The following is a 56,240-nucleotide window of genomic DNA, read 5'->3' as shown; positions in this document are numbered from 1 at the left end:
CGCCGGAATCGGGCCTCTCGGCGCGGGCCTTGTCCAGCACAACGGGGCTGTCGGTCAACAACACCGACGCGCTGGGCGCTTTGTCGTCTGATGCGATCACGGAAAGCGACATCACCGCAGGCCGCTATGACGGGGCCGCTGTCCGGGTCTGGTTGGTGCGCTGGGATGACGTCACGCAGCGGGCGCTGAAATTTGCGGGCACCCTGGGCGAGATCACCCGCGCCAAGGGTGGCTTTCAGGCCGAATTGCGCGGGTTGACCGAGATGCTGAACCAGCCGCAGGGGCGCAGCTATCTGACACAATGTTCCGCCGTGCTGGGGGATACGCGCTGCCGGTTCGCGCTGGATGATCCGGCTTACCAGTTCAGCGCGCAGCCCGTGGCGGTGCAGGATAACCGCGTGTTCCGCTTTGTGGCGCAGGCCGTGTTCAACGATCGCTGGTTCGAGGCGGGGCAGCTGTCGGTCACGACCGGCCCCGCCGCTGGCCTGTCTGCCGTCATCAAATCTGACCGGCTGGTGAACGGGGGGCGCGAGATCACGCTGTGGGACCCGATCCGCGCGGGCGTGGGTGTGGCGGATATGCTGACCCTGACCGCAGGCTGCGATAAGGCGGCTGTGACCTGCCGCGTGAAATTCGCCAATCTGCTGAACTTTCAGGGCTTCCCCGATATTCCGGGCGATGACTGGCTGGTCGCCGTGCCACGCAGCGACAGCAACCTGACCGGCCAGAGCAGGCGCAACCCATGACGCCTCCTGTCGTACTCGCCGCACGGGACTGGATCGGCACGCCCTATATGCATCAGGCCGCAATAAAGGGCGTGGGCTGCGATTGTCTGGGGCTTTTGCGCGGGCTTTGGCGCGAATTGCACGGGGCAGAGCCGGAACCGGTCCCTGCCTACACCCCCGACTGGTCCGAACCGCAGGGGCAGGAACGGCTGTGGCAGGCGGCGCTCCGCCATATGCCGCCTGCGACGGGTCCGCTGGCGCAGGGCGACGTGCTGTTGTTCCGCATGCGTGCGGGCGGGGTGGCCAAACACCTCGGGCTGGTCTCGGCCATAGGCGAGGCCCCCGCGTTTGTCCACGCCTATAGCGGGCATGGCGTCGTCGAAAGCCCGCTCAGCGCCCCTTGGGCGCGCCGGATCGCGGCGCGTTTTCTTTTTACGCAAAGGATCATCTGATATGGCAACGATCGTTTTGTCAGCCGCAGGCATGGCGCTGGGCGGGTCCATCGGCGGCACCGTGATGGGGCTGTCGATGGCGGTCGCCGGCCGTGCCGCAGGGGCCATGATCGGCGCGCGGATCGACCAGCGCCTGATGGGGTCGGGCAGCGATGCGGTGGAAACGGGCCGGGTGGACCGGTTCCGCCTGACGGGTGCCGCAGAAGGCAGCGACATCGGGCAGGTGTACGGGCGTATGCGCGTCGGCGGCCAAGTCATCTGGGCCAGCCATTTCACCCAATCGAGCACCACGACCGGCGGCGGCAAAGGCGCGCCTGCCGCCCCCAAGACCACGACCTACAGCTACCGTGTCAGCTTTGCCGTGGCCTTGTGTGAAGGGCCGATCAGCCATGTGGGCCGGATCTGGGCGGATGGCGTGGAAATCGCGCCGGACGATCTGAACATGCGCGTCTATACCGGCAGTGCTGACCAGTTCCCCGACCCCAAGATGGTCGCCGTCGAAGGCGCAGGCAACGTCCCTGCCTATCGCGGCACCGCCTATGTAGTGATCGAGGATCTTGATCTTGGCGCATTTGGCAACCGCGTCCCGCAACTGACCTTCGAGGTGATCCGCGCAGGGCTGGACGGCGGGTTGGCCGATGCGGTGCAGGGTGTGGCCCTGATTCCAGGCAGCGGCGAATACGGGCTCGCGACGCGGCCTGTGTATCTCTCGCCCCGCTATGGCGAACAGGTGGCGGTGAATATGAACGCGCCCTCGGGCCAGACCGATTACATCCATGCGATGGACGCGCTGGAAGGCGATCTGCCCACCTGCAAATCGCTGGTGCTGGTGGTGTCGTGGTTTGGTGACGACCTGCGCTGTGGGAATTGCACCGTGCTGCCAAAGGTCGAACAGAAAGACGTCGATGCGCAGGCGATGCCATGGCGCGTCTCGGGTCTCACGCGCGCGACAGCCCCGCGCGTGGCCTTTGACGCAGGCGCGCCTGTCTATGGCGGCACCCCTGCCGATGCGGCGGTGGTCGAGGCCATCATCGACCAGCGCGCGCGCGGGATTGCGACGGTGTTCTATCCGTTCATCCTGATGGAACAACTGGCGGGCAACACGCTGCCTGATCCGTGGACAGGCGACATTGGCCAGCCCGCCTTGCCATGGCGCGGGTGGATCACGGCGGCGGGCAACGGCACCGCGACAGCGGCGGCCGAGGTGGCGGCTTTCATGGGCACAGCCCAGCCTGCGCAGTTCAGCGTGCAAGGCACACGGGTCGATTACACCGGCCCCGCGACGGGCGGCTACCGGCGGTTCATCCTGCATTATGCGCATCTGTGTGCCGCAGCAGGCGGTGTGGACGCGTTCTGCATCGGGTCCGAAATGCGCGGGCTGACGCAGGTGCGCGGGGCGGACGGCAGCTTTCCAGCTGTCAGCGCCTTGCGCGCGCTTGCCGCCGATGTGCGCGCGATCCTCGGGCCGGATTGCAAGATCAGCTATGCCGCCGACTGGTCGGAATATCACGGGTATCAGCCCGCAGGGACGGGCGACAAGATTTTCCACCTCGATCCGCTTTGGGCCGACCAGAACATCGACTTCATCGGGATCGACAATTACTTGCCGCTCGCCGATTGGCGCGATGGCGATACCCATGCCGATGCAGCGGCAGGCGCGATCCATGATCTGGCCTATCTGCGCGGCAATATCGCAGGCGGTGAAGGCTATGACTGGTACTATCCCACACCCGAGGCCCGCGATGCCCAACGTCGCGCTCCCATCACCGATGGTCTGGGCGAGCCGTGGATCTGGCGCTACAAGGATATCGCCAACTGGTGGGGCCAGCCGCATCATGACCGCGTGGGGGGCTTGCGCGCGGCGCAGCCCACCGCATGGGTGCCACGCTCCAAACCCGTCTGGTTCACCGAATACGGCTGTGCCGCCATCGACAAGGGGGCGAACCAGCCCAACAAGTTCCTCGATGTGAAATCATCGGAATCCGGCCTGCCGCATTATTCCAACGGCCAGCGCGATGACCTGATGCAGATGCAATACCTGCGCGCGATGACGCAGCATTATGCCGACCCTGCCAACAACCCCGTCTCGCCACTTTACGGTGGCCCGATGGTGGACACCGCAAGGATGCATGTCTGGGCATGGGATGCGCGGCCTTATCCGTTCTTTCCGGCCAATCGTGGGCTTTGGGCGGATGCGGGCAATTACGCGCGCGGGCATTGGTTGAACGGGAGGGCGACGAACCTGCCGCTGGCCTCTGTCGTGGCGGCGATCTGTGAACAGGCGGGGATCACGGCCTATGACGTGTCGCACCTCTTCGGCATTGTGCGGGGCTATCTGCTTGACCGGGCGTCCAGCGGGCGGGCGGCCTTGCAGCCGCTCATGCTGGCGTATGGGTTCGACGCGGTGGAGGACGCTGGCACGCTCGTGTTCCGCAACCGCACGGCGCGGATCAGCGGGCAGGTGGGCCTACACGATCTCGCCCTTGATCCCGAACAGGATCAGGCATGGTCGCTGACCCGCGCGCCTGCGTCAGAGACCGCACAGCGCGTGCAGGTCCTGCATCTGGATGCCGATGGCGATTATGAACCCGCCGCCGCCGATGCCGCCCATGCCGATACCACCAGCATCAGCGTGGCGCATCACGAACTGCCGCTGGCACTGACCCGCGCCGAAGGCCGCGCCATTGCCGCCAGTTGGCTGCAAGAGGCGCGTGTCGCGCGCGACAGCATCCGTTTCGCGCTGCCGCCGTCACGCGCGGCGGGGGCGGGCGATGTGGTCGCCATCACTCTGCCTGACCACGCAGGCGATTACCGCATCGACCGGATCGAGGATGCGGGCCTGCAACTGGTCGAGGCAACGCGCATCAGCGCCAGCACCTACCAGCCTCTCCGGTCCGAGGATCAGGCCGCCGTGCTGAAACCCTTTGCCGCCCCCGTGCCGGTGGAACTGCTGTTTCTCGACCTGCCGCTGTTGCGCGGCGATGAGATCCCCCATGCGCCGCATCTGGCCGTGGCAGGCGCACCTTGGCCGGGGTCGGTCGCCGTCTATGGGGCGCCACAGGACAGCGATTACGCGCTGCAGGACATCATCCGCGACCCTGCAGGCATGGGCGACACGCTGACGCCTTTGCCGCGCGGGCGGGCAGGGCTGTGGGACCGGCAGGCGGGGTTCGATCTGCGGCTTATGCAGGGCGCGCTGGGCAGTGCGACGGTGCAAGCCGTGCTGTCGGGGGCGAACCTGCTGGCCGTCGGTGACGGCTCGCCCGATGCGTGGGAACTGCTGCAGTTCCGTGACGCCACACCTTTGGGCGCGGGTGCATTCCGGCTGCACGGGTTGCTGCGCGGGCAGGCGGGCAGTCGCGGGATCATGCCTGATCTCTGGCCTGCCGGATCACGCGTTGTCGTGCTCGACGCCCGTGTCGATCAGCTTGTCCTGCCATCCTCTGCGCGCGGGCAGGACCGGCATTTCCGCTATGGTCCGGCCAAGCGGCCTTTGGGCGATCCCAGCTTCCGCTACACGGTCGCCGCGTTCCAGGGCAACGGATTGCGCCCCTATTCGGTGGCGCATCTGCGCACGCGGCAGGCGATGGACGGGCTGCATCTGTCATGGATCAGGTGCAGTCGGATCGATGGCGATCTCTGGGCCGATGGCGATGTGCCTTTGGGCGAGGCAACAGAGGCATACCAGATCCGCGTGATCCGCGATGGGATCATCCGGCGCAGCGTGACCGTGAACGCGCCAGTGTGGCACTATCCCGCAAGCCTGATCGCCGCCGATCATGGCACTGCGGCCTACCGTGTCGAGATTGCGCAAGTGTCGGACCGTTTCGGCCCCGGTCCGTTTACCGCACGGATCGTGACATGAGGGGGCTGCAACTGGCCGATCTGGAGCTTGCGACGCGGGCGCTTTTGCTGCTGCCCGGGTCCGAGCGCACATCGGCGCTGGGCCGGATGCTGAAGGCCGCAAGGCTGGGGGCCGCTCACCATGCCATCAACGGCACAGCGCATCCGCTGCATGGCACCGGCACGCTGATGTCGGCACTCTCCCGCTTGCCCATCGCGCCGCGTCCGCCCGTGCTGACGCGGGATTACCTGCACTGTCTGGCATTTGTTGCCATCACGATCTGTGATGTGATGGATGACACCTTTGATATTGGCGAGAGCACCCTATCTGCGTTACACAGGAAGCCTTGAACAAGGGACCGATGTCATGCGCCAGCCAAAACCCGCCCTGACGGAACTCGATCCGGTCTGGCACCGCATCCGACAAGAGGGCGAGGACGCGATCGTCTCCGAACCGCTGATCGGCGGGATGGTCCATGCGGGCGTGCTGCATCACGCGACTTTCGAGGCCGCGCTGGGCTATCGGATCTCGATGAAGCTTGCTTCGGCGGAAATGTCCGAACAGATTTTGCGCGAAACCGCGAATGCGGCCTATGCGGCGAACCCGGAACTGGCACATGCTGCGCGTGCGGATCTTGTCGCGATCTATGACCGGGACCCGGCCTGCCACCGGCTGATCCAGCCCCTGCTTTTCTTCAAGGGGTTTCAGGCGGTCCAGGCATACCGTCTGGGTCATCAGCTGTGGACCCAAGGGCGTCGTGACATGGCCTATTTCATCCAGATGCGCGTCAGCGAGGTGTTCGGCGTCGATATCCATCCCGCTGCAAGGATCGGAAAAGGCATCATGATCGACCATGCCCATTCCATCGTGGTGGGCGAAACGGCGGTCATCGGTGATAATGTCTCGATGTTGCATTCTGTGACGCTGGGTGGCACCGGCAAGGAAGACGACGACCGCCACCCCAAGATTGGCAATGGCGTGCTGATCGGGGCCGGGGCCAAGGTGCTTGGCAATATCAAGGTCGGCCATTGCAGCCGGATCGCAGCGGGCTCTGTCGTGCTGGACGATGTGCCGCCGATGAAGACCGTCGCAGGCGTGCCCGCGCGGATCGTGGGCGAGGCAGGCTGCGCGCAGCCATCGGTCACGATGGATCATCTGTTCGACCACGACCACTGACGTGCAGTCTCCAAAATTCTTCTGTCGAAGAATTTTCCGCCGCCCAAGATTTTTCGGACGAAAAATCTTGGGCCAGCGCGGGCCGGTCAGGCCAGCATCGTCAGCGGGTTTTCGAGATTGTCCTTGATCGCGGCCAGCAGGTTCGCGCCCAAGGCGCCGTCGATCACGCGGTGATCCACGGACAGGGTGACGCTCATGATCGTCGCCACCGCCAGTTCGCCGTCCTTTCCCACGATGGGTTTCTTGACGCCGGCACCGACCGCCAGAATGGCGGCATGGGGCGGGTTGATGATCGCATCGAAATTGTCGATCCCGAACATGCCCAGGTTGGAAATCGCGAAACTGCCGCCCTGGTATTCCTGCGGGGCGAGCTTGCGGTCGCGGGCGCGGGTGGCGAGGTCTTTCATTTCCGAGGACAGCGCCGACAGGGATTTCATTTCCGCGTCGCGCAGGACGGGGGTGAACAGCCCGCCTTCGATGGCGACGGCCACGGCCACGTCGGATTTGGAGAACTTCAGCGTGCGGTCGCCCGCCCAGACGGCATTGGCATCGGGCACCTGTTGCAGGGCCAGCGCGCAGGCCTTGATGATGAAGTCGTTGACCGACAGCTTGACGCCGCGCCCTTCAAGCTGGGCGTTGAGCTGGCTGCGGAATTTCATCAGCGCATCAAGGTTGATGTCGCGGCGCAGGTAGAAATGCGGCACCGATTGCTTGGCTTCGGTCAGGCGCGCGGCGATGGTCTTGCGCATCCCGTCCAGCTTGACCTCTTCGAAGGGGCGGCCGTCGTACATCTTGATGACGGCATCTGTGCTGGGGCCGCTGGCCATGGTGGCGGCGGCAGCCTTTGGCGCTTCGGCTTTTGGGGCTTCTGCCTTGGCGGGGGCGGCTTTGGCACCGGCTTTCGCGGCTTCGACATCGGCCTTGACGATCCTTCCGTGCGGGCCGGAGCCAGTCACGCCCGAAAGTTCGAGACCCTTCTCCGCCGCGATCCGGCGGGCGAGGGGCGAGGCGAAGACGCGGTTGCCGTCTTTCACTGGGGCCGCGGGGGCCGGTGTTGCTGCTTCAGGCTCTGCCGCGGGGGCCGGGGTGGTCTCTTTTGCAGGGGCCGCGTCCCCGGCCTGACCCGGGACCTCGCCGATATCATCGGCACTCTCACCATCCTCCAGCAACACGGCGATCACGTCATTGACCTTCACGCCTTCGGTGCCTTCGGGGATCATGATCTTGCCCATGATCCCTTCGTCCACCGCCTCGAATTCCATCGTGGCCTTGTCGGTTTCGATCTCGGCCAGAATGTCACCCGACGACACCTTGTCGCCTTCCTTGACGTGCCATTTGGCCAGCGTGCCTTCCTCCATCGTGGGCGACAGGGCGGGCATCAGAATTTCTGTGGGCATCGCATTGTCTCCTTAGCGGTAGGTCACGTGTTTGCAGGCGGCGACGACTTCGTCGACGGTCAGCAAGGCATGTTTTTCAAGGTTCGCGGCATAGGGCATCGGCACGTCTTTACCTGTGCAGTTGATCACCGGCGCATCCAGATAGTCAAAGGCCTGCTGCATGATGACGCTGCTGATATAGCTGCCGACGCTGCCTTGCGGCCATCCTTCTTCGACGGTCACACAGCGGTTGGTCTTGCGCACAGAGGCAAGGATGGTTTCCGTATCCATCGGGCGCAGGGTGCGCAGGTTGATCACCTCGGCGCTGATGCCTTCTTCGGCCAGCTTTTCGGCCGCGGCCAGCGCATAGGTCATGCCGATCCCGAAACTGACGATGGTCACGTCATCACCGGCGCGTTCGATCTTGGCCTTGCCGAAAGGAATGGTGAAATCATCCATGATCGGCACGTCGAAGCTTTTGCCATAGAGAATCTCGTTTTCGAGGAAGATCACCGGGTTGGGGTCGCGGATCGCGGTTTTCATCAGGCCTTTCGCGTCAGCGGCGGAATAGGGCATCACGACCTTCAGACCGGGGATCTGCATATACCATGCGGCATAATCCTGGCTGTGCTGCGCACCCACGCGGGCGGCGGCACCGTTGGGGCCGCGAAACACCATCGGCGCACCCATCTGGCCGCCCGACATGTACAGCGTCTTGGCGGCAGAGTTGATGATATGGTCGATCGCCTGCATCGCGAAGTTGAAGGTCATGAATTCGACGATGGGCTTCAGCCCGCCGAATGCGGCACCTGTGGCGATCCCTGCAAAGCCGTGCTCGGTGATCGGTGTGTCGATCACGCGCTTGGCACCGAATTCATCCAGCAGACCCTGGCTGATTTTATAGGCGCCCTGATATTCCGCGACCTCTTCGCCCATCAGGAAAACGCTGTCGTCGCGGCGCATTTCCTCGGCCATCGCGTCGCGGAGTGCTTCGCGGACCGTGGTCTTCCTGACCTCGACGTCGGCGGCCCAGTCGGGGGTCGTGTCAGCGACAGCGGCAGCGGGTTTGGCTGCGGCAGGGGCTTTGGCGGATGGTTGAGGCCCCGGCTCGGAGGCCGGGGTGGCCGCGTCCCGGGCCTGATCCGGGACCTCATCAACGGATTCACCCTCCTCGACCAGTACGGCGATGGCGGTGTTCACCTTCACGCCTTCGGTGCCTTCGGCGATCAGGATCTTGCCGATCACACCTTCGTCCACGGCCTCGAATTCCATCGTGGCCTTGTCGGTTTCGATCTCGGCGAGGATGTCACCAGACGACACCTTGTCGCCTTCCTTGACCAGCCATTTGGCCAGCGTGCCTTCTTCCATGGTGGGGGACAGGGCGGGCATCAGAATTTCGGTTGCCATGTCTCAAGCCTCCTGCGGGATTTCTGTGGCGTAGATATCGGTCCAGAGCTCGTCGAGATGCGGCTCCGGGCTCTCCTTGGAAAACTCCGCCGCTTCGTTGACCACGGCCTTGATTTCCTTGTCGATGGCCTTGAGGTCATCGTCGGTCGCGTGCTTGCCGGTCAGCAGCATGTCGCGGACCTGTTCGATCGGGTCGCGTTCGTCGCGCATTTTCTGCACCTCGTCGCGGGTACGGTATTTGGCGGGGTCGGACATCGAATGGCCGCGATAGCGGTAGGTCTTGACCTCAAGAATATATGGCCCTTTGCCCGAACGGCAGTGCGCCACCGCCCTTTCACCCGCTTCCTTGACGGCCAGCACGTTCATCCCGTCGACTTCTTCGCCCTTGATGCCATAGGCGGCACCGCGTTCCCACAGGCTCGGCGATTTGGTGGAGCGCACGACGGAGGTGCCCATCGCATAGCCGTTGTTCTCGATCACGAAGATGACCGGAAGATCCCAAAGCTGCGCCATGTTGTAGGTTTCATAGACCTGCCCCTGGTTCGCGGCGCCATCCCCGAAATAGGCGAATGTCACGCGGTCGTTGCCCTTGTATTTATCCGCAAAGGCCAGACCCGCGCCCAGCGGGACCTGCGCGCCGACGATGCCGTGGCCGCCGTAGAAATGTTTCTCTTTCGAGAACATATGCATCGACCCGCCCTTGCCTTTGGAAAAGCCCCCCTCGCGGCCTGTCAGTTCGGCCATGATCCCCTTGGGGTCCATGCCGCAAGCCAGCATATGACCATGATCACGATAGGATGTAACGCGCTTGTCGCCTTCGCCTGCGGCCGCTTCCAGCCCGACGACGACCGCTTCCTGCCCGATATACAGGTGGCAGAAGCCGCCGATCAGGCCCATGCCGTACAGCTGGCCTGCCTTTTCCTCGAACCGCCGGATCAGCAGCATTTCACGGTAATGGCCCAGCAATTCCTCGGCTGAGACATTGGATTTCGCGGCGGCCTGTTTTGGCGGCATGAGCATTCCTCCAGCGTTTTGGCATATAGTTTAGTATTAAACTATCTTTTAGTGCATCTGGAACGGGATTGCCACCGTGAATATGACGCAGCGGCAGAGTGGCTGGTCTGCGCTGGTTGCAAGGCTGGCTGACCGGCTGCGCCGGGCCTTCGGCGAGGATATTTTGGCTCTGAAGATGGGATCAGCGGATCACGATCTCGTCGGCTCGGATCAGGCCCAGCACATCGCGGGCCTGTTCGTCGAGCAGGTCAAGATCGAGAAAATTATCCGAAAGCCGCGTAGTCAGGTTTTCCATCCGGGCGACCTCGGCCTGCAAGGCGGCCAGTTCGATGCGCAGCGCGGCGGCTTCGGCGCGGACCTCGACGCGTTTGAACAGACCGTTGTGGCCCTGGACGGCGGCAAAGGTGAAATACAATCCCAGGACGATCATCCCTAGAAAGTACAACGTCGCCCCGATCGCCGGCCTGCTGCGTTTCAACATCTGCTGTCCTCTGCTGTCGTCTCTGACGGACGACTGCATGCAGACTCGCATATCCGATTCGCAAAGGGAATCCCTAAAATGCGAATTTTTTAGTCACGTCCGCGATAGATTTCGACCAGCTTGCCCAGCATGGCAAGCGCATCCGCGCGGTCGCGCTGGAAGGAATTGCGCCCGATGATCGACCCGTTGCCACCGCCGTCACGGATCGCGCGCGCATCGTCATAGACGGCATCGGCCCCCTTGGCGGCGCCACCCGAAAACACCGTGATCCGGCGCCCGTTGAACGCGGCCTGCATGCAATGGCGCACGCGCGCGGCCTGCGTGGCGATGTCGATGCCTTTGTCCTGATAGACCTTCTTGGCCTCGGGCAGGGACAAATGGTCGGTGGACAGCTTGATCTTGATGATATGCGCCCCCAGCAAGGCCGCGATCTGGGCGGCATAGGCCGCGATGTCGATGGCGGTTTCGCCGTTCTTGTCGAGCGCCTCACCGCGTGGATAGGACCAGATCACCGTGGCGATCCCCTTGGCCGCAGCCTCGCGCCGCATTTCGGCGATATCGCTGAACATGTTCAGCGCGGCCGATGATCCCGGATAGATCGTGAACCCGATCGCTGAACAGCCCAGCCGCAGCGCGTCATCCACGCTTGCCGTGATCGCCTGCGTTTTGGCCGCGACATCGGGGATCAGCGAATTGGCAGAGTTCACTTTCAGGATCGTGGGGATTTGCCCCGCAAATGTATCGGCACCCGCCTCGATCATGCCAAGCGGGGCGGCATAGGCGTTCAACCCCGCGTCGATGGCCAGTTGGTAATGGTAATGCGGGTCATAGGCGGCAGGGTTTGCGGCAAAGGACCGCGCAGGCCCGTGTTCGAACCCCTGATCGACGGGCAGGATGATCATCTTGCCGGTGCCGCCCAGCTTGCCGGTCATCAACATGCGGGCCAGGTTCGCCTTGACGCCGGGCGTTTCGCCTTCGTAATGGCCAAGGATTTTCTGGACGGTGCGGGTGGTTTTCATGACGGGCCCCTGTGCAAGCGGTGTTCGTGCGCAGGGTTAGGGGCGTCGGCGCCCGGTTGCAAATGTGTTAGCGCAACCGGGCGGCATGTTATCGCAAACGGTGGTCTTAGCGTTGCGTCAGATAGCGCTGCGGTAGGTCGGCGTCGAACCAGTCACCGATGGCAAGCTCTTCCATCCGGGTGGCGGTCTGCTGCCAGGCGGCGGCGACATCCGGCCCGCGGGCGGCGAACCGCCCTTCGATATCGGCGCGCAGCGAACCCGCTGCGATATCGCCCGCAGCCTCTGCCAGCACGGCATAGTAATAGGCCCGCGCATAGGACCGCGCCGCGCCCTGGCCTGCGTGATGCGCCAGCGCCAGCGCGCGCAGATCGCGCGGGTCATCGCTGCTGATCGCACTGACCGGGGCAGGGGCTGGTTCCAGATGGACCGCCTGTGCGGTCAACACTGCCTGCGATGTCATCTGCGCCTCCAGCCGGTCAAGCTGGCCCACGGCACCCGGCGTGCCGCGTTCCCCGGCGATCAGCGCATAATCATAGGCGGTGGCAATGTCGCGCGCCTCTGTTGCCTTGGACAACAACAGGGCGACCTCGCCTGCGACCTCTGGATCGTCCAGCAAGGGTGCCAGCAGTCCGGGCACCAGCACCGTGCTGCGCGGCACGCCATCGCCATTCAAAAGCGCTGTCGCGATGCGCAACCGGTCTTCGGGTGCCAGATCCTCCAGCCGTTCGACTGCGGCCAGTTCCTCCAGCGTCAGGATACGTGTCCGCGCCAGCGGCGTGCTGCGCGCCTGCAAGCCCATCGCCACGATCAGCGAGGGCAGGCTGGCATACATCTGCGGCTCGACCACAACACCACCGGCAGGCAGGTCCGCCTCGATGGTGATTTCACCGGGATCAGCGACGAATGTTTCGACTTCGGCCATCAGGTCGTCGATGAAATTCCGCTCGACCGCGCCAAGGGGGCGAAAGCCGCCTTCGGTCACGAATTGCGTCAGCGCCTCGGTGCTCAGTTCGCGGATGGCCAGCGGATCGCGCAGGTTGGGTGGCAGCACTTGCGACACGGCGGCCCAGCCGCCCGTATCCTTCAGCGTGGCCACCGCCCGCGACAGCCGGATCGCAGGGTCGCCGGGAGAGCCGAATTCACCGATGCGCGGCAGGATGGTCCCGCTGGCCGAGACATCGAGAATGCCGAAGCCGTTGATCGCAACTGTCGTGTCCAGCGCGGTTTCGCCGGTGGTATAGGCATAGGTCGCGCTGACCTTGAACTGGTCGAGCGGCACATCGCGGTAACCCGCCGTACGCAATGCAACCGCGATATCGCGTTCGAAACAGGCAAGGCTGGCGCGCGCGCCGATCAGGTTCAGGTTCAGCGTGGCGCTGGTCTGGAACGGGGCGATGACATCGGTGGACAGGGTCGCGCGGTCGACGCGGATCTCGCACTGGCCGGCCTGATCATAGGGCAGCACAGGGCGCGCCACGATCCCCGACATCGCGACTGTGCCGCGCATCGGGTCGGCGGACAGATGGTCATAGCGCAGTTCCATCCGCGTGCGCAGCGCGGAAATGCCGGTATTGGCCAGCGCCGTGGCAATCCGGTCAGGGCTGAAGAATTCGCCCAGCGTGGCTTGGGGGTCCTGCGCGCTGACCGACAGGGGCAGCAGCACGGCAAGGGCGGTGGCGGGCAGGCGGGTGAGGGTGTTCATGGCTCTCTCCTTGATGATGGTGAGACTATTTATGAACAATGTTCAAAAAGCAAATGGAAAATCTGCGCAGGGCAGGGATCACCCTGCCGCCTGTTACGCAGCGTTCTAGGTCAGAACCGCCCTCACGAATGCGCGGAACGGATCAGGCGTCTGCCGCAGAACAAGCGCGTCACCCGTTGCAGGATAGCTGAGCCCCAATGTCGCCGCGACATGCTGCTTCACTTCGATGGGGTCGGGCCAAGCCTCTGCGTGTGCTTCCGCGAAACTGGCCAGCGGCGTCAGGGTCAGCGTGTGTCGGTCTTCGATGCTGAAATAACCCATGGTGATCAGCATGATAAAGTCTTTGACATTACGGGTGATCGTGAACGTCTCGCCTTCGGAACCCAGGAAAACGTAAGTGTCCCGCCCGCCGTTTTTCCAGACGGCCAGATAACTGCCGTCGCCGCCGCAGCGCACCAAAGGCAGAATCGTTCGTTCCAGCCCATCGGCCCCGAACCAGTGGCGCACCAGATCGGGTTCGATCGCAAAGGCCAGATGCGACCACAGGTCGTCCATGCTGGCGACAGGCATTGTCGGCATGAACAGCGCGTCGATGCGTCTATAGCGAAAGGTCTGGTTCTGGTCGGCAAGCCAGCCGATCAGGTCCCAGATCGCGCCGTCGAGGGCGAACCCGTCGGGCAGCGATGCCCGTAGGGCGGTCTCGAATCTGCGGTCGGGTTGCATGCGGCGTCCTTGTTGTGACCTACCCCAGCGCCGCGACCCCCGGCAGGGTCTTGCCTTCCATCCATTCCAGAAACGCCCCCCCCGCGCCCGAGATATAGGTGAAATCATCCGCTACGCCCGCCTGATTGAGCGCCGAAATGGTATCACCGCCACCCGCCACGGAAATCAGCTTGCCCGCTTTGGACAGGGCGGCGGCCTTGGCGGCGGCAGCGTTGGTGGCAGCATCAAAAGGGGCGATCTCGAAGGCCCCGAGCGGGCCGTTCCAAACGAGCGTCTTGGCGCGCTCCAGCACCTCGGCGATATAGGCGACGGTCGCGGGACCTGCATCGAGGATCATGGCATCATCAGGGCAGGCGTCGGGGGCGAGGGTTTCACTGGCCGCACCCGCCTTGAATTCGCGCGCCACAACGATATCGCGCGGCAGGATGATCTCGCAGCCTGCGGCCTCGGCCTTGGCCAGAATATCGCGGGCCGTCTCGGCCAGATCATGTTCGCACAGCGACTTGCCGACGTTGAACCCTTGGGCGGCCAGAAAGGTATTCGCCATGCCGCCGCCGATCACGAGATGATCGACCTTGCCGACAAGGTTGCCCAGAAGGTCCAGCTTGGTGGACACTTTCGCACCACCGACCACAGCCACGACAGGGCGCGCAGGGTTGCCAAGCGCGGCATCCAGCGCGCCCAGTTCTTCCTCCATCAACCGCCCCGCGCAGGCGGGCAGCAGATGGGCGATAGCCTCGGTGCTGGCATGGGCCCGGTGCGCGGCAGAAAAGGCGTCGTTGACATAGATATCGCCAAGGCTGGCCAATCGGGCGGCAAAGGCCGCGTCATTGCTTTCCTCGCCGGGATGAAAGCGCAGGTTTTCCAGAAGCAGGACCTCTTCATCCTCCATCTCGTCCACGGCCTCGGCATAGTTGGAACTGACGAAAGTCACCGTCAGCCCCAGCACATCGGCCACCGTGCCTGCGATATGTTCCAGCGACATTTCCGGCACGACCTTGCCCTTGGGCCGGTCGAAATGCGCGAGCAGGATGACCTTGCCGCCTTTGGCATGGATATCATCGACCGTCGGGATGATCCGTTCGATCCGGCTGGTATCGGTCACGACACCATTATCCACCGGCACGTTGATATCGACGCGCACCAGCGCGCGTTTGCCTGCGAAATCCATGTCGTCGAGTGTTTTCCAGCCCATGTGATCCATCCTTCGGGGTTGCTTGGCGCTTTGTTGCGGCAATGATGTGCCCGCGTCAACAGCGCCGCCTTGGCTTTTGCGCGCATCCGCCATATGTCCAAGCCCAATCATCATCCAAGGAGCTCCCAATGGCCGAGATCAAAGACCCCGAGAACACCATCATCATGACCCTCAAGGGCGGTGACGTCATTATCCAGCTTTTGCCCGATGTGGCCCCCGGCCATGTGGCGCGGATGAAGGAACTGGCCCGCGCGGGTGCCTATGACAACGTCTGCTTTCACCGCGTGATCGACGGGTTCATGGCGCAGACGGGCGACGTGGCCAACGGCAACATGGAAAAGGATTTCAACATCCGCCGCGCGGGCACGGGCGGGTCGGATATGCCCGACCTCAAGGCCGAATTCTCCAAGATCCCGCACGCGCGTGGGTCGATCGGTGCAGCGCGGTCTTCCAGCCCCGACAGCGCCAACAGCCAGTTCTTCATCAACTTCAAGGACAATGATTTCCTGAACGGGCAGTACACCGTCTACGGTCAGGTCATTTCCGGCATGGACCATGTCGATGCCATCACGCGTGGCGAACCCCCGATGAACCCCGACCGCATGATCAGCGTCAAGGTGGCTGCCGATGTATAAGCACCTGATCGCACTGGCCCTGCTGGCCAGCCCCGCCTATAGCGCCGGTCTGGAAATCGACATCGCGGGCGAAGCCAACGGCACCATCACCATCGACCTGTTCGAGGATGTCGCACCCTTGCACGTCGCCCAGATCACCGCGATTGCGGCTGAGGGCGCTTATGACAACGTGGTGTTCCACCGCGTGATCGACGGTTTCATGGCGCAGACGGGCGGTGTGCAAAACGGCGTGATGGGCAGCGACCTGTCGCGCGCAGGCACGGGTGGGTCGTCCTTGGGCGACATTCCCGCCGAGTTTTCGGACCTGCCGTTCGAGCGTGGCGTGGTGGGCATGGCCCGTTCGCAAAACCCCAATTCCGCCAACAGCCAGTTCTTCATCATGTTCGAACCAGGCTATTTCCTGAACGGGCAATACACCGTCGTGGGTGAAGTCACCGAAGGCATGGACATCGTCGATGCGATCAAGCGTGGGACCGGTGCCAATGGCGCCGTCATCGGCCAGCCCGATATGATGGCCGCTGTCCGCGTCATCGAGTGATCCGATCGGCCCTCGTCGCTGATATGGGGGCATGATCCGACCTTGACTTGCCACCATCGCCGCAGTCTGGTGCGGCGATGGAACGCAAATCCCAAGTCGATCTTTTCGGTGCCACAGCCCTGACCGGCTTTGCGCTGCTGCTGGCCTTCAATCAGGTGGTGATCAAGGTCACCAATGACGGGCTGCAACCTGTGTTTTTTGCAGGCTTGCGGTCTGCGGGCGCTGTGTTTTGTATTCTGCTTTGGCTTTACTGGCGCAAGATCCCGCTCCGCATCCTGCCCGGCACCGCGGGCTGGGGTATGCTAGTCGGGGTGGTTTTTGCCTTCGAATTTCTGTGCCTGTTCGTGGCCCTTGACCTGACGGCCGTCAGCCGCGCCAGCGTCATTTTCTATTCCATGCCGGTCTGGCTGGCGCTGATCGCGCATGTGGTGCTGCCCGATGACAAGATCACCCCGCGCAAGGCGCTGGGGCTGGCGCTGGCGCTTGGCGGCGTGGCGCTGGCGATCCTGACGCGGGATGACAGGGCGGGCAGTATCTGGGGCGATCTGGCGGCGCTGGGCGCGGCAATCGGCTGGGCGGTCACGGCGATGATCGCCAAGGCCTCGCCCCTGCGGCAGGTCAAACCCGAATTGCAACTGATGTGGCAGGTCGCGATTTCCGCGCCGATCCTGCTTTTGGCTTCACTCTTCTTCGGTCCGCTGGTGCGCGAATTCGCCCCCATCCATGCGGCGGGTCTGGCGTTCCAGATCGTTGTCGTGGTCAGCGCGGGCTTTATCTTCTGGCTGTGGCTATTGTCGGTCTATCCGGCTTCCAGCGTCGCCTCTTTCAGCTTTCTGTCGCCTGTGCTCAGCGTCGCCCTCGGCTGGTTGCTGCTGGACGAGAAGGTCGGCATCAGCCTGATCGGCGCGCTGGTGCTGGTGGCCATCGGGATCGTCCTGATCAACCGGCCCGTCAGGTCCCGCAAAACGTCCGGGTCACGCGCTCCGATTGCATAGGGGGGCGGGCGTAGGGGGCTGTCGCCTCGGTCAGCGGCGCGTAAGGCTGCGTGACGGCAGCCAGCAACGCCTGAAACGGTGCGAAATCACCTGCGACACCGGCCTGGATCGCGGCCTCGACCTGGTGATTGCGCGGGATGATCTGGGGGTTCGCCTGCGCCATGATCGCGGCGGCATTGCCCGCCTGACGCGGTTTCCACCGTGCAGCCCAGATATCGAAGGCGTCACGGTCCAGAAACTGGTCGCGCGCCTGATCGGTCGCCAGCGCGGTAAAAGTCGCGGTGAAATCCGCGCCATCCTTGGCCATCAGGTTCAGCAGGTCCGTGACCAAGGCTGCATCCTCCGGCGTGGGATCGCTGATCCCCAGCTTGGCGGCAAAGACCTGGAGCCACGCATGGGCATAGATCGGGGCAAAGCCATGCACGGCGGCGGTGAAATCCTTGACCGCCTGGTCACGGTCGCCCATCAGCGGGATCAGCGCCGTGGCGAATTGCGCCATGTTCCAAGCCCCGATCTGCGGCTGGTTGCCATAGGCATAGCGCCCCTGCTGGTCGATGGCACTGAACACCGCGCCATGTTCGAAATCATCGACAAAGGCGCAGGGTCCATAGTCGATCGTCTCGCCCGCGATGCTGACATTGTCGGTATTCATCACGCCATGGACGAACCCGAGCCCCATCCAGCGCGCGATCAGATGCGCATAGCGTGCGATGACCGCATCAAGCAGGGCGGCAAGCCCATCCGCCTGCGGGTAATGCCGTGCGATCACATGGTCGGTCAAGGCGCGCAGCGCGTCGAGATCCTTGCGCGCGGCGAAAAACTGGAAGGTCCCGACACGGATATGGCTTTGCGCCACACGGGTGATGACAGCCCCCGGCAGGCGGGTCTCGCGGTAGACATCCTCGCCCGTGGTCACAGCCGCCAGCGCGCGGGTGGTCGGCACGCCAAGGGCAAACATCGCCTCTGACACCAGATATTCGCGCATCACGGGGCCGAGCCAGGCACGGCCATCGCCCGACCGCGAATAGGGGGTCGGCCCCGCGCCTTTGAGCTGGATATCGCGGCGGATGCCGTCGCTGCCCACAACCTCGCCCAACAGGATCGCGCGGCCATCGCCCAGTTGCGGGTTCCAATGGCCGAATTGATGCCCGGCATAGACGGTCGCAATCGGGCTTGCGCCTGCGGGGATATGGTTGCCGGCAAAGACCTGCGCTGCATCGGGGGCATGCAGGTCGATCCCCAGCACCGCCGCCAGCGCCTCATTGCGTGCAAAGACGGCAGGCGCCGCCACAGGCGTCGGCAGCTGCGGCGTGAACATCTGCGCGGGAAGGGCGGCATAGCTGTTGTCAAAGGCGATCTTCATAGGCGGGCAAGTCTTTCAGCGAGCAGCGCATAGAACCCTTCGGCATCGATATCGCCGATGAACAGCGCGTTCTTGGGGCGGTCGGTGATGCCCCACCAATCCGCGACCGTCATGCCAAGGGTCAGCTCCGATTCTGTCTCGATCTCGACATTGATCAGGCGGCCGGTGAAGAGGCTCGGGTCGATCAGATAGGCGACGGTGCAAGGGTCGTGCAAAGGCGCGCCTTCCGATCCGTATTTTTCCATGTCGAAACGTTCAAAGAAATCCGTCCAGGCCGCGACCATATCGCCCACCTTGGTGCCCATGGCGCGGAAGGCGTCGATGCGGGCCTTGGTGGTCAGCGCCTTGTGGGTCACATCGAGCGGCATGACCACCAGCGGCACACCTGCGTCGAAAACGATCTTGGCCGCTTCGGGATCGACATAGATGTTGAATTCGGCGGCGGGGGTGATGTTGCCAACCTCGAAATAGGCGCCGCCCATCAGCACGATTTCCTGCACGCGGGGGATGATGTCGGGCGCGCGCTGAAATGCCGTGGCAATATTGGTCAAAGGGCCGACAGGGACCAGCGTGACGCTGCCTGCAGGCTCCGAGCGCAGCGTGTCGATGATGAAATCGACGGCATGCTGGTCCTGCAAGGGCATCACCGGGTCTGCCATCTGCGGCCCGTCAAGACCGGTCTTGCCATGCACATGTTCGGCCGTGACGAGGGCGCGCGCCAAGGGGGCGTCGCAGCCGGCAAAGACCTTGATATCAGGCCGCCCGGCCAATTCGCAGATGATCCGCGCGTTCTTTTCGGTCAGTGGCAAGGGCACGTTGCCCGCCACGGCGGTGAGTCCCAGCACGTCAACCTCTGGTGAGGCGAGGGCAAGCAGGATGGCAACGGCGTCGTCCTGTCCGGGGTCTGTGTCGATGATGATCTTGCGCGGCGTCATGGGTCGGTCCTTGGTTGTACCCGCGCACCTTGTCGTCTCAAGGAGGCAGGGGCAAGGGGCGGCGGCTTTGTGATGGCTCAGCACTGGTATTCGGCAAGGGAAGTCCCCAGATAAGAAGACACCTCACCAAGGCCGGAGACGACGATGACCACCAGCAAAACCCTGTTCACCCTTGTGACCCTTGTGGCGGCACTGCCCGCCTTCGCGCAATCGACGGCAATCGATGTCAACGGCGACGGGCGCTACAGCTTTCCCGAAGTGCAGGCTGCGGCCCCCGAAGTCTCCGAAGATGCGTTCGCCGCACTCGACGTCAACGGCGATGGTCTGCTCGATTCCGATGAAATTGCCGTGGGCGAAGGTGCAGGCACTTTGCCGCGCTAAAGGCCGTCACATCCCGTGGGGATGTTCGGTGCGCTCCGCGCGGGGAGTATTTTTGGAAATAAGAAGTCGCAAGAGACTCTGACCCGCAGCTTCTTATTTCTCTGAATACTCCCGCCGGAGGCCTCGGTCGCGCGCAGCGCGCCGGATCAGACCGCCCCGCGCGACAAAGCGGCGACGCCCGTGCGTGCGACTTCCTGTAATCCCAAGGGTCGCATCAGATCGGCAAAGGCGTCGATTTTTTCCGGCGTTCCGGTGATCTCGAACACGAATGATTCCAGCGTGCTGTCCACGACATTGGCGCGGAAGATATCGGCAAGGCGCAGGGCTTCGACGCGCTGTTCGCCTTTGCCTGCGACCTTGAACAGCCCTAGCTCACGCTCCACGCTCGGCCCTTCGACGGTCAGGTCGTTGACCTTGTGCACATCGATGATGCGGCCCAGCTGTGCCTTGATCTGGATGATGATCTGCGGCGTGCCGGTGGTGACGATGGTGATGCGCGACCGGTGGCCCTGATGGTCCACCTCGGCCACGGTCAGGCTTTCGATGTTATAGCCGCGCCCGGCGAAAAGCCCGATCACGCGCGCCAGCACGCCGGGTTCGTTTTCGACCAGCACGGCCAAGGTGTGCCGTTCCACCGTGTCGGAATAGCTGGGCCGCAGGTCATAGGCGGAATGGCCGGTCGAGCCTTTTTTGATTTTCAGCGGTGACATGATCTGTCCCTTATCCTTGAATTGAGAGGCTTACACCAGCACCGCGCCGCCGGCTTGGATGGCATCCTTGGTCGAGGCATCGCCCAGCAGCATTTCATTATGCGGCTTGCCCGAGGGGATCATCGGGAAGCAGTTTTCGTGCTTTTCCACCAGACAATCGAACAGCACCGGCCCTTTGTGGGTCAGCATTTCCATGATCGCATCGTCGAGCGTGTCGGGATCGCTGCACAGGATGCCCTTGGCGCCAAAGGCCTCGGCCAGTTTCACGAAATCGGGCAGGCTTTCGGACCAGCTGGACGAATAGCGTTCGCCATGCAGCAATTCCTGCCATTGCCGGACCATGCCCAGCCGTTCGTTGTTGAGGATGAATTGCTTGACCGGCAAACGGTACTGCATCGCCGTGCCGAGTTCCTGCATGTTCATCAGCCACGACGCCTCGCCCGCGACATTGATCACCAGCGCGTCGGGATGCGCCATCTGCACGCCGATCGAGGCGGGGAACCCGTAGCCCATCGTGCCGAGGCCACCCGATGTCATCCAGCGGTTGGGGTCCTCGAACCCCAGATATTGCGCCGCCCACATCTGGTGCTGGCCCACTTCGGTGCAGATATAGCGGTCGTGCTTCTTGGTCAGCGCCTCGAGCCGTTGAAGCGCATATTGTGGTTTGATCACTTTGCCTTGCTGGGTGAACTTTAGGCAATCGACGGCGCGCCATTCCTTGATCTGGCCCCACCATTTCGCCAGACCTTCGGTGTTTGTCTTGCGCCCGCGCGCCTTCCAGACGTTCAGCAAATCTTCCAGCACATGCGCTACATCACCCAGGATCGGGAAATCGGCATGGACCACCTTGTTGATGGACGACGCGTCGATATCGATATGCGCCTTTTTCGAGCGGGGGCTGAAGGCGTCGATCCGCCCGGTGATCCGGTCGTCGAAACGCGCGCCGATGTTGATCATCAGGTCGCAATCGTGCATCGCCATATTCGCCTCGTAGAGGCCATGCATCCCCAGCATCCCCAGCCAGTTGTCACCCGAGGCCGGATAAGCCCCAAGCCCCATCAGCGTCGATGTGATCGGAAAACCGGTCGCCGCCACCAGTTCGCGCAAAAGCTGGCTGGCCGCAGGGCCGGAGTTGATGACGCCGCCGCCTGTGTAAAAGATCGGGCGCTTGGCGGTTTCCATCGCCTTGGCGAGTTCGGTGATCATCGCAAGGTCGCCTTTGACCTGCGGGTTGTAATGGGTCTCGACCTGGCGTGCCTCGGTATAGGTGCCGGTGGCGAATTGCACGTCCTTGGGGATGTCGATGAGCACCGGACCGGGGCGGCCTGACAGCGCGATGTGGAACGCCTCGTGCAGGGTGGCGGCGAGTTTCTCGGTGTCCTTGACGAGCCAGTTATGCTTGGTGCAGGGGCGCGTGATGCCGACGGTATCAGCCTCTTGAAACGCATCCGACCCGATCATGAAGGTCGGCACCTGGCCTGTCAGCACAATGATCGGGATGCTGTCCATCAGCGCGTCGGTCAGGCCGGTCACGGCATTGGTCGCACCGGGGCCGGAGGTCACCAGCGCCACACCCGGTTTGCCGGTGGACCGCGCATAGCCTTCGGCGGCGTGGACGGCTGCCTGTTCATGGCGCACCAGGACGTGCTTGATCTGGTTCTGCTGGAACAACTCGTCATAGATCGGCAGGACGGCCCCACCGGGATAGCCAAAGACGACTTCCACACCCTGATCGATCAGGGCCTGGACCACCATTCTTGCGCCCGTCATGGTTTTGCTCATCTCACTCGCGTCCTATCCAGTTTGTTGCGTTCGGCATAAAAAAACCCCCGAGTGTGTCGGGGGCGCATGGGGTCGTTATGGATTTACCGTCACCGGCCCATGCGCATGTGTTCCACAATTAGTACGACGACGTTCATCGGGTTTCCTTTTGCTGTATCGGGTTCTAGTGCGCCCGCACGGAGGGGTCAACCACCGCGCTGGAGAAAATTACGTCACAATGCGATTTTTCGCAACTTTCTTTCAGAGGTTGGCTGTCAGCCCGATATAGGCTGCATAGGCCATCAGCATCCCCACACCGACAAGGCGGTTCATCCGCCCGACGACATAGACCAGCAACAGCAACAACAGCGTGATCGCGATCACGACCGGCGTGTCGACACTCAGGAACCGTGGATCGACGGGGATTGGCGTCACGATGGCCGTAATGCCCAGAATCGCGAGGATATTGAAGATGTTGGACCCCACGATATTGCCCAGTGCGATGTCGCGTTGGCCACGGATCGCGGCCATGACGGTGGTCGCCAGTTCGGGCAAAGACGTGCCGATGGCGACGATGCTCAGCCCGATCATCGCCTCGCTCACGCCGAATTGACGCGCGATGATGCTGGCGCTTTGCACAAGGTAATGCGCCCCGGCCAGAACGGCGGCCAGGCCCAGCAGCGTCAGTCCGATGTTCAGCCAAAGGCTGGCGGGCACGTCCACATCCTCAAGCTCGTTGCGTGATCCCTTGAGGCTGAGAAAAAGATAGACGATCAGCGCGCTGAACAGCACCAGCCCTTCGACCAGACCGACCTCGCCCGACCAGAACACATAGGGCAGGATCAGAACCGCCCCGGTCATCCAGAACAGGTCTTTCTTGACATCGGCGAACTTCAGGACGATCGGCCCGATGATCGCTGCCGTGCCCAGCACCAGCAGCATGTTCGCGATGTTGGACCCGATGACATTGCCGATGGCGATGCCCGGTTGCCCGCCAAGTGCCGCGTTGAGAGAGACCAGCAATTCCGGTGTGGATGTCCCGAAACCCACGACCGTCAGGCCAACGATCATCGGTGCGACCCCAAAGCGCAGCGCAAGGCCGCTTGCCCCCTTTACCAACCAGTCGCCGCCCAGAAAAAGGCCAAGAAGGCCACCGATCAAAATAAGATAGGTAATCATGCTGTCTCCACCGCTCAGGTGGGGACATGGGGCAGAAGGGCCCCGAGCGCAAGGGCAGGGGGTGAAATTTGCCCTGCCCCTGCACGCTGGAGGATGCCTGCTTAGCTGTTGAAATCGCTTGCCGCGTGGCGTTCGGGCAGTTGTTGGTGTGGTTCGCCCCATGTGCGGTTGACCATCTGCCCGCGCGCATAGGCGGGCCGTGCAAAGACGGCATCCGCCCAGCGGTTGACGTGTTTATAGGACGCCGCGTCAAGGAATGTGGCGGCATCGCCGTAAGCCCCGCCTTTGACAAGACGCCCGTACCACGGCGCGATCGCCATATCCGCGATCGTGTAATCATCGCCCGCGATATAGGCGCGGTCGGCCAATTGCCGATCCAGCACGTCAAGCTGACGTTTCGTTTCCATCGCGAAACGGTTGATCGGGTATTCGAATTTTTCCGGCGCATAGGCGTAGAAATGGCCAAAGCCGCCGCCCAGATAGGGCGCCGACCCTTGCAGCCAAAACAGCCAGTTCAGCGTCTCGGTCCGCGCCGCGATGTCCTTGGGCAGGAAAGCCCCGAATTTTTCCGCCAGATACAGCAGGATCGCCCCGCTTTCGAAAACGCGCAAACCGGTGTCGCGGTCGAACAAGGCAGGGATCTTGGAATTGGGGTTCACGCCGACAAAGCCGCTGCCGAACTGGTCGCCTTTGTTGATGTCGATCAGCCAGGCATCGTATTCGGCACCCGCGTGGCCCATGGCCAGCAATTCCTCGAGCATGACGGTCACTTTCACGCCGTTCGGTGTTGCCAGCGAATAAAGCTGGAGCGGATGTTCGCCCTGCGGCAGGTCCTTGTCATGCGTGGCCCCCGCGATGGGCCGGTTGATGCTGGCGAACTGGCCGCCGTTTTCGGCGTCCCAGGTCCAGACTTTGGGTGGGGTATAGGGTTTATGGTCGGTCATCGCTTGCTCCTGCACATGAACTTATGGTCTTAAACCAGCCTTGGCGCGCGCAACACAAGCCCGCCATCGGCACTAAACCGTGACAGATTGAAATGGGCGGACGCGGCTCATTTTATCACGAATGGCAACAAAGGCTGGCTTTCGGCGGGATGTACCCGTAATTGCGCCGATTTCGTCAACATTTCGCCTTTTTGTCAGGGATAGTTGTTTCAAAGGAAACCGACAACAGGAAGGAACGCTCCATGTCCAAACTTGCAGGCCGCGCCCACAAGGCCGGGATGACACGCATGAAATTCACGACCACTTCGGCGATGGCAAGCGTGCTCGCGACCTCGGCCGGATTGCTTCTGGGCGGCAGTGCAAGCGTTGAGGCGCAGGAATTGTGTACGCGCTACACCGTCGTGCGCGGCGACACTCTGAGCCAGATCGCGAGCTCGGCCGGCGTGCAGGGGGGCTTTCAGGTCCTTTTCAACGCGAACACCAATATCCTGCGGTCGCCAAACTTGCTGGAAGTCGGGCAGGTCATCGCGATTCCCTGCGCTGACGGATCCTTGCCCGGTGCCACCGCAGTCGCCGCCGCGGCCCCCGCGCCAGCACCCGCGCCCGTGATCGAAGACCCCGTCGAAGAAGCGGTCGCAGCGCCGGTCGAAGAGGTGGTCGAAGAAGAACCCGTCGCCGTGGCAGAGCCGGAACCGACCCCCGAAACCGCACCCCAGACCCGGACATTGCGCGTTGTCACCGCCGGCGACTATGCACCTTTCACCGACCCGGACCTGCCGGGTGGTGGCCTGTTCACCCAGCTTGTTTTGCGCGCGTTCGAATTGGGTAACCCCGATCAGGAAGTGAACTTTTTCTTCGTGAACGACTGGAATGCGCAGCTTGACAACCTGTTGCCTTCGGGGGCGGTCGATATGGCGTTTCCATGGTTCCGGCCCGATTGTGACCGGGTCGAGATTCTGTCGCCGCCGAACGCGTATCGCTGTACCGCATTCAACCACTCGGACCCGTTCTATGACGCGCTTGTCGGCTATTACACCTTGGCGGGCAGCCCCTATGAAAGGGCGACGGCCTATACCGATCTGGTGGGCGCAAGGCTCTGCCGCCCCGATGCATGGTTCACCTTCGACATGGAGGCCGAAGGGCTGGTGGAACCTGCGATCAGCTTGACGCAGGTCGGTCAGCTGGACTGCTGGCGTCTGCTGGACGCAGGCGAGGTCGATGTCGTGACCTATGATGCGCTGCCGGCCGAAGATGACGCGCGCAGCCTCGACATGATGGACCGCGTCGTGTCGCTCGATGCGCTGACATCCACCGCGACGTTGCATGTTTTCGTTTCCAAGGACAACGCCGAGGCCAATGCGGCACTGCCCGCACTCAACGCGGGGCTGGAAGAACTGCGCCTGACCGGCGAATGGTTCACCATCGTGCGCGAGGGGATTCAGGCAACCATGGAAAACTGATCCCACCCTCCCGGGGATCGCAGGGCCGCCCCTTTGACAAGGGGCGGCTTTGTCATTTTCCGGTGCCCTGCAACACGCCGTTTTCCAGTGCATAGCGTGTCAGACCGGCGGTCGAACTGATCCCAAGCTTGCGCTTGATATTGTTGCGATGCGTTTCCACCGTCCGCACCGAAATATCCAGTGCCAGCGCGACATCCTTGTTCGATTTGCCCTGTGCCAGTGCCAGCAGGATCGTCTGTTCGCGCCCGGTCAGCGGTTCGCGCCCGTCGCGCGGATGTCTTTGGAGCGACACCTTGGCCCCCGTGCAAAGGTATTCTTCGCCGCGCATCACAACGTCGATGGCGGTGCGGATCTCGTCGGTGGGTACGTCCTTGAGGATATAGCCGCGCGCCCCGTGGCTGAGCGCGGCACGGATGTATTCGGGGCTGTCATGCATCGACAGGATCACGACCCGCGTCTGCGGGCGCAGATCAAGGATCATTTCGGCAGCATGCAATCCCGACAGGCCAGGCATATTCACATCCAGAAGGATCACGTCGGGGTTCAACCTGACCACGCTGTCCACCGCCGCCTGGCCGTCGTTCAGCGTCGCCACGACGCTGATGTCGGCATAGCTTTCCAGAATCGACTGGATGCCTTCGGCGACCATCGGATGGTCATCGACGATCACGACCCTGATCATGCCGGTTTGTCCTTCAATGCGCCACTTTCCGGGCCGAGCATATGGCTCAACGGGACGCGGGCTTCAATACTCGTGCCTTTGCCGGGGGCTGAGCGCACATCAAGCGCGCCTCCCAGATGTTGCGCGCGTTCCTGCATGTTGCGCAGCCCCAGCCCGCCGGTGCCGCGCGCGGACGGCGGCCAGACCATGCCGCGGCCATTGTCGGTGATGCGCAGTTCGGCACCTTGCCGGGTGCCGCGCAGGATGATCTCGACCTTGTCGGCCAGGGCGTGGCGTTCGATATTGGTCAAGGCTTCCTGCGCGATCCGGTAAAGCGCAATGCGCGCATCGTCATCCAGCCGGTTACGGAACACCACCGTCTCAAGCGACACCTCGACACCCGTCCGCGCGCTGAATTCATCCGTGAGCGACCGCAGCGCCGCCCCCAGCCCCAGATCGTCGAGGATGCCGGGCCGCAGGTCGCGACTGATCCGGCGCACCTCTTGTATCGCAGAGCCGAGCTGTTCGATCCCCTTGTTCAGGGTCTCGCCGGTTTCCTGCCCCAGCTTGCGGCGGGTCAGTTCCAGCGCATAGCGAATGCCGACCAGCATCTGGCTGATCCCGTCGTGCAGTTCGCGCGCGACGCGCCCTCGTTCTTCTTCCTGCGTGTCGATGATGCGCTGGGTCAGTTGCTGCAACTTGTCGTCGGCCAACCGCCTTTGGCGCACGGTCAACAGGATGCCGCTGAGAAAGACACCCAGTACGGCCAGAATGGCGATGCCCGCGACATAGAAGGAGGTGCGCTTGATTCGGCTCTCGACTTCGGCGCGGGCCGCATCGGCGGTTTCGAGGATGTCGTCGATGAAAACGCCGGTCCCGATCGCCCAACGCCAGCTTTGGTAACCGCGCACGTAGACCTCCATGCGCCCGTACGCGCCGGTGGATGGCTTGGGCCAGTCGAAGGTGTGATAGCCGCCGCCCGACCGGGCGATCCGGATCAGTTCGTCCGTGATCGGCACGCCGTTGGGGTCGGTCAGACCCGCCCAGTTCCGGTTGATCATAAAGGTCTGGCGCGGGGCGACCAGATTGTTGCCGTCATAGTCGAAGACGAAGAAATAGCCTTCCTGCCCGTACAGCATCGCGGCCAGCACGCGGCTGACGGCCAGTTTCGCCTCTTCATCGTCGGGGGTCGCACTGCCGGTGGTGCCTGAGACCGCAGCCATCGCGATCGAAACGTAGTTCGTCAGCTCCTCGCGCTTGGCCGCGATCAGCCGCTGTTCGAGCGACTTCAGTTCGCTTTCCGCAAGCTGGTTGAACTGCGCCGACACGATCAGCCAGATCAGGAACACCGCCACCACGAGGGGCAGCGTCGCCAGCAGGAACAGCTTTTGCCCGTAACTCAGGGTCGCGCCTGCGGGCCAGATGAAAAACCGCGCGTTCATGGCAAAACGATACGTGCAAACCCGGGCCGAGGCAAATGCGATCAGGGTCTTCAACGAACACGCACGACACAATATTTCGCGCCTCTACGTAGTTCTGCGGATAGTCCCGCCTTTTGCGGCGCGATATTCCTTGCGGTGCTAAACAACGGAGGCCTGCAGGCGCACTGCATGACGGGCCATCTTTTATCTGGGAGGAGATTTCATGGACCGTCGGTCTTTCTTGAAGAATTCAGCGCTGGGTGGCTCTGCCGCTGCGGCGACAGCGCTTGCTGCGCCTGCCTATGCGCAGGGCAACCGGACGCTGACCTTTGTCACGACCTGGGGCCGCGGCCTTGCCGGTGTGCATGACAGCGCACAGTATTGCGCAGACATGATCACCGCGATGTCGGATGGTCAGTTGACCGTCGACCTGAAAGCCGCGGGCGAACTCGTCGGTGCATTCGAAGTGTTCGACGCCGTCGCTGCCGGTCAGGCAGACATGTATCACGGCGTGGACTATTATTTCCTCGGCCAGCATCCTGCATTCTCGTTCTTCTCGCAGATCCCGTTCGGCATGACCTTCATGGAATACGCCAACTGGTTCGATCACGACGGCGGCCGCGGACTGGCGGACGAGCTGTACTCGATCTTCGGCCTGAAAACCTTCTCTGCCGGCAACACCGGCCCGCAATCGGGCGGCTGGTTCGCCAAGGAAATGAACACTCCCGAAGATTTCCAGGGTCTGCGTTTCCGGATGCCGGGCCAAGGCGGTCAGGTGCTGGGCAAACTGGGCGCATCGGTGCAGAACCTGCCGGGTGCGGAAGTGTACCAGGCGCTGGCCTCGGGTGCCATCGACGGGACCGAATGGATCGGGCCATGGGCTGACGAGACCGCCGGTTTCCAGGAAATCACCAAGTTCTATTACACCGCCGGTTTCCACGAGCCCGGGCCGAACCTGAACCTGGTCATGAACCTCGACGTCTACGAAAGCCTCACACCAGCGCAGCAGTCGATCGTCGAAAACGCAAGCCGCGCCAGCAGCATCTGGACGATGTCGCTGTTCATGGCCCGCAACGCAGCAGCGCTGTCGCGTCTGCAGGCGGGTGGCGTGCAGGTTCTCGAATTCCCCGATACGATCTGGGATGCGTTCAGCACCGCCGCCGACGAAGTCGTCGCTGAAAACATGAGCGATCCGATCTACGCACGTTGCCACGAAAGCTATTTCGCCTCGATGAGAAGCTCTGCCCAGTGGTCGAGCATTTCGGAAGGCGCCTATCTGGCACAGCGTAACCGCCTGAAAGGCTAAAGCCGATGCCGACACGGTCGGTGTAAAACGGCGGAAGAAGGCCCGCGCAGGTGCTGCGGGCCTTCTTTGCATCGCGACAAAGACGAACGGGGAAAGATCATGGGACTGGTGGACGCATGGGGCGGCAACGCCTTTGGCTGGGTCGCGGCACATCTGATCGAAGCATTCTACAACATCGGTTTCGCGCTGCTGAACCCCGGCCTCTGGCTGGCGTGGGTGCCGCATATCAACGGCCCGATGGAAGCGGACGCCAAGGCGGCGTTGGCGCGGTTCATCTATTACGGCGCCTCGGTCGAGTTTTTCTTTGCGGTGCTGGTGATCTTCCTGATGGTCACGATCGCGGGGATGATCCGCAATTCTTTCATGTGGGGCTGCGTGCGCGCGCTTGAAGGTTTCGCAAACGGGGTCGGGCGGGTTGCTGCCTGGGCCGGGCTTTTGATGGTTCTGCAACAGATCGTGATCATCTTCCTGCAAGGCGTCTTTGCCGTGTCCGACATCAGCCTCGGATTCGGCGTCACCTTTGAACGCCCGGTCAGCTGGTGGTCGGACGAATTGAAACTTTACAACGCCATCGTCATCACGATGTGCGCCACCTACACCTTCGTGCAGGGCGGCCATGTACGGGTGGACCTTGTCTATTCCGCGATCAGCTATCGCGCGAAACGGGTCGTGGACATGTTCGGGTCGTTGTTTTTCATGGTGCCCGCATCCATCGTGATCTGGCTTTATGGCTGGTTCTTCATGTGGCGGCACCTGGTGCTGCCCAATGCCTCGGCCTCGGACACGCTCGACCGTCTGGTCACGCGCTCGCAGGCGTTCCAATGGAACATCGAGACGATCAGCACATCCGCCAACGGGTTCGACGCCTATTTCCTGTTCAAGATCCTGCTTCTGATCTTCACCTTCATGGTGATGGTGCAGGCGGTCGCGTTCTTTTTCCGGTCCTTCCTCGAATGGAAAGAAGGCGAAGCCAGCGAAGGCAAATACCTCGACAAGGACAAGCTTGGCGACGAGACCGCCGACCTTGTCGCAAAAATACATTAACAGGACGGACTTATCATGCTTTTCGGCTTAGATGGCATCGAGATCGGCATCATCATCCTTTTCCTGACGCTGTTCGCGGGCATCCTGTCGGGCTTTCCGGTGGCCTTTGCGATCAGCGGCTCGGCGGTCATCTCATTCGCGATCATCGCCGCACTCGACAGCTCGGGCCTGCTGATCCATGCCGCCGTCGACATGCGGTCGGAGGCTTATCGCGCGCTGATCGCCGAAGGGGTGCGGCCCGATGCGATTTCGGTGTTCCGCTATCCCGACTTGCCGCGATACGAAGGCCCGCTGTTCCCGCAAGGCTGGGAGACCGCGCTCGACCGCAACATCGGCTTCATGGTCAACCGGATCAACGAAAAGGTGCTGGCGGGCAATTCCATCGAAATTCTGCTAGCCGTGCTGATGTTCGTCATGATGGGCATCGTGCTTGAACGTTCGCGCATCGCCGATGAACTGCTGACCACGATGGCGCGCGTGTTCGGCCCGCTGCCTGGCGGTCTGGCCGTATCCATCGTGATCGTCGGCGCGTTTCTGGCGGCCTCCACAGGGATCGTGGGCGCGACCGTGGTGACGATGGGGCTGCTGGCGCTGCCGACCATGCTGAAAAACGGCTATTCGCCGCAACTGGCGACGGGGGTCATCGCGGCATCCGGCACATTGGGGCAGATCATTCCGCCCTCGATCGTGATCGTGCTGCTGGGTACGCTGGCGGGCGATCTTTACGCCACCGCACAGGAACAGCGCGCGCAGCTTGCAGGCTGCAACGATGCGCTGACCTTCCTGGGTGAACCGGCGGTCGTATCGGTGGGTGCGCTGTTTCAGGCGGCCTTGCTGCCGGGTATCCTGCTGGCCGTGCTTTATGCGCTGTATTCCTTTGTCTTTGCGGTCCTGAACCCGACCAAGGCCCCTGCCGTACAATTCAACGAAGGCACCGGCACCAAGACCGGCAGCCGCAATGACAAGCTGACGTGGTTCCTTGCCGTGCCGGTCGGAATCATCGGGCTGACCATCGGCCTGAATCAGGTCGGTGTCGTGGGCAGCCAGTCGGTGCTGGTGGGCAGCTTCACCGATGCGGGCCAATCGGCATCGCTGCGGACCCGCGTCAGCCCTGAATGCGCGGCCAGCATGATCGACCTGCACGGGCAAGAGGCATGGGATACCGCCGTCGCCGAACAGGCCGAGATCGACGCCGCAGGCGGTGTGACCCAAGCGCGGCAATTGTCGCCCGAGGAACGTGCCGAACTGGTCGCGCAGCGCGCGGTCGATGCGCCGCCCATCGGGACAGGTCTCGCCATCGTCGCCGTGATTCTGGGTCTGATGCTGGCGCTGGCGCGCGGTGTCGCCCCGATCGCCGACCATCGCCCGCTGTGGATCGGGGCGGCAGGTGTCGGGCTGTTGCTGCTTGTCGATGTTGTGCTGATTTCGGCGCTGACGACACCGGGCATGACCGCCGTCTTGATCGCGGTGCCGCTGCTGGTCGCCAATCCGGGGCTGCGTGCGGCAGCCGGTTATCTGGCGCAGAACGATATCCTGCGGGTGATCTTTCCGCCGCTGGTGCTGATCGTTGCTGTGCTGGGGTCGATCCTCGGCGGGATCACCAACCCGACCCCCGCCGCGGCCTTGGGTGCCGGTGGGGCAATCCTGCTGGCGGCCTACCGCAAGCGCAAGGATCAGGGGCTGTCCGGACGTATCGTTTTGCTGACGGCTGCGGCCATCGTGCTAATGCTCGTGGTCGGTTACAATTTCGATATGCGCATGGGCCGCGAAATTGTTCCGCTGGAGGACCGGCTTGCCTTCATCGTGGCGTTCGGCGCGTTCCTTTATGCGATGTTCGGTCTGCTGTGGTCTTGCTGGGTGTTGCTGGCGGGGGGCGTTCTGGCGCCTGTCGTGCGTGAAACCGCCAAGGTCACGGCGATGGTTTTTGCCATCCTCATCGGGTCGCAACTGTTGAACCTTGTGCTGATCTCGTTCGGCGGGGAACATTACATCCAGCAATTCCTGCGGTCCTTCGATAACGAATGGCAGGTGTTCCTGCTGGTTATGCTGGTGTTGTTCATCCTCGGCTTCGTGCTGGATTTTCTGGAAATCATCTACATCGTGATCCCGATTGTCGGCCCCGTGATCTATGGCGGCACGTTCGATCCAAAATGGGTGACAATCATGATCGCGGTGAATCTGCAGACATCGTTCCTGACGCCGCCCTTCGGGTTCGCGCTGTTCTATCTGCGCGGCGTGGCGCCCAAGTCTATCACGACCGGCCAGATCTATCGCGGCGTGCTGCCGTTCATCGGCATCCAGATCGGCGCATTGCTAATCCTTGCGTTCTTTCCTTGGGTTGTGACGATCCTGCCCAATCTGCTGGGGTGATGCTAAAGGGGCGGTGCCTGAGCGCCGCCCCATTTTCGTTCAACTGCGCCCGTCGGGCAGATTAATCCGCGCGACCTGTTCGGCAATCGGTTCGGTCGACAAAGGATGCACGGCGGTCTCGAAACTGTCGGGGGACGTCAGGCGCGACCAGACACCGTCGCGGAACACTTCGAGCCCCGCGAACTTCGCCTTGTACCCCATCTTGGGACTGCCGGGCACCCAATAGCCCAGATAGACATAGGGCAGGTCCAGTTCCTGCGCGATGCGGATGTGGTCGAGGATGATGTAGGTCCCCAGCGACAACCGCTCCAGCGCGGGATCGAAGAAGGAATAGACCATCGACAGCCCGTCATCGAGGATATCGGTCAGGCAAACCGCTTGCAGCACGCCCGCATCGGTATATTCGATCAGCCGCGACCGGATCGGCGTTTCCTCGACCATGGCGGCGAATTCGAACATATCCATATCCGCCATCCCGCCGGTCGCATGGCGGCTGTCAAGGTAGTCGCGGAAAAGATCGTATTGTTCCTCGGTCGCCCAGGGCGATGTCGCGCGCCGGTGCAGATGGCGGGCGCGGGTGGTCACACGGCGCTGGCTCCGTGACGGGGTGAAGGCCGCCACATTGATCCGCGCTGACATGCACGCCGAACATTCCGCGCAGGACGGCCGATACAGCACGTTCTGCGACCGGCGGAACCCCTGTTTTGAAAGGGAATCGTTCAACTTTGTCGCGTTGTCGCCCTGTAGCGCTGTGAACAGCTTGCGTTCCATCCGACCCTCCAGATACGGGCAAGGCTGCGGCGCTGTCACATAGAACTGCGGTGCGATGGGAAGAGTATGGCGCATGTAGGGACCTGTATGGTTTCGCGAAGCTTAACAATCCAAAACCTTTGCGCCAAGCCCCCTGTCGTCCGGTGCGTTAATCCGCGCTGACAGACGCAAAACGGCCCGCAATTGCGGGCCGTTCGGGGCGTGTGGGGCGGGCGCCTCAGGTCTGTGGCGCGTCGGGTGTCATGTTCGTCGCGGCGGCCTTGCGTTCGCGGTCGTTCATGAATTCGTCGAATTCGGCCTTGTCCTTGGCGTCACGCAGACGCTTGAGGAAGGCTTCGAACTTTTGCTGTTCGTCCTCCAGACGGCGGATCGTTTCGTCGCGATAAGCGTCAAAGGCGGCGTTCCCGCTCGATTTGGTCATTGGCATGCTCCAGTCGGCTTTCTTGCACGAGGTGCGCGCGAACATGCCCTTGCCCCAGATCATATAGCCAAGAATGGCCAGTCCGATGGGCCAGAAGACGATAAAGCCCAGCACCATCGCGGCGATCCAGGCACCTTTGCCGCGCGCATCAAGCCACGCCTCGGTACGGGCAAAAAAACCGGGGCGGGTGTCGTAAGTCATGGCCGTGTTCGTGGTCATCATGCTCTCCTTCAAGGCAGCAGGGTTGATGTGAATGCGTTTCACATCACCGATATTGGATCCATGCCTTTCGATTGCAAGTGAATATGTGAAGGTTTTTTACATTACCGCAAATCAGGCAATGAAATCAGCAATTTGCGCGCCTGAAATCTGCAATAATTGCTGTGGTGCGATAGGGAACATATGCCGTGGCGTGCCCGCTGCTGCCCAGATCTGCGCGAAATCCAGCAACCTTGTATCGAAAAAGGCGCGCGGCGGCGACAGGTGACCGATGGGCGCGACACCGCCGATGGCAAAGCCTGTCTGCGCACGGATCAAGGCGGCATCGGCCTTGGCCAGCGGTTCGCCCGCGACTGTGCTGGCCTTGCCTTCATCCACCTGATTGCCGCCCGCCGTGATGAACAGGATCGCCCGCCCGCTGTTCTGGCCTGCAAAGATCACCGATTTGGCGATCTGGTCGATGGCGCAGCCTGCCGCATCGGCGGCCTGTTGTGCCGTGCGGGTCTGGTCGCCCATTTCCAGCGGGGTGATCAGGACCCCGTGATCTTCCAGCGCGCGGATGACGCGGGTCAGGCTTTTGCTCATATGATATGCTCCTCTCTGGCGCAGCTTAGCGGGGCCTTGGCGATTGACCAGCCCCGCGCTTGCACCCAATGTGCGGGGCATGAGCATTGCCCGTCGCATCACCCGCTGTCCCCGCCCGTATGACCCTGCCCTTGGCGCGGATATCCTGACGCAACTGCCTGGCTTTGCGCCCGAAGTCGGCGATTTGCTGGCAGGAACCGCCGGATGCAGCCCCTATCTGGCCGGGCTGATGGCGCGGGAAAAAGAATGGCTGCCGGCAGCACTGGATGATCCCGAACGGGCCGTGGACAACCTGCTGACCGGGCTTGAGACAGTCCCGCTCGACGCGCTGCCCGCGCATCTGCGGCAGATGAAGCGGCGGATCGCGCTGGTCGCGGCACTGGCCGATCTGGGCGGCGTCTGGCCGCTGGACACCGTGACCGGCACGCTGACGCGCTTTGCCGATGCGGCTGTCGCCGCCTGTGTGACGCGCCTTGTCGCGGCCGAGGTTGCGCGCGGCAAACTGCCGGATGGCCCCCCGCAGGACGCGGCGGGCATGGTCGTGCTGGCGATGGGCAAGATGGGCGCGCATGAACTGAATTATTCCTCGGACATCGACCTGATTTGTTTGTTCGACGACAGCCGTTTCGCCCCCGAAGATGTGTTCGAGGCGCGCACCGCCTTTATCCGCGTGACCCGCCGGATGACCGCGATCCTGTCAGAGGTGAAGGACGGCGGCTATGTGTTCCGCACCGATCTGCGGCTGCGGCCCGATGCCTCGGTCATGCCGGTCTGCCTGTCGATGGACGCTGCCGAACGATACTACGAAAGCGTGGGCCGGACGTGGGAACGCGCCGCCTATATCAAGGCGCGCGTCTGCGCGGGCGATCAGACAGCCGGTGCGCGGTTCCTCCAAACGCTGCGCCCTTTCGTCTGGCGCAAGCATCTGGATTTTGCGGCCATTCAGGACGCCCATGACATGCGGCTGAAAATCCGCGATCACAAAGGGCTGGGCGGGCCGGTCACGCTCGAAGGGCATGACATGAAACTGGGGCGCGGCGGCATCCGCGAGATTGAATTCTTCACCCAGACCCGCCAGTTGATCGCGGGCGGGCGCGATGCGTCGCTGCGCCTGCGCGGCACGGGCGAAGGTTTGCAGGCACTGGCGGGTGCGGGCTGGATCGGGCCTGATGTGGCGGAAACGCTGCGCGACCATTACCGCCACCACCGCGAGGTTGAACACCGCGTCCAGATGTTCGCCGATGCGCAGACCCATCATCTGCCGCAGGATGCGGCGGGGTTCGACAGGCTTGCCGCCTTCATGGACCGCGATGTCGTGGAATTGCGCGGTGACCTGACCCGCCGCCTTGCCGATGTGCATGCGTTGACCGAGGGGTTTTTCGCCCCCGATCCAAAGCCCGAAACCCAGATCACATGGGGGCAGGAGGTCGTGGCGCGGTGGCAGGCCTATCCCGCGCTGCGATCCCCCCGCGCGACCGAGATTTTTGACCGCCTCATCCCCCAGATCATGGCCAGCCTGCAAGAGGCCGCGCGCCCCGACGAGGCGCTGGCCCAATTCGACGGCTTTCTGGCGGGGTTGCCCGCCGGTGTTCAGCTGTTTTCCCTGTTCGAAGCCAATCCCCAACTGACCCAGTTGATCGTCGATATCGCGGCGACCGCACCGGCGCTGGCGCAATACCTGTCGCGCAATGCCGCGGTGCTGGATGCGGTCATTGGTGGCGCGTTCTTCGACCCTTGGCCCGGCATGGCCGCGTTGCGCGACCAGTTGGGCGCCACGCTCGCGACGCATCCCGATTATGAAAGCCAGTTGATCGCGGCCCGCACATGGGCGCGCGAATGGCATTTCCGCATCGGCGTGCATCATCTGCGCGGGCTGATCGACGCCGCGACGAGCGGCACGCAATATGCCGATCTGGCCGAAGCGGTGATTGCGTCCCTGTGGCCGGTGATCGTGGCGGAATTCGCGCGCAAGCATGGTGCGCCGCCGGGGCGTGGCGGCGCGGTTGTGGCGATGGGCTCGCTCGGGGCGGCGCGGTTGAACGCCGGGTCAGACCTTGACCTGATCGTGATCTATGATCCTGCCGGTGTCGATGCATCGCACGGGCCGCGTCCGCTCGCGACGCGGGCCTATTTCGCGCGGCTGACGCAAGCCCTCATCACGGCCCTTTCGGCGCCGATGTCCGCGGGGCGCCTTTACGAGGTAGACATGCGATTGCGCCCGTCAGGGCGGCAGGGGCCGGTCGCAACATCCTTTGACGCTTTTGTCGATTACCAGAACAAGGACGCCTGGACCTGGGAACATCTGGCGCTGACCCGCGCGCGGCCGGTCACGGGTGATGCGGACCTTTGCGCCGATATCGAGGCGTTTCGCCGTGATCTGCTGGTGCGCAAGGGGCAGGGGGCGGGTGTCGTGGCGGATGTTGCGGACATGCGTGCGCGTCTTGCGCAGGCCAAAGCCCCTGAAAGTGCCTGGGATGCGAAAACCGGGCCGGGGCGGTTGCAGGATATCGAGCTTTGCGCGCAGACCGCAGGCCTGATCGCGGGCAGCCCCGCGCGCGAGATTGATGCGCAATTGCATGCGGGTGTTGCGGCCGGCTGGCTTGATGATGCGGATGCGCGGGTCTTGTGCGATGCCGCGCGCCTGTTCTGGAAACTGCAGGCGGCGGTCAGGCTCTTGACAGGGGGGGTGCTTGACCCGAATGCTTTGGGCGAAGGAGCCCGCCGGATGATCCTGCGTGAAACCGAAACCCCCGATCTCGACGCGCTTTTGGCGCGGGTGACGCAATTGCAAATGGCGGCCGATGCTGTGATCAGCCGCAGATTGGACGGGACCGGATGAAGGGTGATCTGCACGACACGAAGGCACTGATCCGCGAATCCTACTTGATCGATGGCATCACCGAGGCCGAATGTCGCACGATCTTTCTTGATTGGGTATTGGGGTTGCCTGTCGATCAAGATGTCGAAACCGCCGTCCGCGCGTTGCTCGCGCGGCATGCCGACACGCCGACAGATCACCCGATGACCCGGACGTTGCAGCATGCCTTGCAGGAGGCCGGACACCCCCGGCGTCGCGGCGGGCGCAAGGCCCGTCTGGGCGTCGGCGAATAGGCCGATCATCTAGAAATCCGTCCAGCTGCCGGGGGGCGCGGGTGGCGTTGTCTTGCGCTGAGACGTCCTGAACTGCGGCTGTCCGCCCGGGGTCCGGGTCCGCAGGATTGCGCCTTCGAGCGGTTTGATCGCCGCCTCTGTCATGATCGGTGGCTGGGGCTGGCTGATCGTGAAACCGCTGATCAGCTGGCCCAGCGTCGCTGTCGCCTGGTCGAGCGTTGCGCCGCGCGACAAGGTGTCCTGGACCATGGCTGCGTTGCGTTGGGTCACCTGATCAAGCTGGTTGACGCCCAGATTGATCTCGGACATGGCGACGGATTGTTCCTGTGCGCTGGTGGCGATCTGGGCGGTCATTCCGGCGATCTCGTTGACCTGCGCAATGATGTCTGTCAGCGCCGCGCCGGCATCGCCGACCAACGTCGACCCGTGTTTGACATGGTTGCTGCTGTTGGCGATCAAAGAGGTGATTTCTTTTGCGGCCTCTGCCGATCTTTGTGCCAATGCGCGCACTTCGGCCGCGACCACGGCGAAGCCGCGCCCGGAATCGCCCGCGCGTGCCGCCTCTACCCCGGCGTTGAGCGCAAGCAGGTTGGTCTGGAACGCGATATCGTCGATCACGCCGATCACCTGAGTGATATGGCGCGACGACGTCGCGATTTCCGACATCGCCGCCACCGCCCGCACCACGACATCGCCGTTCGTGCGGGCCTGCGCGCGGGCGGTCTCGACCGTGGCTTCGACCGAACGGGCATGATCGGCGGCCGACCTTACGCTGGCGGTCAGTTCGTCCAGCGCGGCCGCTGTCTGTTCCAGTGTCGCCGCCTGATTTTCGGTGCGTTGCGACAATTCGGTGGTCGCCGATGTCGTCTCGCGCACCGTCGCCGCGATCAGGCCGGTCGTGCCGGCCACCTGACCGATCACCGATTGCAGCGCGCTGACGGCCATGTTGAAATTCCGCCGCAGATCTTCGTATTCCGGCGCGAAAGAATCTTCGACCTGCAACGTCAGATCACCTGCGGCCAGGCGCGCAAGCTGGGTCTGAAGCGTTTCGACGACCTTTTGCTGCGCGCGCTGCATGTCACGGCGTTCGGCATCGGCTTGCAGCCGCGCGATTTGTGCGTCGCGGAAGACGCCCAGGGCACGCGCCATCCGGCCCAGTTCGTGACCGTGATCACTGCCCGGGATCAGGGCTGCATTGTCGCCCGCCGCAAGCCTGTCAGTGGTGTCGGCAAGCACGGCGATGGCGCGCGTGATGGACCGACCGACCACAATCGTGGCAACCAGAGCGACCGCCAGTGCCAGCACCCCGGCGAGCGGAATCACCATCCGCAGGTTTTCGATAATGCCGCTGCCTGCCGTGCGGTTTGCTTCTTCAGCCAGTAGAATCCCTTGAAACAGGGTGTCGAGCCGGTCCAGCACTTCCTGCCCCAATGGGTCCAGCCGCGTGGTTGCCTGGGTATTGGCGGCACGCGTGCTGGCGGAAAACCCATCAAAAGCTGCGATCAGCGGTGGCACATCCGCCGCCAGTTGCCCGATCCGTTCCTGCGTATAGGCCCCGCCGCCGGCCTGTGTCAGGCGCGTCATCGCCGCTGCGAAGGTTTCCAGCGCGGCCTGTGCGGCGATCCGGTCGTCATCCGCGCGTGTCGCAAGATAGCTGGCCATGCGCACCTTGGCTGCGTCGAAGTCCTGTTCGGCCGCACCTGCCGCAAAGACCAGCGGCGGCAGGCCCGAGGTGCTGACGGCATTGACGATCGCCGCAAGCCCCGCCTGCAATTTGTCCCCGTCTTCGATCAAGGTGGTCCGTGTTGCAGCGGCGGTCTCCCGCAGGGCGACGATCTGGCTGAAAACGGCCTTGTAGTCTTGTGCCAGCGCGAGCAATCGGTCGATTTCCGCACGCTCCGCCGTGCCGGGTACAAAGGCAGCGGGGATCGTCGGATCACCCAGCACCGCGTCGATATTATCGGCTACGACCATTGCCATCGTGGGCGATTGGTCCGCGCCATAGGCGGTCGCGGCCACATTTGCGGCATAGACATTCTGAATGAACCGGCTGGTCGCTGTGTTTTGCAACGTGGTTCCCGCCTTTTCGGTGAAACTGTCGCGCAGCCTGTCAACCGAGGCGTAGGAAAACAGCGACAGGCCGAGAATCAGCAATGTCAGGACCAAGAAACTGCTGTTGATGCGCCGTGCAACTGACCACCGATCAAGCATGCAATGTCCCCATTCCGTTCAGAACGGGTGATACGGGACAAGTCCTAATGCAAGATGAAGTCTGCCTCTAGGTGCGTGACAGCGCTGCAGCCTGGGCTGCAAGCGCGGTGATGCCTGTCCAGTCGCCCGCGTCGATCAGCTGCTTGGGCGCGACCCACGATCCACCGACGCAGAGCGTGTTCGCCAGCGCCAGATAGACGGGCGCGTTCTGCAAGGTCACGCCGCCTGTGGGGCAGAATTTGACCTGCGGGATCGGCGCGCCGATGGCCTTGAGGGCGGCCGCCCCGCCATTGGCCTCGGCGGGAAAGAATTTCTGCACAGAATAGCCGCGTTCCAGCAGGCGCATCGCCTCGGATGCGGTGGCGGCACCGGGCAGAAGCGGCAGGTCGTTGGCCTCGCAGGCGTCAAGCAGGCGGTCGGTTGCCCCGGGAGCTACGCCGAACGTGGCCCCTGCCGCCTTGGCGTTTTCGACATCTTTGGGTGTCAGCAAGGTGCCAGCCCCCACATGCCCGCCGGCAACAGTGGCCATTTCGCGGATCACGTCGAGGGCGGCGGGCGTGCGCAGGGTCACTTCCAGCGCGGGCAGACCGCCTGCGACCAGCGCGCGCGCAAGATCTGCGGCGGTGCTGGCATCCTCGATCACCAGAACGGGGATCACAGGGGCGAGAAGGCAGATTTTCATCGCGGCGGCGGAAGCATCCTGAGGGGTCATGTCCAGTCTTTCTGAAGATATGGCCGGAAGAACTGCGCTGCCTCCGGCGGGAGTATTTTGGGAAATAAGAAGGTGGGGGGCGTCAGACGACGACGCCCGCACCATCGGCGGAAGGACCTACGCTGCGGCGGAAGATTTCGAACAATTCGCGCCCGACGCCGGTGCCGTTGCCGGTCAGATCGGCCTGCGCGGGGCTGCGGGTGGCAAGGTCCACGCCCAGCACTTCGATCGTGCCTTGGGTGGCGTCCAGACGGATCACATCGCCGTCGCGGATCAGGCTGATCGGGCCACCGTCCGCGGCCTCGGGCGAGACATGGATGGCGGAAGGCACCTTGCCCGAGGCGCCCGACATCCGCCCGTCGGTGACAAGTGCGACCTTGAGCCCGCGGTCCTGAAGAACAGCCAGCACCGGCGTCAGGCTGTGCAATTCGGGCATGCCGTTCGATTTCGGCCCCTGGAACCGCACCACGACCACGGTGTCACTGGTGAATTCACCGGCCTTGAAGGCCTCTTTCACGGCATCCTGCGTGTGAAAGATCCGCGCGGGCGCTTCGATGATGTGGCGTTCGGCGGCGACGGCAGAGGTCTTGATCACGCCGCGCCCGAGGTTGCCTGTCAGCTGGATCAGCCCGCCCGATTTCTGGAACGGGTCGGAGGCCGGGCGCAGGATCTTGTCATTGGCGGATGTTTTCGGCCCGTCGGCATAGGTCACGCCATTGCCCGCCAGCTTGGGTTCGCGCGTGTAATGGTCCAGCCCCTTGCCCGCGATCGTCGTCGTGTCGTCGTGCAGCAGACCTGCATCCAGCAATTGCCCGATCATATAGGCAAGGCCACCTGCGGCATGGAAATGGTTCACATCCGCGAGCCCGTTGGGATAGACCTTGGCCATCAGCGGGGTCACGGCGGAAATATCGCTGAAATCCTGCAGATCGAGGATCACGCCTGCGGCGCGCGCCATGGCGGGCAGGTGGATGACAAGGTTGGTGGACCCGCCTGTCGCCATCAGCCCCACGAGCCCGTTCACGAAGGCCCGTTCATCGAGCACATCGCACACAGGGGTATAGGCATTGCCAAGCGCGCTGATCGCCAGCGCGCGTTCGGTTGCAGCGACGGTCAGCGCCTCGCGCAGGGGTGTGCCCGGATTGACGAAAGACGCGCCCGGCATGTGCAGGCCCATGAATTCCATCAGCATCTGGTTGGTATTGGCCGTGCCGTAAAAGGTGCAGGTGCCCGGCCCGTGATAGCTGGCCATTTCGGCGGCCATCAGCGCGTCGCGCCCGACCTCGCCTGCGGCGAATTGCTGGCGCACCTTGGCCTTTTCGTCATTGGGCAGGCCAGAGGTCATCGGCCCCGCTGGCACAAAGATGCCCGGGATATAGCCGAAGGTGGCGGCGGCGATCACAAGACCGGGGACGATCTTGTCGCAGACACCCAGATAGATCGCGGAATCGAACACGTTGTGCGACAGCCCCACCCCTGCGGCCAGCGCGATCACGTCACGCGAAAACAGCGACAGTTCCATGCCGGTCTGGCCTTGGGTCACACCGTCGCACATCGCAGGCACGCCGCCTGCGACCTGTGCAGTGCCACCGGCCGCACGGGCGGCGGCGCGGATCTTGTCGGGATAGGTCTCGAACGGCTGATGCGCGGACAGCATGTCGTTATAGGCGGTGATGATCCCGATATTGCCTGCACTGGTCGCTGTCAGCGCGTCCTTGTCGGCACCCATCGCGGCATAGGCATGCGCCTGATTCCCGCAGGTCAGATGGGCGCGGCGCGGCCCGTCGGCGGCGGCGCGCGCCATCGTGTCCATATAACGGCGGCGCGGCCCTTCGGAACGGGCGCGAATACGGTCGGTCACGGCGGCGATGGTCGGGTGAAGCGGCATCTTGGTCCTCGTCTTTCTCTTTGGGCAGACTTAGCAGAAAGTGTTAGCGCTAACAAGGGTAGGGAACATATTCGTATGCTCCCACGGTCCTGCCTTAACAGCGCCACATCTCTATGTTAGACACGCATGCAGTTCGCGCGTGTAAGAGGTTGTTCATGTTTCGCAGGATTTTCGGTTTGGCTTTGTTGTTGGGCGCTCTGGCTGCCTGTGCGCCTGGTGCAATGGTCACGCAGGGCGATCCGCGTCCCGATGTGGAACGCGATTACCGGCTGGTCGCGCTGGATTTCTCGACTTTGCCCAATCTCGTGGTGTCAGAGGCGAACACCTATTACCCGCAGGCCGATGTCGTCTGGCGCGGTGATCCCGCAGGCGACCGCATCGCACAGATCGAGGCGCTGTTCACCGAGGCCGCGCGCCGCAACATGGATGGCGGCGCCGATATCAAGAACGCGAACAGCCGCGTTGTGATGGATGTGACGCTGGTCCGCTTTCACGGATTGACCCGTCGCACGCAGTTTTCGACGGGTGGTGTCTACAACATCATCTTCGACGTGGCGATCCGCGATGCCGGAACTGGTGCCGTGATCGAACCCAGCCGCCGTGTGGTGGCCAATCTGGATTCCTGGGGTGGCAATACCAATGCACAGCTCGAAGAACGGGGCATTACCCAGAAGATCCGGGTCACAGAGTTTCTGACCACCGTGCTGGCCGACCAATTGCGCTGACCCCGCGATCAGGGCTTTTCACGGAAGGCCCCGTTCGCTAGTGACAGCGGATGACACAGCAAGATGCCTCCGACCGCGCCACCGTGCGCCTCATTCCCAAGGCCGAAGCGCGGGCGATCCGCCACGGTTTTCCGTGGGTTTATGCCAATGAACTGGTGACCGACCGGCGCACGCGCGGCCTGCCTGCGGGCAGCATCGCGTTGCTGGAGGATGCCAACCGTACCCCGATGGGTGTCGTCGCGGTCAACCCCGCATCCAAGATCATCTGCCGGATGCTCGACCAGAACCCCGAGGCGGTTATCGACCAGGCGTGGTTCGCCGCAAAGATCGCCCGCGCGCTGGCGCATCGCGCGCGGCTTTACCCCGACCCGTTCTACCGTCTGATCCATGCCGAGGCTGACGGCTTGCCCGGCGTCATCATCGACCGGTTCGGCGATATCGCCGTGGTGCAGCCCAATGCGGCCTGGGCCGATGTGCTGATCGCCCCCCTGGTCGCGGCCTTGCAAGAGGTGACGGGCGTCACCACGGTCGTGATGAACGGCACCGGGCGCACCCGCGCGCTCGAGGGGCTGGAAGACCGGATGGATGTGCTGGCAGGCCAGGCCCCGGCCGCCGCCATTCCTGTGCCGATGAATGGTGCGGTCTACATGGCCGACATCATGGGGGGGCAGAAAACCGGCTTGTTCTTTGACCAGCGGCCCAACCATGCTTTTGCCGCAGATCTTTCGCAGGGCGCGCGCGTGCTGGATGTCTTTGCCCATGTCGGCGGCTTTGGCCTTGCGGCCTTGGCGCAAGGGGCAGCATCGGTGCTAGCGGTTGACGGGTCCGCGCCTGCGTTGGACCTTGCCGAACAGGGGGCCGCCGCCATGGGTGTCGCCGACCGTTTCACCACGCGCAAGGGCGATGCGTTCGACGTGCTGACCGCCTTGGCCGAGGAAGGCGCGCAATTCGACGTCGTTATCTGCGACCCGCCCGCCTTTGCACCGGGCAAGGCCGCACTCGAGGCCGGTTTGCGCGCATACGAACGTGTCGCGCGGCTGGCCGCACCGCTGGTCGCACCGGACGGCTATCTGGGCCTGTGTTCCTGTTCGCATGCCGTGGATCTGACCAAATTCCGCAACGCGTCATCGCGCGGGATCGGGCGGGCAGGGCGGCGCGGGCAGATCATCCACACCGGATTTGCCGGTCCTGACCACCCGCTGATGCCGCATTTGGCCGAAAGCGGCTATCTCAAGGCCGTGTTCTTTCGCCTATGAAAGTGCTGATTGACGCCTGCGTGCTTTATCCCACCGTGATGCGGGAAATGGTGCTGGGTGTCGCGGCCAAGGGCCTGTTCGCGCCGCGCTGGTCACCGCGCGTGCTGGAAGAATGGGCGCGTGCCGCAGGCAAGCTTGGCGCGGCCGAAGAGGTCTGGGCGCGGGGCGAGATCGCGGCCCTTGCCGCCCGCTTCCCCGATGCGCTGATCCGCTATGATGCGGGCATCGAACGGCGGTTCTGGCTGCCTGATCCGGCCGATATCCACGTGCTGGCAGCGGCTGTGGCGGGGTCTTGCGATGCGATCCTGACGATGAACGCCAAGGATTTCCCCCGCAACATTCTGGACGAAGAAAGGCTGCAGCGGCGCGACCCCGACAATTTCCTGCGCGATCTGTGGCGGGATGCACCGCAGGATGTCGCTGCCGTGGCCGATGCCGTGCTGGCCGAAGCGTGGCGGCTGTCAGGTCAGGACTGGACCCTGCGCGCCCTGCTGAAGAAGGCGCGTCTGCCACGGCTCGGCAAGGCATTGACGGCTGATACAGGGCAATGATCCTGCACTAGAGCGACTGCCATTTCGCTTCATTCGCCTCGATCGCGGCGATGCGCTGCGGCGTCTTGGGATGGCTCAGCATCCAGGCGGGGGTCGCCGCCCCATGCGCGCCTGTCAGGTGTTCCAGCTTCGCGAACAGCGATTTCTGCGGGCTTGTCCCGATCCCCGCCTTGACCAGCAGCGCCGAAGCATAGGCATCCGCCTCGAATTCGTCGTTGCGCGACAGGCGGGCGGCGACAAGGCTGATCAGGCCTGTGGCGATCCACGGGCCGATCCCCGGCAGAAAGCGGTTCAGGATCATCGCAAGTGCGGTGCGCATCGCGTTCTGGCTGGAAAAATCGATCATCCGGCGCCGCGAATGGCCCAACGCGACATGGCCCATTTCATGCGCGATGACGCTGGCCATTTCTTCCGAGCTGACCTCACCCGCGCGATACTTGTTGAAGAACCCGCGCGTGATGAAGATGCGCCCGTCGGGGGCGGCCAACCCGTTCACCTGCGGAATTTCGTAGATATGCACGCGGATCCGGTCAATCCCCAGCGCTGCGGCCATCCGGTCCATCAGCACCTTCAGGATCGGGTCGGCCAGTTCCGTCGACTTGTCATCAAGCTCGCGCGCGGTGCGCCAGACGGAAAAGCGAAACATCGCGTAACCGTAGACCAGCGCCAGAAGGATCGGTGTGAATTTCAGCATATGTCAGATATGGGCCCGTCCGGCGAAACCGCAAGTGCACCCTGCCTGCTACATTTTGTCAAAAAACCACCAAATCAACGGCGCGGCATCGACTTCGCGCGTCGCCGGGCCCAGCAGGCGCAACGGACGGAGCCGCGTGCCGGGCCAGCCATGGCCGTGCCCGTCGATTTGCACGTGAACAAGCGGCGCGCGACAGCCTGCGTAGCGGATCAGATCGACTGTCGTGCCATCATCGACGGCGTCGAGCGACTGCAACAGTGTCGGTTGCCTGCAGCGATTGCGTGTGGCCCAGACTTCCAGCGTGCGCGCCACCGAATAAGCCCCACCAAAGCGGTGATCCTCAGCGCGACCCTGCGCTGGCGTGATCGGATCGGCGGATCCGTGGAAAAAGATCGCGGGAACGCTCGTCCCGCCTTCACACGGATAGGCCGTCAGCAGATTGGTGGACACCACCGCGATGCCCGCGATCAGATCGGGCCGGTCGCAGGCCATGCGCATCGCCATTCCGCCACCGTTGGAATGCCCCACCAGATAGACCCGCGCGGGATCGGCGCGGCCATCGGCAATCAGCATTTCGATCAGGGCTGCAAGATAGGCGACATCCGTTGCATCATCGCTGTCCCGTCCATCGCGCCAACGACGCCGTTCAACGTTCGGATAGGCGATGACCAGTTGATGGCGTGCCGCTATGGCGTCAAAGCCGGTCTTGCGCTGCATGTTCGCCGCCGTGCCGCCCGCGCCGTGCAGCGCCACGATCAACGGCGCTGCAGCGGGATCCGTGCGCCCGTCGGTCAGCGTGACAGGCCTGCCTCCGAACGCGTCAGCCATCGCAAACAGCGGCAGCAAGCAAAACAACACTCCGACCATCAGCCGCATCATCTTTACCCCACCAGCGTCTTCATGCCCCGGTTGATGCCATCCAGTGTCATCGGCACCATCCGCTCGGCTCCGAATATGTCGCGGATCATCCCGATCGACTGGGTGTAGGGCCAGTAACTTTCCTCGACCGGATTGATCCAGAGAGTGTCGCGCCACTGGTCGCGCGCGCGGGCCAGCCAGACCTGTCCTGCCTCTGCATTCATGTGTTCGTTGGCCCCGCCCGGATAGGCGATCTCGTAAGGCGACATGCTCGCGTCACCGACGAAAATGCATTTGTAATCAGGCCCGTAAGTATGCAGCACGTCCCATGTCGGGGTCTGCGCGTCCCAGCGGCGGCGGTTGTCTTTCCAAACGCCTTCATACAGACAATTGTGGAAATAAAAGTGCTGGAAATGTTTGAATTCCGATTTGGCGGCGCTGAACAATTCCTCGACCACCTTCACATGCGGGTCCATCGACCCACCGATGTCAAGAAACAGCAGCACCTTGACCGCGTTGCGCCGTTCGGGCCGCGTTTTCACGTCGAGATAGCCATGCTCGGCGGTCGCACGGATCGTGCCGCCCAGATCCAGTTCATCCGCCGCGCCATCGCGCGCCCAGCGGCGCAGGCGTTTGAGCGCGACCTTGATGTTGCGCGTCCCCAAGGCAACGCTGTCATCCAGATTGCGGAATTCGCGCTTGTCCCAGACCTTGACCGCGCGCTGGTGGCGGCTTTGATCCTGCCCGATCCGCACACCTTCGGGATTATAGCCATAGGCACCAAAAGGCGACGTCCCCGCCGTGCCGATCCATTTCGATCCGCCCTGATGGCGGCCTTTCTGCTCGGCCAGCCGCGCCTTGAGCGTGTCCATCAGTTTGTCGAACCCGCCAAGCGCCGCGATCTCGGCTTTTTCAGCCTCGGTCAGGTGCTTTTCCGCAAGCTTTTCCAGCCAGTCTGCGGGAAGGTCGATAGCGTCCAGCACAGCGTCGGCGGGGATCGCCTCCAGCCCTTGGAACGTCGCGGCAAAGGCGCGGTCGAAGCGGTCCAGATGGCGCTCGTCCTTGACCATGACCGTGCGGGCCAGAAAATAGAACGCCTCGACGTCATAGGTCGCAAGGCCCGCCTGCATCCCTTCGAGAAACGACAGGAATTCGCGCAAAGAGACCGGCACCCCGGATTTGCGCAGATTGTCGAAAAAGGGCAGGAACATCCGGTCAGAGCATGCTGCGTTCGATGAAGATCAGCACAAACAGGCCAACCAGACCGAAGGCGATGCCAAAGCCGGCCGCCCATTGCAACATATCAAGGCCCTTGCCGCCGTTCGCCCTGGCGCGCCATGCCCCGACAGCAGCCCCGATCATGAGCCCGGAAAGTGGATAGATCATCGTGATACCTTTCTAGCTAGGCGGGCGCGGCAGGCTTGCGATCTCGTTGAGCCGCGCAATCACCTCGTCCCGGCTGCCGAACCCGTATAACCCCCATCCCAGACTGTCCAGCCGCAGTGCCATCGCGGCCTCGGTCTGCCCTTGCAGGTCCAGCGCCTCGGCGCGGAACATCATCAGCAGCGCCAGCAAGGCCGCGTTTTCATGTTGCCGCGCCACCTCCATCGCGGGGCCGGTCAGGTCCAGTATCGTCTCTGCATCGCGCGCGATCAAGGCGAAGGCCGCCATCTGTACCGTGACATGGGCGGCGTGGATGCGCAGCTTTTCGTCACCGCCATAGGCCAGACCTGCGGCCGCGAAAGCCCCCAGCGCCAGTGACTGGTCATTTCCGATCTGGAGCCTGCCAAAGGCATATTGTGCGAACCCCGCACGCGGCCCGGTCCAGCCGCGCGCCTGACCGATCGCGATGGCCCGCGCGGCCTGCTGACGTCGGACCGCCGGCGTTGCGCCGCCGCCCAGAGCGATCGTCATCGCACCGATCCAGTCGCGGCCCGTCGGCCCCATGATTTGCCCGCGACCGCGTTCGCCCCCAGGGTTCAGCCGCGCAAGAATGCCCGGCACCAGCGACATCACTTCGGGCGGCGTCATGCCGCTGCGCAATTCGGATGCATAGGTCACGCGGAGGATCAGCATGTCGAAGCCCGTCAGCACGGCATGCATGTTGTCGTCATTGAAGACGGAGTCGGGCAAGTGATAAAGGTCGTTGAGCGGGCCAAGCGCCTGTGCCAGTTCCTCATGCAGACAATCGCGCATTTCCTGTGGTGTCGCATCGTCGGGCAGAAAGACGGCGGCCCGTTCACGGACCTGCAATGTCGTCCAGTCGATGACCGGGCTGCGCCTTGCGCGCCGTAATTCCGCCCAGTTCCGCACGCGGGGTACGACGAAACAGGCGGCACCGGGCGCCGTCTGGCGCAATTCGCGCGGCGAGACGAGTTCGATGATGATGTCCGCCCCGGTGGCGGGCGCGCGGCGGATGTCGATCCCTGCCTCTGCGCGCAGGCGCGCCAGCAGACCGTCCAGATCGCTGACCAGATGCGCAGGGGCAGAGCCGTTGAACCCGACGCTGATCGGACCCTCGAAGCGGGTGAACAGCGGCAATGGTCGCCCGCTTTCCAACTGAAAACTCAGATCAAAGAAATCGCGGGCCATTTCGGCGTTCGGGCGGCGCGCCGGACCGGGGCTGTTTGCGGCAAAGCTGCGCATCGCCGGAAAGTCCAGGCGCACCGGCTCTGCCCCGTCCGGCAAAGGTGCCGTGCCCGGCTGCGGCGCGCAGGCCGTCATGACCACAAGGGCAAACAGGATCAGGTATTTCATGAAAGGTCCGGTGGTTGACGCACCCTGCACAGCATAGCGGCAGCACCGGACATGACCAGTCACGTCAGCGTGCAGGCCCGTCACCTCTTGCCGCGCGCCAAGAAGGCCAGCCTTTCGAACAGATGCACATCCTGTTCGTTCTTGAGCAGCGCGCCATGCAGGCGGGGCAGGGCATCCGCCCCGTCGCGGCGCAGATCCTCGGGCGTCAGATCCTCGGCCAGCAGCAGTTTCAGCCAGTCCAGCACCTCGGAGGTCGAAGGTTTCTTTTTCAGCCCCGGCGTGTCGCGGATCTCGTAGAATTGCGTCAGCGCCGTGGTCAGCAAGGCCTCCTTGATGCCGGGGTGATGCACGGCCACGATCCGGCGCAGCGTGTCGAGATCGGGAAAGCGGATGTAATGGAAAAAGCACCGCCGCAAAAAGGCGTCGGGCAGTTCCTTTTCGTTGTTGGACGTGATGATGACGATGGGGCGGTGGATGGCCTTGACCGTCTCGCCGGTCTCGTAGACGTGGAATTCCATCCGGTCGAGTTCCTGCAACAGATCGTTGGGAAATTCGATATCGGCCTTGTCCACCTCGTCGATCAGCAGCACGACACGACCCTTGGCGGCAAAGGCCTGCCAGAGCTTGCCGCGCTTGATGTAATTGGCGACGTCGTTGACCCGTGCATCACCCAGCTGGCTGTCGCGCAACCGGCTGACGGCGTCGTATTCATAAAGCCCCTGTTGCGCCTTGGTCGTCGATTTGATGTGCCATTCGATCATCGGCAGGCCCAAGGCGGCGCTGACCTGACGCGCAAGCTCTGTCTTGCCGGTGCCGGGTTCGCCCTTGACCAGCAGGGGCCGTTCCAGCGTGACAGCCGCATTGACCGCCATTTTCAGATCCTCGGTGGCGATATAGCTGTCGGTGCCGGTGAACTGCATCGTTTTTACCTTTTGGTTTCCGCGCAAGCTAGCAGGTCTGCCACGATCATCAACACCTGACGGCCTGATCAATTCAGGGGGTGACACGGCAAGGCCAAAGGGGTAAACGGCGCTTGAATTGGGACCGCAGCGGATCAGCCACCGCCCCGCGCCACCCAATCGCCAGACAAGGGAAAAGCGATGAAAGCTGAAGTGTTTCTTTCGAACGATTATCGTCCGGCCGATGACGAACCTTTCATGAACGAACGGCAGACCGAATATTTCCGCCGCAAACTGCTCGACTGGAAGGCGGAAATTCTCGAAGACAGCCGCGATACTGTCGCCGGCATGAAAGACCAGACCCGCAATATCCCAGATGTGGCCGACCGTGCGTCCGAAGAAACCGACCGTTCCATCGAATTGCGCACCCGCGACCGCCAGCGCAAACTGGTCAGCAAGATCGACGCCGCACTCCGCCGGATCGACGACGGCGAATACGGCTATTGCGAAATCACCGGAGAGCCGATCTCGCTCAAGCGGCTGGACGCGCGCCCCATCGCCACGATGAGCCTCGAAGCGCAGGAACGCCACGAGCGGCGCGAAAAAGTCCACCGCGACGATTGAGGTGGGTGCCAACGCCGGACGCACCATCGCCATCATCGGCGGTGGCATCGGCGGGCTGACCGCCGCGCTTGCCTTTGCGCGCCAAGGTGCCAACGTCACCCTCCATGAACAGGCCCCTGCGATCACCGAGGTGGGCGCAGGGCTGCAAATCACCCCCAATGGCGCCCGCGCTCTCCACGCGCTCGGGCTTGCCGGTGCGCTGGATCAGGCGGGCCTGCGCGCCGAGGCCGTCCAACCGATGGATGCGCTGACCGCACACCCCATCGCACGGTTCGACCTCAGCCGTCAGACCCCGCCTTACCGTTTTCTGCACCGCGCGGACCTGATCGGTCTGCTGGCGCAGGCCTGCGCGGATGCAGGCGTGCGAATCATCCTCAACGCGCGGATTGCGGATATGACAGCGGCAGGCATGGCAGACGCAGACCTGACCATCGGCGCAGATGGTCTGCATTCCCTTGCCCGCCCTCTGTTGAACAGCCCAGCCGCCCCGTTTTTCACCGGACAGGTCGCTTGGCGCGCAATCATCCCCGCCGCTGACGTCCCGCCCATGGCGCAAATCTGGATGGCCCCAGGCCGCCATGTCGTGACCTATCCATTGCCCGGCAACCGTCTGAACATCGTCGCCGTGCAGGAACGCGCCACCTGGGCCGCCGAAGGCTGGTACCACGCCGATGACCCTGCGAACCTGTGCGCAGCTTTCACAGATTGCGCGCCGGCGCTGCGGGACCTGCTGGCACGGGTCGAGGTCGCAAACCTATGGGGCCTGTTCCGCCATCCCGTGGCAGAACACTGGCACAACGACCGGATCGTACTTCTCGGTGACGCCGCGCACCCGACGCTGCCGTTTCTGGCGCAAGGCGCAAATCTCGCGATCGAGGATGCCTTGGCCCTCGCCCGCATGACCCGTGCACAGCCTGATCTGGTAGAGGCGCTGCAGGCTTATCAAGGCGCCCGCCGCCCGCGTGTGGCGCGCGCCATCGCCGCCGCCAATGCCAATGCGCGCAATTACCATCTGTCGGGGCTACAGCGGCGCGTGGCGCATCTTGGGCTGAAAACGCTGGGCAAGATCGCCCCCGACGCCTTCATAAACCGCCTCGGCTGGCTCTATGACCACGACGTGACATCATCTTCCGAGTAAAAATATCCTCGCCGAAGGCCACAAGCCCCGTCAGGGGCGCAGTTCCACCCAGACCGGCACATGATCCGACGGCTTGTCGCGGGCGCGCAGATCCTTCTCGATCCATGCCCCCGCCAGCAGGTCCGCGCATTGCGGGGTCAGCAGAAAGTGGTCAATGCGGATACCGTTGTTTTTCTCCCAGGCCCCCGCCTGATAATCCCAGAACGAATAATGTCCTGTCCCCGGTTCACGGGTACGGAAGGCTTCGGTAAAGCCAAGGTTCAGCACACGGCGATAGGCGGCGCGGCTTTCGGACCGGAACAACGCATCATCGCGCCAGACTTCGGGGCGGGCGGCGTCCACCGCCTGCGGGATGATGTTGTAATCGCCCGCCATCAGCGCGGGCATCTCGTCCGCCAGCAGGTCGCGGGCGCGGGACAGCAGGCGGTCCATCCATGCCAGCTTATAGTCGAACTTCGGCCCCGGCGCGGGGTTGCCGTTGGGCAGGTAAAGCCCGCAGATCCGCACGGCCACATCGCTCACGACCGTCGCCTCGATCCAGCGGGCCTGTTCGTCGGCATCGTCACCGGGCAGACCGCGGGTCACATCCTCCAGCGGCAGTTTCGACAGGATTGCGACCCCGTTGAAGCCCTTTTGCCCGTGTGTTTCCAAAGTATAGCCGCGGTCCTCGATCAGCTCGCGGGGAAAGGCCTCGTTCACCGACTTGATTTCTTGCAGGATCGCCACGTCAGGCGCGCTGTCATCCAGCCAGTCGCACAGGGTTTCGATCCGCGCCTTGACGCCGTTGATGTTGAAAGTCGCGATTTTCATTACATCGCAAACGATGTGCCGCAGCCGCAGGACGACGATGCATTGGGGTTCTGGATCACAAAGCGCGCGCCGATCAGTTCTTCGGAAAAATCGATCACCGCATCGGTCAGGAACGGCAGGGACATGGAATCGATCACCACGGTTTCGCCCTTGTCCGACAGGATCAGGTCGTCGTCCTTGGGTTCGTCCAGATCGATTTCATACTGGAACCCCGAACAGCCGCCGCCTTCGACCGCGATGCGCAAGGCCTTGCCTTGTGCGGCAGCGCCGATTTCCGCCAGCCGTTCAAAAGCGCGCGGCGTGACTTTGGGAGGAAGCGTGAGCATTGCATCACCTTTCGGATTGTTGATCTTTGACATATAGGCAAGTCAGGCAAACCCGACAACAGGCAAACCCATGACAGCGCCCTATGCGACCGATCCGGCCAATCCGCGCGGCAGGCTTTATGCCGAGGAAGAAAGCACCTTCCGTTCGCCCTTTCAGCGCGACCGCGACCGGATTATCCATGCCTCGGCCTTCCGGCGGCTGAAACACAAGACGCAAGTGTTCATCGAACATGAAGGCGATTATTTCCGCACCCGCCTGACCCATTCGATCGAGGTCGCACAGGTCGCCCGCACCATCGCCGCGACCTTGGGCCTGAACGTGGAGCTGACCGAGGCGGTCGCCTTGGCGCATGACCTTGGCCACACGCCTTTCGGGCATACGGGTGAGGAGGCGCTTGATGCGCTGATGCAACCCTACGGCGGGTTCGACCACAATGCGCAGGCGCTGCGGATCGTCACCGATCTTGAACGGCATTATGCCGAATGGGACGGGCTGAACCTGACGTGGGAAACGCTGGAAGGCATCGCCAAACACAACGGGCCGGTGACGGGGGCCATCCCCTATGCGCTGGCCGCCTATAACGCGCGCCATGATCTGGAACTGCACACCCATGCCAGTGCAGAGGCACAGGTTGCAGCACTCTCCGACGATATCGCCTATAATAACCATGACTTGCACGACGGACTTCGTGCAGAATTGTTCAGCACCGACGATCTGGCGGAACTGCCGATCCTGCGCGATTGCTTCGCGCGGGTCGATGCGAAATATCCCGGCCTGAACTACTACCGCCGCCGGCACGAGGCGCTGCGCCGCTTTTTTGGCGTGCTGGTCGAGGATGTGATCGCCGTCAGCCGCCGCAATCTGGCTGATCTGAACCCTGCCACTGTGCATGACATCCGCCACGCGGGGCGCATGGTGATCCAGTTTTCCCCCGCGCTTTGGACCGATCTCAAGGTGATCCGGCAATTCCTGTTCGAACGCATGTACCGCGCGCCCGCCGTCGTCGAGATGCGGGTGGTGGTGACAAAAATGGTGAACGAGCTGTTCCCCTTCTTCATGGACAACCCCGGCGAATTGCCGAAACAGTGGCGCAAGGACGTGGCCGATGCGCCCGACCGCACCGCGCTCGCGCGGATCGTGGCGGATTACATCGCGGGCATGACTGACCGTTTCGCCATTCAGGAACACTCCCGCCTGATCGGCGGCGAAACCGTCCCGCCGGGCGTGATCGACGGGAATTGACGCGGGCGGCGGGGGTGATACACCTGCCGGATCAAAAATGGACCTGATATAATGAACCTTTTCGCTGATGTGCGGGGCCGTGTGCTGGCCTGTCTTGACCAGATGGTCGCCGATGGCGCGCTGCCACAGGGGCTGGCCATGGATGCTGTCGCGGTCGAACCTCCGCGTGATGCCGCACATGGCGATATGGCGACCAATGCCGCGATGGTGCTGGCCAAACCCGCAGGCCTGAACCCGCGTACGATTGCGGAAGCTTTGGCGGCCAAACTTATCGCCGATCCGATGATCGCCAGCGCCGATGTCGCGGGGCCCGGATTTCTGAACATGCGTCTGGTGCCCGCCGCCTGGCATGGCATCGTCAAGGCGGCGCTGTCAGATACCGCTTTCGGGCGGTCGAGCTTGGGGCAGGGGCAACGGATGCTGGTCGAATATGTCAGCGCCAACCCCACCGGGCCGCTGCATGTCGGTCACACACGCGGTGCCGTGTTCGGTGACGCATTGGCGAGCCTGCTCGATTACGCAGGCTATGACGTGACCCGCGAATATTACATCAACGACGGTGGCGCGCAGGTCGATGTTCTCGCGCGGTCGGTCTACATGCGCTATCTCGAGGCGCATGACCTGAGCGTGGACTGGCCCGAAGGCACCTATCCCGGCGACTACCTGATCCCTGTGGGCGAGGCGTTGAAAGCCAAAGTCGGCGATGCGTTCATCGACAAAGGCGAACAGTTCTGGCTCGAAGAGGTCCGCGAATTCGCCACCGATGCGATGATGGACCTGATCCGCGCCGATCTGGCGCAACTCAACATCACGATGGACAGCTTCTATTCCGAAAAGTCATTGTATGGCAGCGGCTTGATCGAGAAAGCAATTGCAGAACTTGATGCCAAGGGCCTGATCTATCGCGGCACGCTGGAACCCCCCAAAGGCAAGACGCCCGAGGATTGGGAACCGCGTGAACAGACCCTGTTCAGATCCACTGCGCACGGCGATGACGTGGACCGGCCAGTGCAGAAATCGGACGGGTCATGGACCTATTTCGCGCCCGACATCGCCTATCACTATGACAAGGTGCAGCGCGGCTATGACGCGCTGATCGACGTGTTTGGTGCCGACCACGGCGGATACGTCAAGCGGATGAAGGCAGCGGTCGCGGCACTATCGGACGGCAAGGTGCCGCTCGACATCAAGCTGACGCAGCTGGTGAAGCTTTACCAGAACGGCGAGCCGTTCAAGATGTCGAAACGGGCAGGGACATTCATCACCCTGCGCGACGTGGTGGACGAGGTCGGGCCTGACGTGACCCGTTTCCACATGCTGACGCGCAAGAATGACGCGCCGCTGGATTTCGATTTTGCAAAGGTGCTGGAACAATCCAAGGACAACCCCGTTTTCTATGTCCAATACGCCCACGCGCGGGTCAATTCCGTGCTGCGCAAGGCACTCGATGCAGGCATCGCCGTCGATGACGCCACATTGGCGGCGGTCGATCTGTCCGGCCTGACGCATGACGCCGAACTGGCTGTCGCGCGCAAGATCGCTGAATGGCCGCGGCTTGTGGAAATCGCGGCCAAAGGCCACGAGCCGCACAGGATTGCCTTCTATCTCTATGATATTGCGTCTG

Annotated in this window: 52 protein-coding genes (2 of these 52 running past the window's edge); 22 read left to right on the top strand and 30 right to left on the bottom strand. The window is 63.1% G+C overall.

Features of this window, described 5'->3' with window-relative positions:
* The 5 genes in view from H147_RS0102885 to cysE are tightly spaced (at most 16 nt apart) and all read left to right on the top strand, a layout consistent with a single transcriptional unit that may run on beyond the window.
* Nucleotides 1–746, top strand: the 3' portion of a protein-coding gene (locus H147_RS0102885; protein ID WP_019953837.1) for a phage/gene transfer agent baseplate hub protein. The gene continues 136 nt to the left of window position 1, outside the view; 746 of the gene's 882 nt are visible here — the last part of the coding sequence; its start codon lies off the left edge, out of view; it ends in the stop codon at nucleotides 744–746.
* The gene (locus H147_RS0102880; RefSeq protein ID WP_019953836.1) at nucleotides 743–1,177 is read left to right on the top strand and encodes a C40 family peptidase; all 435 of its coding nucleotides are present in this window, start codon (nucleotides 743–745) and stop codon (nucleotides 1,175–1,177) included. The genes H147_RS0102885 and H147_RS0102880 overlap by 4 nt, the downstream gene beginning before the upstream one ends.
* Before the next feature lies 1 nt (nucleotide 1,178).
* The gene (locus tag H147_RS0102875; RefSeq protein WP_019953835.1) at nucleotides 1,179–5,042 is read left to right on the top strand and encodes a baseplate multidomain protein megatron; all 3,864 of its coding nucleotides are present in this window, start codon (nucleotides 1,179–1,181) and stop codon (nucleotides 5,040–5,042) included.
* Nucleotides 5,039–5,371, top strand: coding sequence for a DUF7742 family protein (locus H147_RS0102870; RefSeq protein WP_019953834.1), 333 nt, complete (start codon nucleotides 5,039–5,041; stop codon nucleotides 5,369–5,371). Before H147_RS0102875 ends, H147_RS0102870 begins: the two co-directional genes overlap by 4 nt.
* 16 nt (nucleotides 5,372–5,387) lie before the next feature.
* Entirely contained in the window at nucleotides 5,388–6,197 is an 810-nt protein-coding gene (gene cysE, locus H147_RS0102865) for a serine O-acetyltransferase (protein ID WP_019953833.1), read from the top strand.
* An 86-nt stretch (nucleotides 6,198–6,283) separates the two neighbouring features.
* Here cysE and H147_RS0102860 read toward each other — a convergent pair whose 3' ends face one another.
* The 8 genes from H147_RS0102860 to H147_RS0102825 all read right to left on the bottom strand — a co-directional run bounded on the left by H147_RS0102860 (nucleotide 6,284) and on the right by H147_RS0102825 (nucleotide 15,114).
* Nucleotides 6,284–7,594, bottom strand: a complete 1,311-nt coding sequence (locus H147_RS0102860) for a pyruvate dehydrogenase complex dihydrolipoamide acetyltransferase (RefSeq protein WP_019953832.1) — start codon at nucleotides 7,592–7,594, stop codon at nucleotides 6,284–6,286.
* A 12-nt stretch (nucleotides 7,595–7,606) separates the two neighbouring features.
* Complete coding sequence (locus tag H147_RS0102855; protein WP_019953831.1) at nucleotides 7,607–8,980, bottom strand: pyruvate dehydrogenase complex E1 component subunit beta; 1,374 nt, start codon at nucleotides 8,978–8,980, stop codon at nucleotides 7,607–7,609.
* Nucleotides 8,981–8,983: 3 nt separating this feature from the next.
* Nucleotides 8,984–9,994 (bottom strand): pyruvate dehydrogenase (acetyl-transferring) E1 component subunit alpha, encoded by a 1,011-nt coding sequence (pdhA, locus tag H147_RS0102850; RefSeq protein WP_026352196.1) that lies wholly within the window; start codon nucleotides 9,992–9,994, stop codon nucleotides 8,984–8,986.
* 181 nt (nucleotides 9,995–10,175) lie between these two features.
* Complete coding sequence (locus tag H147_RS0102845) at nucleotides 10,176–10,475, bottom strand: FtsB family cell division protein (RefSeq protein WP_026352195.1); 300 nt, start codon at nucleotides 10,473–10,475, stop codon at nucleotides 10,176–10,178.
* Between the two features lie 89 nt (nucleotides 10,476–10,564).
* The gene (locus tag H147_RS0102840; RefSeq protein ID WP_019953828.1) at nucleotides 10,565–11,494 is read right to left on the bottom strand and encodes a class I fructose-bisphosphate aldolase; all 930 of its coding nucleotides are present in this window, start codon (nucleotides 11,492–11,494) and stop codon (nucleotides 10,565–10,567) included.
* Nucleotides 11,495–11,600: 106 nt separating this feature from the next.
* Nucleotides 11,601–13,196, bottom strand: coding sequence for a hypothetical protein (locus H147_RS0102835; protein ID WP_019953827.1), 1,596 nt, complete (start codon nucleotides 13,194–13,196; stop codon nucleotides 11,601–11,603).
* Nucleotides 13,197–13,301: 105 nt separating this feature from the next.
* Nucleotides 13,302–13,919: a hypothetical protein gene (locus tag H147_RS0102830; RefSeq protein WP_019953826.1), complete on the bottom strand. Its 618-nt coding sequence runs from the start codon at nucleotides 13,917–13,919 to the stop codon at nucleotides 13,302–13,304.
* Between the two features lie 19 nt (nucleotides 13,920–13,938).
* Nucleotides 13,939–15,114, bottom strand: coding sequence for a phosphoglycerate kinase (locus tag H147_RS0102825; protein WP_026352194.1), 1,176 nt, complete (start codon nucleotides 15,112–15,114; stop codon nucleotides 13,939–13,941).
* Nucleotides 15,115–15,242: 128 nt separating this feature from the next.
* Here H147_RS0102825 and H147_RS0102820 point away from each other — a divergent pair, with 128 nt between their 5' ends.
* The 3 genes from H147_RS0102820 to H147_RS0102810 all read left to right on the top strand — a co-directional run bounded on the left by H147_RS0102820 (nucleotide 15,243) and on the right by H147_RS0102810 (nucleotide 17,282).
* Complete coding sequence (locus H147_RS0102820) at nucleotides 15,243–15,749, top strand: peptidylprolyl isomerase (RefSeq protein WP_019953824.1); 507 nt, start codon at nucleotides 15,243–15,245, stop codon at nucleotides 15,747–15,749.
* Complete coding sequence (locus H147_RS0102815; protein ID WP_019953823.1) at nucleotides 15,742–16,287, top strand: peptidylprolyl isomerase; 546 nt, start codon at nucleotides 15,742–15,744, stop codon at nucleotides 16,285–16,287. Before H147_RS0102820 ends, H147_RS0102815 begins: the two co-directional genes overlap by 8 nt.
* Nucleotides 16,288–16,364: 77 nt before the next feature.
* On the top strand, nucleotides 16,365–17,282 hold the full coding sequence (locus tag H147_RS0102810; RefSeq protein ID WP_019953822.1) for a DMT family transporter: 918 nt from the start codon (nucleotides 16,365–16,367) through the stop codon (nucleotides 17,280–17,282).
* Here the strand turns inward: H147_RS0102810 and H147_RS0102805 are convergent.
* Together H147_RS0102805 and H147_RS0102800 are read right to left on the bottom strand one after the other, a co-directional pair.
* Nucleotides 17,239–18,645, bottom strand: a complete 1,407-nt coding sequence (locus H147_RS0102805; RefSeq protein WP_019953821.1) for a protein adenylyltransferase SelO — start codon at nucleotides 18,643–18,645, stop codon at nucleotides 17,239–17,241. The genes H147_RS0102810 and H147_RS0102805 overlap by 44 nt on opposite strands.
* Nucleotides 18,642–19,580 carry a nucleoside hydrolase gene (locus H147_RS0102800; protein WP_019953820.1) on the bottom strand — a complete coding sequence of 313 codons (939 nt, stop codon included), beginning with the start codon at nucleotides 19,578–19,580 and terminating at the stop codon, nucleotides 18,642–18,644. The genes H147_RS0102805 and H147_RS0102800 overlap by 4 nt, the downstream gene beginning before the upstream one ends.
* A gap of 144 nt (nucleotides 19,581–19,724) precedes the next feature.
* Between H147_RS0102800 and H147_RS0102795 the strand changes: the two genes are divergently transcribed.
* Entirely contained in the window at nucleotides 19,725–19,961 is a 237-nt protein-coding gene (locus H147_RS0102795; protein WP_019953819.1) for an EF-hand domain-containing protein, read from the top strand.
* A 146-nt stretch (nucleotides 19,962–20,107) separates the two neighbouring features.
* Here the strand turns inward: H147_RS0102795 and ilvN are convergent, their stop codons facing one another.
* From ilvN to yghU, 4 genes are all read right to left on the bottom strand, one after another.
* Nucleotides 20,108–20,671, bottom strand: a complete 564-nt coding sequence (gene ilvN / locus H147_RS0102790) for an acetolactate synthase small subunit (RefSeq protein WP_019953818.1) — start codon at nucleotides 20,669–20,671, stop codon at nucleotides 20,108–20,110.
* Nucleotides 20,672–20,701: 30 nt separating this feature from the next.
* Complete coding sequence (locus H147_RS0102785) at nucleotides 20,702–22,453, bottom strand: acetolactate synthase 3 large subunit (protein WP_019953817.1); 1,752 nt, start codon at nucleotides 22,451–22,453, stop codon at nucleotides 20,702–20,704.
* Between the two features lie 240 nt (nucleotides 22,454–22,693).
* Complete coding sequence (locus H147_RS0102780) at nucleotides 22,694–23,611, bottom strand: calcium/sodium antiporter (protein WP_019953816.1); 918 nt, start codon at nucleotides 23,609–23,611, stop codon at nucleotides 22,694–22,696.
* A gap of 101 nt (nucleotides 23,612–23,712) precedes the next feature.
* Nucleotides 23,713–24,555 (bottom strand): glutathione-dependent disulfide-bond oxidoreductase, encoded by an 843-nt coding sequence (gene yghU / locus H147_RS0102775; RefSeq protein ID WP_019953815.1) that lies wholly within the window; start codon nucleotides 24,553–24,555, stop codon nucleotides 23,713–23,715.
* 242 nt (nucleotides 24,556–24,797) lie between these two features.
* Between yghU and H147_RS21305 the strand changes: the two genes are divergently transcribed.
* Nucleotides 24,798–26,015, top strand: a complete 1,218-nt coding sequence (locus tag H147_RS21305; protein WP_019953814.1) for a LysM peptidoglycan-binding domain-containing protein — start codon at nucleotides 24,798–24,800, stop codon at nucleotides 26,013–26,015.
* A gap of 52 nt (nucleotides 26,016–26,067) precedes the next feature.
* On the opposite strand, the gene H147_RS0102765 is transcribed toward H147_RS21305, so the two are convergent.
* Nucleotides 26,068–26,697: a response regulator transcription factor gene (locus H147_RS0102765; RefSeq protein ID WP_019953813.1), complete on the bottom strand. Its 630-nt coding sequence runs from the start codon at nucleotides 26,695–26,697 to the stop codon at nucleotides 26,068–26,070.
* The gene (locus H147_RS0102760; protein ID WP_019953812.1) at nucleotides 26,694–28,118 is read right to left on the bottom strand and encodes a cache domain-containing protein; all 1,425 of its coding nucleotides are present in this window, start codon (nucleotides 28,116–28,118) and stop codon (nucleotides 26,694–26,696) included. The genes H147_RS0102765 and H147_RS0102760 overlap by 4 nt, the downstream gene beginning before the upstream one ends.
* A gap of 202 nt (nucleotides 28,119–28,320) precedes the next feature.
* Between H147_RS0102760 and H147_RS0102755 the strand changes: the two genes are divergently transcribed.
* The 3 genes from H147_RS0102755 to H147_RS0102745 all read left to right on the top strand — a co-directional run bounded on the left by H147_RS0102755 (nucleotide 28,321) and on the right by H147_RS0102745 (nucleotide 32,817).
* A complete protein-coding gene (locus H147_RS0102755; RefSeq protein WP_019953811.1) occupies nucleotides 28,321–29,403 on the top strand; it encodes a TRAP transporter substrate-binding protein in 1,083 nt (360 codons plus the stop codon).
* Nucleotides 29,404–29,502: 99 nt separating this feature from the next.
* Complete coding sequence (locus H147_RS0102750) at nucleotides 29,503–30,447, top strand: TRAP transporter small permease subunit (RefSeq protein WP_019953810.1); 945 nt, start codon at nucleotides 29,503–29,505, stop codon at nucleotides 30,445–30,447.
* 15 nt (nucleotides 30,448–30,462) lie between these two features.
* Nucleotides 30,463–32,817, top strand: coding sequence for a TRAP transporter large permease (locus H147_RS0102745; RefSeq protein WP_019953809.1), 2,355 nt, complete (start codon nucleotides 30,463–30,465; stop codon nucleotides 32,815–32,817).
* Nucleotides 32,818–32,856: 39 nt separating this feature from the next.
* Here the strand turns inward: H147_RS0102745 and H147_RS0102740 are convergent, their stop codons facing one another.
* The 3 genes from H147_RS0102740 to H147_RS0102730 form a co-directional block, all read right to left on the bottom strand.
* Nucleotides 32,857–33,663 (bottom strand): arginyltransferase, encoded by an 807-nt coding sequence (locus H147_RS0102740; RefSeq protein WP_026352191.1) that lies wholly within the window; start codon nucleotides 33,661–33,663, stop codon nucleotides 32,857–32,859.
* Between the two features lie 142 nt (nucleotides 33,664–33,805).
* A complete protein-coding gene (locus H147_RS0102735; protein WP_019953807.1) occupies nucleotides 33,806–34,231 on the bottom strand; it encodes a DUF2852 domain-containing protein in 426 nt (141 codons plus the stop codon).
* A 111-nt stretch (nucleotides 34,232–34,342) separates the two neighbouring features.
* Nucleotides 34,343–34,813, bottom strand: coding sequence for a YbaK/EbsC family protein (locus tag H147_RS0102730; protein ID WP_019953806.1), 471 nt, complete (start codon nucleotides 34,811–34,813; stop codon nucleotides 34,343–34,345).
* Between the two features lie 79 nt (nucleotides 34,814–34,892).
* On the opposite strand from H147_RS0102730, the gene glnE reads away from it, so the two are divergent.
* Together glnE and H147_RS0102720 are read left to right on the top strand one after the other, a co-directional pair.
* Nucleotides 34,893–37,652, top strand: coding sequence for a bifunctional [glutamate--ammonia ligase]-adenylyl-L-tyrosine phosphorylase/[glutamate--ammonia-ligase] adenylyltransferase (gene glnE / locus H147_RS0102725; RefSeq protein WP_019953805.1), 2,760 nt, complete (start codon nucleotides 34,893–34,895; stop codon nucleotides 37,650–37,652).
* Nucleotides 37,649–37,924 (top strand): hypothetical protein, encoded by a 276-nt coding sequence (locus H147_RS0102720; protein WP_019953804.1) that lies wholly within the window; start codon nucleotides 37,649–37,651, stop codon nucleotides 37,922–37,924. Before glnE ends, H147_RS0102720 begins: the two co-directional genes overlap by 4 nt.
* Before the next feature lie 9 nt (nucleotides 37,925–37,933).
* Here the strand turns inward: H147_RS0102720 and H147_RS19255 are convergent, their stop codons facing one another.
* The 3 genes from H147_RS19255 to edd form a co-directional block, all read right to left on the bottom strand.
* Nucleotides 37,934–40,135 carry a methyl-accepting chemotaxis protein gene (locus tag H147_RS19255; RefSeq protein ID WP_019953803.1) on the bottom strand — a complete coding sequence of 734 codons (2,202 nt, stop codon included), beginning with the start codon at nucleotides 40,133–40,135 and terminating at the stop codon, nucleotides 37,934–37,936.
* 67 nt (nucleotides 40,136–40,202) lie between these two features.
* On the bottom strand, nucleotides 40,203–40,847 hold the full coding sequence (eda, locus tag H147_RS0102710; protein WP_026352190.1) for a bifunctional 4-hydroxy-2-oxoglutarate aldolase/2-dehydro-3-deoxy-phosphogluconate aldolase: 645 nt from the start codon (nucleotides 40,845–40,847) through the stop codon (nucleotides 40,203–40,205).
* Nucleotides 40,848–40,929: 82 nt separating this feature from the next.
* A complete protein-coding gene (gene edd, locus H147_RS0102705; protein ID WP_019953801.1) occupies nucleotides 40,930–42,735 on the bottom strand; it encodes a phosphogluconate dehydratase in 1,806 nt (601 codons plus the stop codon).
* Between the two features lie 176 nt (nucleotides 42,736–42,911).
* Between edd and H147_RS0102700 the strand changes: the two genes are divergently transcribed.
* Genes H147_RS0102700 through H147_RS0102690 form a run of 3 tightly spaced genes read left to right on the top strand, consistent with a single transcriptional unit; the run spans nucleotide 42,912 to nucleotide 45,267 of the window.
* A complete protein-coding gene (locus H147_RS0102700; RefSeq protein ID WP_245541092.1) occupies nucleotides 42,912–43,460 on the top strand; it encodes a DUF6778 family protein in 549 nt (182 codons plus the stop codon).
* Between the two features lie 50 nt (nucleotides 43,461–43,510).
* On the top strand, nucleotides 43,511–44,716 hold the full coding sequence (locus tag H147_RS0102695; RefSeq protein WP_019953799.1) for an RSP_2647 family RNA methyltransferase: 1,206 nt from the start codon (nucleotides 43,511–43,513) through the stop codon (nucleotides 44,714–44,716).
* Entirely contained in the window at nucleotides 44,713–45,267 is a 555-nt protein-coding gene (locus tag H147_RS0102690) for an RSP_2648 family PIN domain-containing protein (protein WP_019953798.1), read from the top strand. The genes H147_RS0102695 and H147_RS0102690 overlap by 4 nt, the downstream gene beginning before the upstream one ends.
* Nucleotides 45,268–45,274: 7 nt before the next feature.
* Here the strand turns inward: H147_RS0102690 and H147_RS0102685 are convergent, their stop codons facing one another.
* The 6 genes from H147_RS0102685 to H147_RS0102660 form a co-directional block, all read right to left on the bottom strand.
* Nucleotides 45,275–45,961: a M48 family metallopeptidase gene (locus H147_RS0102685; protein WP_019953797.1), complete on the bottom strand. Its 687-nt coding sequence runs from the start codon at nucleotides 45,959–45,961 to the stop codon at nucleotides 45,275–45,277.
* Between the two features lie 48 nt (nucleotides 45,962–46,009).
* On the bottom strand, nucleotides 46,010–46,789 hold the full coding sequence (locus H147_RS0102680; RefSeq protein WP_162561617.1) for a CE1 family esterase: 780 nt from the start codon (nucleotides 46,787–46,789) through the stop codon (nucleotides 46,010–46,012).
* Nucleotides 46,790–46,842: 53 nt separating this feature from the next.
* Entirely contained in the window at nucleotides 46,843–48,030 is a 1,188-nt protein-coding gene (locus H147_RS0102675) for a vWA domain-containing protein (protein ID WP_019953795.1), read from the bottom strand.
* A 4-nt stretch (nucleotides 48,031–48,034) separates the two neighbouring features.
* The gene (locus H147_RS21145) at nucleotides 48,035–48,205 is read right to left on the bottom strand and encodes a hypothetical protein (protein ID WP_019953794.1); all 171 of its coding nucleotides are present in this window, start codon (nucleotides 48,203–48,205) and stop codon (nucleotides 48,035–48,037) included.
* A 12-nt stretch (nucleotides 48,206–48,217) separates the two neighbouring features.
* Nucleotides 48,218–49,576, bottom strand: a complete 1,359-nt coding sequence (locus H147_RS0102665) for a DUF2927 domain-containing protein (protein ID WP_019953793.1) — start codon at nucleotides 49,574–49,576, stop codon at nucleotides 48,218–48,220.
* Between the two features lie 80 nt (nucleotides 49,577–49,656).
* Nucleotides 49,657–50,496: an AAA family ATPase gene (locus H147_RS0102660; RefSeq protein ID WP_019953792.1), complete on the bottom strand. Its 840-nt coding sequence runs from the start codon at nucleotides 50,494–50,496 to the stop codon at nucleotides 49,657–49,659.
* 180 nt (nucleotides 50,497–50,676) lie between these two features.
* Here H147_RS0102660 and dksA point away from each other — a divergent pair, with 180 nt between their 5' ends.
* Together dksA and H147_RS0102650 are read left to right on the top strand one after the other, a co-directional pair.
* Nucleotides 50,677–51,099, top strand: a complete 423-nt coding sequence (gene dksA, locus H147_RS0102655) for an RNA polymerase-binding protein DksA (RefSeq protein ID WP_019953791.1) — start codon at nucleotides 50,677–50,679, stop codon at nucleotides 51,097–51,099.
* A gap of 1 nt (nucleotide 51,100) precedes the next feature.
* On the top strand, nucleotides 51,101–52,237 hold the full coding sequence (locus tag H147_RS0102650) for an FAD-dependent monooxygenase (protein WP_019953790.1): 1,137 nt from the start codon (nucleotides 51,101–51,103) through the stop codon (nucleotides 52,235–52,237).
* A gap of 30 nt (nucleotides 52,238–52,267) precedes the next feature.
* Here H147_RS0102650 and xth read toward each other — a convergent pair whose 3' ends face one another.
* Both xth and H147_RS0102640 read right to left on the bottom strand, forming a co-directional pair.
* Nucleotides 52,268–53,047 (bottom strand): exodeoxyribonuclease III, encoded by a 780-nt coding sequence (xth, locus tag H147_RS0102645; RefSeq protein WP_019953789.1) that lies wholly within the window; start codon nucleotides 53,045–53,047, stop codon nucleotides 52,268–52,270.
* Complete coding sequence (locus H147_RS0102640) at nucleotides 53,047–53,373, bottom strand: HesB/IscA family protein (protein ID WP_026352189.1); 327 nt, start codon at nucleotides 53,371–53,373, stop codon at nucleotides 53,047–53,049. Before H147_RS0102640 ends, xth begins: the two co-directional genes overlap by 1 nt.
* Nucleotides 53,374–53,443: 70 nt before the next feature.
* Here H147_RS0102640 and H147_RS0102635 point away from each other — a divergent pair, with 70 nt between their 5' ends.
* The gene (locus tag H147_RS0102635) at nucleotides 53,444–54,616 is read left to right on the top strand and encodes a deoxyguanosinetriphosphate triphosphohydrolase (protein ID WP_019953787.1); all 1,173 of its coding nucleotides are present in this window, start codon (nucleotides 53,444–53,446) and stop codon (nucleotides 54,614–54,616) included.
* Nucleotides 54,617–54,667: 51 nt separating this feature from the next.
* Nucleotides 54,668–56,240 carry the 5' portion of an arginine--tRNA ligase gene (argS, locus tag H147_RS0102630; RefSeq protein WP_019953786.1) on the top strand. 170 nt of this gene lie beyond the right edge of the window, so only the first 1,573 of its 1,743 coding nucleotides appear in the window; the start codon lies at nucleotides 54,668–54,670; the stop codon falls past the right edge of the window.

This window comes from Yoonia vestfoldensis DSM 16212 (genome assembly GCF_000382265.1).
Classification (GTDB): domain Bacteria; phylum Pseudomonadota; class Alphaproteobacteria; order Rhodobacterales; family Rhodobacteraceae; genus Yoonia; species Yoonia vestfoldensis.
This window is presented reverse-complemented; position numbering and strand designations above follow the sequence as displayed.

Coding starts and splice junctions, on each gene's coding strand:
- H147_RS0102880 (WP_019953836.1), top strand. CDS start 743: ATGACGCCTCCTGTCGTACTCGCCGCACGGGACTGGATCGGCACGCCC.
- H147_RS0102875 (WP_019953835.1), top strand. CDS start 1,179: ATGGCAACGATCGTTTTGTCAGCCGCAGGCATGGCGCTGGGCGGGTCC.
- H147_RS0102870 (WP_019953834.1), top strand. CDS start 5,039: ATGAGGGGGCTGCAACTGGCCGATCTGGAGCTTGCGACGCGGGCGCTT.
- cysE (WP_019953833.1), top strand. CDS start 5,388: ATGCGCCAGCCAAAACCCGCCCTGACGGAACTCGATCCGGTCTGGCAC.
- H147_RS0102860 (WP_019953832.1), bottom strand. CDS start 7,594: ATGCCCACAGAAATTCTGATGCCCGCCCTGTCGCCCACGATGGAGGAA.
- H147_RS0102855 (WP_019953831.1), bottom strand. CDS start 8,980: ATGGCAACCGAAATTCTGATGCCCGCCCTGTCCCCCACCATGGAAGAA.
- pdhA (WP_026352196.1), bottom strand. CDS start 9,994: ATGCCGCCAAAACAGGCCGCCGCGAAATCCAATGTCTCAGCCGAGGAA.
- H147_RS0102845 (WP_026352195.1), bottom strand. CDS start 10,475: ATGTTGAAACGCAGCAGGCCGGCGATCGGGGCGACGTTGTACTTTCTA.
- H147_RS0102840 (WP_019953828.1), bottom strand. CDS start 11,494: ATGAAAACCACCCGCACCGTCCAGAAAATCCTTGGCCATTACGAAGGC.
- H147_RS0102835 (WP_019953827.1), bottom strand. CDS start 13,196: ATGAACACCCTCACCCGCCTGCCCGCCACCGCCCTTGCCGTGCTGCTG.
- H147_RS0102830 (WP_019953826.1), bottom strand. CDS start 13,919: ATGCAACCCGACCGCAGATTCGAGACCGCCCTACGGGCATCGCTGCCC.
- H147_RS0102825 (WP_026352194.1), bottom strand. CDS start 15,114: ATGGGCTGGAAAACACTCGACGACATGGATTTCGCAGGCAAACGCGCG.
- H147_RS0102820 (WP_019953824.1), top strand. CDS start 15,243: ATGGCCGAGATCAAAGACCCCGAGAACACCATCATCATGACCCTCAAG.
- H147_RS0102815 (WP_019953823.1), top strand. CDS start 15,742: ATGTATAAGCACCTGATCGCACTGGCCCTGCTGGCCAGCCCCGCCTAT.
- H147_RS0102810 (WP_019953822.1), top strand. CDS start 16,365: ATGGAACGCAAATCCCAAGTCGATCTTTTCGGTGCCACAGCCCTGACC.
- H147_RS0102805 (WP_019953821.1), bottom strand. CDS start 18,645: ATGAAGATCGCCTTTGACAACAGCTATGCCGCCCTTCCCGCGCAGATG.
- H147_RS0102800 (WP_019953820.1), bottom strand. CDS start 19,580: ATGACGCCGCGCAAGATCATCATCGACACAGACCCCGGACAGGACGAC.
- H147_RS0102795 (WP_019953819.1), top strand. CDS start 19,725: ATGACCACCAGCAAAACCCTGTTCACCCTTGTGACCCTTGTGGCGGCA.
- ilvN (WP_019953818.1), bottom strand. CDS start 20,671: ATGTCACCGCTGAAAATCAAAAAAGGCTCGACCGGCCATTCCGCCTAT.
- H147_RS0102785 (WP_019953817.1), bottom strand. CDS start 22,453: ATGAGCAAAACCATGACGGGCGCAAGAATGGTGGTCCAGGCCCTGATC.
- H147_RS0102780 (WP_019953816.1), bottom strand. CDS start 23,611: ATGATTACCTATCTTATTTTGATCGGTGGCCTTCTTGGCCTTTTTCTG.
- yghU (WP_019953815.1), bottom strand. CDS start 24,555: ATGACCGACCATAAACCCTATACCCCACCCAAAGTCTGGACCTGGGAC.
- H147_RS21305 (WP_019953814.1), top strand. CDS start 24,798: ATGTCCAAACTTGCAGGCCGCGCCCACAAGGCCGGGATGACACGCATG.
- H147_RS0102765 (WP_019953813.1), bottom strand. CDS start 26,697: ATGATCAGGGTCGTGATCGTCGATGACCATCCGATGGTCGCCGAAGGC.
- H147_RS0102760 (WP_019953812.1), bottom strand. CDS start 28,118: ATGAACGCGCGGTTTTTCATCTGGCCCGCAGGCGCGACCCTGAGTTAC.
- H147_RS0102755 (WP_019953811.1), top strand. CDS start 28,321: ATGGACCGTCGGTCTTTCTTGAAGAATTCAGCGCTGGGTGGCTCTGCC.
- H147_RS0102750 (WP_019953810.1), top strand. CDS start 29,503: ATGGGACTGGTGGACGCATGGGGCGGCAACGCCTTTGGCTGGGTCGCG.
- H147_RS0102745 (WP_019953809.1), top strand. CDS start 30,463: ATGCTTTTCGGCTTAGATGGCATCGAGATCGGCATCATCATCCTTTTC.
- H147_RS0102740 (WP_026352191.1), bottom strand. CDS start 33,663: ATGCGCCATACTCTTCCCATCGCACCGCAGTTCTATGTGACAGCGCCG.
- H147_RS0102735 (WP_019953807.1), bottom strand. CDS start 34,231: ATGATGACCACGAACACGGCCATGACTTACGACACCCGCCCCGGTTTT.
- H147_RS0102730 (WP_019953806.1), bottom strand. CDS start 34,813: ATGAGCAAAAGCCTGACCCGCGTCATCCGCGCGCTGGAAGATCACGGG.
- glnE (WP_019953805.1), top strand. CDS start 34,893: ATGAGCATTGCCCGTCGCATCACCCGCTGTCCCCGCCCGTATGACCCT.
- H147_RS0102720 (WP_019953804.1), top strand. CDS start 37,649: ATGAAGGGTGATCTGCACGACACGAAGGCACTGATCCGCGAATCCTAC.
- H147_RS19255 (WP_019953803.1), bottom strand. CDS start 40,135: ATGCTTGATCGGTGGTCAGTTGCACGGCGCATCAACAGCAGTTTCTTG.
- eda (WP_026352190.1), bottom strand. CDS start 40,847: ATGACCCCTCAGGATGCTTCCGCCGCCGCGATGAAAATCTGCCTTCTC.
- edd (WP_019953801.1), bottom strand. CDS start 42,735: ATGCCGCTTCACCCGACCATCGCCGCCGTGACCGACCGTATTCGCGCC.
- H147_RS0102695 (WP_019953799.1), top strand. CDS start 43,511: ATGACACAGCAAGATGCCTCCGACCGCGCCACCGTGCGCCTCATTCCC.
- H147_RS0102690 (WP_019953798.1), top strand. CDS start 44,713: ATGAAAGTGCTGATTGACGCCTGCGTGCTTTATCCCACCGTGATGCGG.
- H147_RS0102685 (WP_019953797.1), bottom strand. CDS start 45,961: ATGCTGAAATTCACACCGATCCTTCTGGCGCTGGTCTACGGTTACGCG.
- H147_RS0102680 (WP_162561617.1), bottom strand. CDS start 46,789: ATGGCTGACGCGTTCGGAGGCAGGCCTGTCACGCTGACCGACGGGCGC.
- H147_RS0102675 (WP_019953795.1), bottom strand. CDS start 48,030: ATGTTCCTGCCCTTTTTCGACAATCTGCGCAAATCCGGGGTGCCGGTC.
- H147_RS21145 (WP_019953794.1), bottom strand. CDS start 48,205: ATGATCTATCCACTTTCCGGGCTCATGATCGGGGCTGCTGTCGGGGCA.
- H147_RS0102665 (WP_019953793.1), bottom strand. CDS start 49,576: ATGAAATACCTGATCCTGTTTGCCCTTGTGGTCATGACGGCCTGCGCG.
- H147_RS0102660 (WP_019953792.1), bottom strand. CDS start 50,496: ATGCAGTTCACCGGCACCGACAGCTATATCGCCACCGAGGATCTGAAA.
- dksA (WP_019953791.1), top strand. CDS start 50,677: ATGAAAGCTGAAGTGTTTCTTTCGAACGATTATCGTCCGGCCGATGAC.
- xth (WP_019953789.1), bottom strand. CDS start 53,047: ATGAAAATCGCGACTTTCAACATCAACGGCGTCAAGGCGCGGATCGAA.
- H147_RS0102640 (WP_026352189.1), bottom strand. CDS start 53,373: ATGCTCACGCTTCCTCCCAAAGTCACGCCGCGCGCTTTTGAACGGCTG.
- H147_RS0102635 (WP_019953787.1), top strand. CDS start 53,444: ATGACAGCGCCCTATGCGACCGATCCGGCCAATCCGCGCGGCAGGCTT.